A 57671-nucleotide genomic window follows, 5' to 3' on the forward strand; every position below is an offset into this window, starting at 1 on the left:
GAGTTTCAGTTCCACTAGCTGGAGGAGTTTCAGTTCCACTAGCTGGAGGAGTTTCAGTTCCACTAGCTGGAGGAGTTTCAGTTCCACTAGCTGGAGGAGTTACAGTTTCAGAAGCTACTCGCACATCCTTTTTGCCAGACCAGATCATATCTGTTTCAACACCTAGTATAATGCCATTTCCAAGATCAAAGTTAGATCCTGCATAAAAACCGCCAATCAAACCTGAAAGCTTAGGTGATAAGTCTTTAAAAACTGAAGTATCTTTATCTTTTAAGTCAATTTTACTTGAAAAACCACCAATCTGACCACCGATATAAAAGCCTGTCCAAGAAAATGAAGGGGCTGCGATGACTGCTGGGGCTGTTTCATGAGGGATGATAACATCAGCAGCTTGTGCTGCAGAAGCTGCTGCTATAGCGATAACAGAAGTTGTTACTAAAGATTTTATATTCATAAACTTTGCTCCTAATTTATTTATGAGCACAGTGCTACAAGATTACAGAAAGAAAAGCTGTAGTAAAAATGATACAGTCACAGAAAATGGAGGATGCACTCAAAACAAAATCGCTGCATGACTTTACAACGCTATTAACTTCACTCCGTACGAGAATTCGTAAGTTAATTTATCGATTTTGAATGTAATTCTTGTCTGTCATTTATGAAAATATTTTTATATCTCCAATAAATATGGAGTGAGTAATAATATAACAACAGAAAATAATAGAGGCTCTGTCTTTGACAGAGCCTCTTGGAAGTTTATTTCGTTTTTTACGAAATTAGAATTTGTATGCAACACCAACACGGAAATCATTGGTTTTGTAAGCGAATTTATCCCCATCCTTTACAAATGCTTTTTTACCAAAATCTGAGTAACGGTATTCTGCACGCAACAGAACATTGTCTGTCATTGCAAAGTCAACACCACCACCTACAGTGAAACCAACCATTGTTTTTGATTGATCAAACAATTTAGCAGAAGCAATTTCGGCACCACCAGCTTCTTCCGCCTTAAGAGAATTAACCACTTGCAGCTGCGTATAAGCAATACCACCAGCGAAATAAGGCAAAATGCGGTCAACTGCTGCAAAACCAATGCGAACGCGTGTAGCACCAGACCACTTTTCTTTTATAGAGGTGCTAGTCACGCGTTTGTCAGTCGCCGCGATACCAGCAATAGTTTTTCCTGTAGCAGGTGTAGCTTCAGCAGCTGTAAGCTCATCTTTGAAATCGTCAAGGCCAGTTGCTCCAATAACTGCTGAATGCGCTTTTGAATCTTCGCGATCTGCCCAGACTGCATCGGTTTCAACACCTAGAATGAGACCATTACCAAGATCTACGTTGGAACCTACATAAATACCACCCATGAAACCGGAAGGCTTAGGTGTCCAGTCTTTATCTGTAATTTTCTTTTTTGTTTCTGAATCAACTACATCAACTTTACCTGAAAAGTTACCAACTTGACCACCGATATAAAAGCCTGTCCAAGAAAATGAAGGGGCTGCGATGACTGCTGGGGCTGTTTCACGAGGGATGATAACATCAGCAGCTTGTGCTGCAGAAGCTGCTGCTATAGCGATAACAGAAGTTGTTACTAAAGATTTTATATTCATAAACTTTGCTCCTAATTTATTTATGAGCACAGTGCTACAAGATTACAGAAAGAAAAGCTGTAGTAAAAATGATACAGTCACAGAAAATGGAGGGCACATCCAAGACAAAATCACTTTATAGCTTCGTTTTGCACGAAAAACCTAAAGATATATATAAATAACTTATTGATTTTAAAATGTAATTATTGTTTATTGTTTATGAATTTTTTTAAGAAAATCTGAATAACATCTTTCCACATCCACAATAAATTATGTATTGTGTGATAATATAGCAACAGAGAATAACAGAGGCGCTGTCAAAGACAGCGCCTCTGTTATTTAACTTATCATCTGTTAAAATTTGTAAGCAACACCAACACGGAAATCATTGGTTTTGTAAGATGTCTCATATTTATCATTTGAGAATTTCTTTTTACCAAAATCAGAGTAACGATATTCCGCACGGACAATAACGTTATTGGTCATTGCTAAATCAACACCAGCACCCAGAGTGTAACCAACAAGGGTCTTTGTTTCATCAGACAAGGTACCAGAAGCTATTACTTTATCTGAATCTTTGCCTGTTATTGAAATCGATGCAGTATCTTGAAGCTGTGTATAAGCAATACCACCAGCAACATAAGGCATAATGCGTTCAGCTGCAAAACCAATACGTACACGTGTCGCACCAGCCCACTTTTCTTTAAAAGTGAAACTGTGGGTCCGTTTAGCACCAGCTTCAAGCGCATCTTTACCAATACTAATTCCAGATTCTGTTAATATCTTCTTAATATAATTTATGTGATTTGGAAGAATAACATATGTGTTTCCTGTCTTCGTGTCATCTTTATTAGACCACATGATATCTGTATCAACACCTAGAATAAGGCCATTGCCGAGATCAACGTTGGAACCTGCGTAAAGACCACCCATGAAACCAGATAGTTTAGGCAAAAGGTCATCAGGCGCTGGAATCTTTTTTCCGTTACTGAGAATATCCATTTTCGTTTTACCCGAAAAACCACCAAGTTGCCCACCAAGGTAGAAACCTGTCCAAGAAAAAGTTGGAGCAACAATAACGGGAGCAACAGGTGTTGGACTTGGGGGAACAATAACATCTGCTGCTTGCGCCGCTGAAACTGAAACAAAAGCGAAAGCAGAAGCTGTTATTAACCATTTCATATTCATATTTTCTCTCCATAGCTGAATATTTATTTGAACACATCATTTCATATAGAGCCCAAACTTCAGATATCTGTAGCAAAAATGATACACTCATAAAAAAAACAAAAAGCCAATGAAAGCATCCTGAATTGCTTGATCTCTTAATAAATAAGAATTGAACTATGCCAATGCACAAATGATTTTCTCTTGTCACATTTGCTCTTCTTTATAAATTTTTCAAAAATATCTGCGTTCTCGCCGTGGAAAGCATGTGCTCTTGTCTAATGAAAAATTATCCTTTTATATTAAATTCAAATGCTCTCATCTTAAACCATTGTATATTCAAGCAACAAAAATCATCCCTCTATACATTACAAACGAGCAAGTATGTGAAACCGTTAAAAAACTAAAAATGTCACTTATGAATGTTTTCAATATCAAGAACAGTCAAATGCAATCGTTCTATTTAAATTTATACAAATAATGTTTTTACCTTCATCCTTAGCATGACAAAATGTGAAGTCTATGTATTTGTTTTTTTCATAAAAAGGATGCTTATATTACAAATAAACTTGTATCGCACATAAACAAGACTTCCAATAATCCAGGAATTGAAACAAGATCACATGCAACTTGCCTGCTCTTTTTTTACTTTAGGCATTTATTGTTTTTAAATATTTACCATTTTTTGCTTATCTCAACCTCATAGAAAGTCTTTTTCAGAGTTTCATCTTATTTGTAGGCTATCTATTTCATACTCTTTTATAAACGAAACTGTAAAAAATGCCTCAAGACAGGCAACTGGTATGATAAATGCTGACATCTATATTAAAACTCTCCCTAAAGCAAAAAAGATGAGAGATCTTTCTTAAAGTGTTCACACCAAACTTTGCTTTGAAAGTCATTAATTGAGCAAACAATTTGGCAGAAAAAATATCTGATATTGCATCATAGACAAATAAAAAATATTTTATAAATTCTGTAGTCGAACAATAGATTGATTATAAACATAATTCATCATTTCGCATATTGAATAAGAAACCCGAATATCGTAAGATTCTCTCATTCCAAACTGGTAGCATGTTGCAATCACTCAAAACCATTTGATTGCATGTTACAAGCAGGAAAAGCCGTGTGGATAAAAACTGTACAAGATAAGGACTAAAAATGCCTCTTATGAATCGTCTCACATACCAGAGGCTGTCACAGCATTGAGAGCTAGCAAAGTGTGTGATGAATGCCGTCTTGCCCCCTTCATAAGTATAAAGATGGTAGTACTCAATGGGTTTACCATTATACCCTTCATAGATAGCGTCGCGAAATGGGCTTGGGAGCATTGAAAAATGTTTCTTTAAAACAAGCGCACGTAAGTATGCAACGCAATGGCGTTTTATTCTTTGAAACACACTAAGATCAAAAGTTTAACATTAAAATAAATACTTGGTTTTCTCCTCGATTTGGACAAAGCGCTCTATCAGACCCTGTCTGCAAATAGTCCAGATTTTTGTCGAGTGGATTTCATTTAGCTTCCCATTCATGTATCATTAACCAAAGGTTCTATAGACAAGTCCTTCACTAATCCCACCCCATACTCTAAAAACACTTATCAAGACGTTTTACATGCCTTATATAATCTACACTTAAAATGATGATATTTACGGCATAACAAAATAACCCCAAATCTCTAGGTTATATTCATCTAAACCCATGAATTTTGTAATGACTGATTGCCATTATACAGTATTATTCTTTCACTGAAATCTTCCTGCTCATATCCTTTCCAAACAGTCCTCTTCATTCTCATCGTGCACAATCATAACACCCTTTAAACAAATAGTTCCCCCCTGTTTTCAAGTGATAATATCTCTTTTCTTCATTTTTTGAGCATACGTTACACCTCTCAATGTTGTTTTCTCACTTTTTAAAAGCTCATTGGACTTCGTGTAAATAGGTTTGGCCGTCCTCTTTTCTCTAGTCCTTTTTTAGGATTATATCCTCTTTTTTTACCAGAATGTGACACAGGTACTAACTTAGCTGCTGTTATGCATTCACTGTTATTTGTGCAAGAAAGTTCTATTTGAAAAACTTCAGATAAGACCTTGCGAAGCTGTTCACCAGAAAAAAGACCTATTGGAGGAACAGCCGAAGATGCTCTCTGTATAAGGTTTTGAGACGCTAAAAAACTCGCACCCTGAGCGATAGAGATTGAAGCAAAAGTAGCAAAAGCTGTAATAAAATATTTTATGTTCATAAATTAACCTCATCAAATATACATAATGGATTTTACCTAGTGCCTTCATTGCAAATTTCTAGAGAAAAATAATATGTTTATAGATAAAAAGTGAAAATCCTTACAAATAAAGCTTTGGAGCCCTTTTGATTTTAAAATAAAAGCAAATTGCCCTGCTCTACCAACATAGAAATCACTTATTGAGTAATAAATTAAAGGCACGAAGTATCGTCTGAAAATAATAAACTATACGAGCCTCACATAAACATATTGATTTATATATATAATTTATATTTCCTCACACAAAATGAGCCCCTCGAATATCAGAATATTCTCTCATTCCAAACTTGTTCATTATACATGAAGCAAATTTATTCGCTTCCACATCATAAATGAAGTTTGTATATGGATAAAACTCTTGAAAAAAGTGGATTCTCACGAATCTGTTTAAATGCAAAAGCTATTGCAACATTTTGACTTAGTAAAAAGCGCTCTTGCTCACTTGTTTCTAGCACACTTTTCTAGGAGTTGCTCTTTGCATTGTTCAGTACAATCGTGGTTATCTGTATAGATTAATCATATAATATATTGATTTATAATGATAGTTTAGCGTTATTCATATTGAATAAAAACCCTGAATACCTTAAGATTCTCTCATTCCAAATCTTTTTCATGTTGAATCCATCAAAACCATTTGATTGCATGTTACAAGTGAGGAGAGCTGTGTGGATAAAAAAGACTAAAAATGCCTCTATGAACCGTCTCAAGTGCTAAGGACTACACAACATTGGGAGTTGGCAAATTGTGTAATGCTATGGCTTGTTACTCCATAAGCGTAAAGATGGGAGTGTTCAACAAATTTTATACCATATTTGGGGGCTTTATTGTTATACCACTCATAAGCGCCGCCGTGACATGGGCTTGGGTGCCGGTTTCTTTAAAAAAAAGCACATGAATTAGCAACACAAATATATTCCGTTTAAGGCGTTCTGTTTTACATGAAGAACGTAAATCCATTAAAAACGTGAGAAACAAAAGCGTGAGGCAATGCGTAATCTCTATTATTTAACAGACATTGCTTTAGATACTTTTGAAAGTCGTAAAGCAGAATTAAAAATGATGGTAAAAATGAGATTTGGTTTTTATATTTACGCCTTCATATTCTCCCCCAATTAGGCTGTATACCGGTTTCAGAGATTTAAGTCTTCCAACCTACCATATGTTTCCAGACTCTCCTCAAAATTTCTTTTTTCAAATAAAACCTGTTACAAAAATAAAAAATATGAATTCGCAAAAATACTTTGATTACCTAAACTTCAAATGAAATAGTACTTAAGAATTTATTATAACTCTTATCAGAAAAGAGGAGAGGATAAAATGCCCATAATGTACAAGCATTTTGTCCTCTCACATCAATAATTAACTCCTTTTAAAAACCAATTTTAAAGTTAGCTATGCGCAAAAATATCCACTTCCGCCCATCCTAAAAGGTCAAGCTTAGCTCTCATAGGCAAAAATTGAAAACACGCCTTGGCAACACTTTCTCGCTCTTCACGTCTTAAACGTTCTTCAAATATAACTTTTAAACGATGCAAATATAACACATCCGACGCAGCATATTCAATTTGTGCCTGTGATAACGTTTCTGCCGCCCAATCCGAAGATTGTTGCTGTTTAGAAATATTCACATTTAGCAATTCATTACAAATTTCTTTCAAGCCATGACGATCCGTATAAGTACGCGTGAGTTTAGAAGCGATCTTTGTACAAAAAATAGCTTCTGGCATAACACCAAATGTATGCGCTAAAATCGCAAGATCAAAACGCCCAAAATGGAATATTTTGATAACTGCGTTATCTCCAAGAAGCTTGACCAAATTAGGTGCACTCTTTTGTCCTTTAGCAATCTGTATAACGTCAGCAGTACCATCTCCAGAAGAAAGCTGAACAACACATAAACGATCACGATGTGGTTGTAACCCTAAAGTTTCGGTATCAATCGCAATGGCATCAGTTTTATAATTGTCTAAGTTTGGTAAATCACCTTGATGAACACGAATCTCAGCCATTTACCCTCCTACTTGCTAAAGCTGCAAGAATACGCGCCCAAGACCGCTGCCCCTTATGAAACGATTTTAAATTATACTTTTCATTAGGAGAATGAATACGGTCATCAGCCAGTCCAAAACCAACCAAAAGAGTCTCCATACCAAGAATTGACCGAAAATCTGCTACAATTGGGATCGAGCCCCCCATGGCTGTCAAGACAGCAGGCACTTCCCACTCTTGTGATAAGGCATCCTTCGCCTCCTTGATAAAAGATGAATCATCAGAAATCTGAAGTGCAGGAGAAGAACCGTGATTCTTAAATTCAACCTTACAATCAGCAGGAATTGAGCTACGTACATAATCACGCAACGCTTGGCGTATTTTCTCTGGATCTTGCTTATGCACCAAACGACACGATACTTTTGCACTCGCTTGAGAAGCAATAACCGTTTTCATCCCCTCCCCTTCATAGCCGCCACTAATACCATTAATTTCCATGGTAGGACGTGCCCATACAAGCTCTAAAATGCTCCGCCCTTTTTCACCAACAGGAATAGAAAGCCCTATAGGACCAAGAAAATTTTCAGCAGTACAATTAAGTTCATTCCATAACTGCAAAATCTGTGGAGGTGTTTCTTCTACGCCATCATAAAAACCAAGAAGTGTTACCCTATTATTTTCATCGTGAAGTCCTGCTAAGATTTTCGTTAAAATACGAATGGGATTAGCTGCTACTCCTCCAAAATAACCAGAATGCAAATCACGATTCGCTGCTGTAATAATAATCTCTTCTGCCATAATTCCCCGAAGAGAAAGAGCAATAGATGGTGTATCCGCATCCCACATTGACGTGTCACAAACCAATGCATAATCTGCCTTAAGTTCATCTTTATTTTCTTTTAAAAAAGGAATAAGGGAAGGAGAAGCACATTCTTCCTCACCTTCACATAAAATAGTAACTTTAACAGGAAGCTGCCCTGTTTCTTTCTTAAATGCACGACATGCTTCAATAAAAGTCATCAACTGACCTTTGTCATCTGAAGCTCCACGAGCACAAATAACTTTCTCTCCATCTCTCTCTTTTAAAGAAGGTGTAAATGGATCATCCTCCCATAAACTCAAAGGATCAACAGGTTGAACATCATAATGTCCGTAAAACAACACATGCAAACAATCATCCGAAGGTCCTGGATGATGCCCAACAACCATTGGATGACCCGGTGTATCACGACGTGAAGCCTCAAAACCGATGCTTTTTAAATCCTCTACTAACCAATCAGCTGCTTTACGACATGCATCCTTGTAAGCCGAGTCTGTAGAAATCGATTGAAAACGTAAAAGAGAAAAAAGGCGTTCAAGGCTCTTTTCTATATTTCCATCAAGATGTGTTAGTACTTTATTCAGCATAAAAAAACCTCTCAAGCCTTGTGTAATTATATTATAGATACGACGACTTTAAGCCTCTTGTAAGATTTTGCAAGACACCTTATTCATTTTTGGCATTGTGAGCAGTAAAAACTTGAACGTCCAGCCTGTAAAATACGCACAATAGGCGTTCCACATTCCAAACATTGCTTACCTTCTCGTCCATAAACTGAAAAAGCATGTTGAAAATAACCAAGTGAACCATCTATATGCATATAATCACGTAAAGAAGAGCCACCAGACAAAATGGCTTCAGAAATCACATTGCGTATATTTTGTGCTAAAGAATCTGCAAATTCACATGCACGTGCCGTTTTTGATGCCAATGTAAATGCACCACGTTGTGGCGACAAACGACTCCGCCAAAGTGCTTCACAAACATAAATATTCCCAAGACCTGCAACAATAGACTGATCAAGTAAAACGCTCTTGAGAGACATTTTTTTATTAACAAAAGCCTTTTGTAAATAACGACCAGAAAACGAATTACTCATAGGTTCAAGCCCTAGCTTATTTAAAAGTGGATATTCATAAAGCTTGTCCGTATTGACTAAAAGCATAAATCCAAAGCGACGCACATCATTATAAATAAGATGATAAACTTCACCATCCCTTGTTTGAATATCCATGACAAAATGATCATGCTTAACTAATTTACTTGTCGTTGAAAAAACTGTTCTTAAAAGATCATTCTCTATACGCCATGAACCAGACATTCCTAAATGGCTTAAAATCGTTTCATCCTGAGAAAGATGAAATAATAAATATTTCGCACGCCGACCAAGTTCTATAATTGTTCTGCCAATAAGGCGCTCAGAAAAAGCCTCAGGAAAAGGAAAGCGCAAATCTCTACGATTAAGTCTGACAGATACTATCTTTGCATCAGTTACAACAGGCTCAAGTCCACGACGAACTGTCTCTACTTCAGGAAGTTCAGGCATCTCTCTTCTTTAATAATTATACACTTTCCAATTGTATCACCAATAAATTGACTTCTTTTCCCCCCTCAAAGAACGAAGGTTTCCTCTACATCTGCTCTATAAGAAACAAATTTTTGATGAGTGGATTTCTCTTGGCGTCCTACTCATATGAGTCACTTAACTAAAGGCTTTATAGCCAAGCCCTGCCTTGAATATTCACCAAACACTCTAAAATACTTAACGTATCAATGAGGCTTACATCCCACTCCACATCGAATGCGGCATAACAGGATTAAGCCCATTCACCCTTACGAAATACAGGAACTCTTACACCATCTTGGGTAATGCCATCTATATCAATTTCGCCAGAACCAATCATCCAGTCAATATGAATGACACTTTTATTACCACCACGTGCTGCAATCTCTTCTGACGTCAATGATGCCCCATCTAAAAAGCATTTGGAATAACATTGCCCTAAAGCAATATGACATGCAGCATTTTCATCAAATAAGGTATTATAAAAAAGGAGGTCACTCTTAGAAATTGGTGAAGAATGGGGCACAAGAGCAACTTCGCCCAATCGGCTTGCACCCTCATCACTTTGCAAAACCTGTTGCAAAACTTCCTGACCCGTTGATGCACGAGACTCAACAATACGCCCTGCTTCAAAACGTACTTCAATATTATCAACCAGTGTTCCTTGATAGGAAAGTGGTTTCGTCGAACGAACAAAACCTTCAACCTTATGAGCATGAGGAGTCGTGAAAACTTCTTCTGTCGGAATATTCGGATTGCAAATAACACCATTTTGAGCAACGGATGCACCACCATGCCATTCATGATCATCTGCCAAACCAACAGTTAAATCAGTCCCTGGCCCTGTAAAGTGTAAGGCAGAGAAACGCTGCTCATTAAGCCAAGATGATCGTTTCTTTAAATTCTCGTTATGGACACCCCACGCATGTACTGGATCTTCTTCTGTAACACGTGAAGCAGAAAAAATTGCATCGGCTAATTTTTTAATCGCCTCATTCAGTGGTAAAGAAGGAAACATTGCCTCAGCCCATCCTGCTGTTGGATAAGCAACAATTGACCAATTTATAGAAAAATTCGATATTTTTTTGAGAGCAGGCTGGTAAGCTAGTGAAGTCGCCTTATTCAAACGCGCAACCTTATCAAAATCTTGATTGGAAAGGAGCAAAGGATTATCACCAACAATTGCTAAACGCGCTGCCCCATTTTCAAAAGCCTTTGCCATTCCCTCATAAAGCCAAGAAGGGGCACAATCAAAACTAGCTGTATGGGCATTTTCAAAACGTGTAATCGATAACATATCATCACTAAAAATTGGTGTAATGACACCAGCACCAACCTTATAAGCATGATATGCAATACGCCGAACAAAAGGTAATGCTGAAACTGGAGCAGTCAAAACAAGATCTTGCCCCTCTTGTAAATTCAACCCCACTTTTACTGTAATTTCTGCAAGACGATTAAGCATTTCAGGCGAAATTGTCTCATGAATATCAAAGTACATTACCAATACCCTTCTTTAAATAAAATGCGTTCTTTACGTCGTCATATTATAAATTGTTTTTTAGATCCTTTGAGTTTACTTTCTCTACGTATATTGATGCGTGTCATTATCGCTAAAGGATCACTTAATTCATAAACCGCAATGGGCGTATAACCCTTCTTTTGTCGTGAAAACTTACCAGTTTCTGTGTCGTTTTTCTAACATTGCAACAATTGCATTTAACTGATCTGATGAAGGCAAAGTCATAATCGTTTTATTTTCCTCTTTCCTAGCTAGATGTTGAGGTGCATAGGCAGGAATAGGAACTTTATCAAGCTGTACCATAGCAAAATGCGCAGGATGTGCCGTTTTGGACTGTGCGACTTCTATCGAAGGAGATGCACTTTTCTCTACCTTTACTCCCCTACTTTCTGTGCCTTCATCTATAAAGCTTGGCGCATGACCAGAACGTTCTTGAGCAAAAGCATAAGCAACATCATAAGGGCGATTATTTGTAGGAACTTGAAGTTCCCCATCACGTGATCGTTTTTCATAAAAAGCATTTCCCCCTGCAACCTGAACATAATGCATGTTTTTATACGGAAAAGACAAACCAGCGGTATGAAAAAACTTAGCGTGTTTAACTTTCTTATCTCGTTCACCCCGTAAAACAGCATCAGCCGCCTCTCTTACACGAGCAACAGATGCTTTCTCCGTCATAGGACGCGTTAAAACACCAGGAGCAAACTGCTTATATTGACCAACAACACCACAAATCGTCTTAGGATAGGCGGTTGAATTAACACGATTCATAACAACCGTCCCAACGGCAATCATTCCTTCACGGCTTGTGCGATTTGATTCAAAATACATCGCTCGCATAAGACATTGACGCTCTGTCAATGGATACGTAACTGTTTTTGTCTTATTATTATTTACTTTTCCAGTATCTAAACGATTTGAAGCACACCCCACAACAACTAACGGCGCTACACAACAGGTAACAAAAACATTCCAACGATTTTTTTTCATCTTATGCAACACATTCCTATAATCTCTGAGCTATTCAAATTTTGAAATGAGCTTTAAATGTATCTCTTAATAAAGTACATAGCCGATTGTTACCACTCAGTAAAATTTTAATACAAGAGGTAATAAAAAAATATCTATGCAAAATAAAAAATAAAAAACTCTTAATTTACAGATCAATATTGTTATTCTTCATGGTCCAATATAGGCCATAATAACCCACACGTTTCAATTACAATAAAGCAACACTATCCACTTCTTCTACATCCAAAAAAATTTGGATACCAAAACTCTTTGCATCGATATTGAAAAAAATAATACAGATATCCCCTTTAATATAAAAACATAAAATTTTAACAAAATGATCTAGAAGAAAACTCCCCTCCGGCCATAATACGAGTGATGATATCATCCAATATACAAATATGTCAAACCAAGAGTTAGCAATCTGCCATGCTTCTCTGAAAAAACTCTTTGTTGCTTCTTTGTACTTTTCCATAATATGGCTATCTTATTCTTTCTATAGCCGCACTGTAAGAAAATACTCATAGTATCTACAAACTTATCTTATACATATAAGAAAAATTTTAATCTATTTTCTTCTCACCTACCCCAACTTTATAAGTAAGGTCATCGCGAGGACGATCAGAAGACATATGGTAACCCGTTATGATATAATGCAGCATTTCAGCAATATTAGTAACATGATCACCAATTCGTTCAATATTCTTTAAACAAAACAGCAAGTGTGTACAAACCGTAATATTGCGCATATCTTCCATCATATATGTCAAAAATTCACGAAAAAGAGAAGTATACAAAGCATCAATCTTCTCATCACGCTCACGCACAGCGTCAACACGCTCTAATAGGCGACTCGTATAAGCATTTAAGACTTCTTTTAATTGATTGAGTGCTAAAGCTGTAATTGTTTCAAGCCCATGATAAACAGAAGCAGATTGACGTATTTCTGAAAGTGCAACTGTCCTTTTAGCAATGTTTTTAGCCATATCCCCAATCCGCTCAAGATCAGAAGAAATACGAATGGCTCCAATAATTTCACGCAAATCAACAGCCATCGGTTGGCGTTTGCAAATAATAGCAACCGCTTTTTCATCAATGTCACGTTCTGCTTCATCTAAAAACACATCATCGGCAATCACTGTCGTTGCAAGTTGAAGATCACTACACACAACCGATGCGACAGAACGTTCAATCATCCTTTCTGCATGGCTCCCCATTTCTGTAATCCTTGCTTTTAAATATTTTAGTTCTGCATCATAAGAACGGACAGTATGGTTCATAGACATATCTTACACTCCTCAATTCACCTATCCAAAACGCCCCGTAATATAATCTTGCGTCCGTTGCTCTTTTGGTGAGGTAAAGATCATTTCAGTTGCACCAACTTCTACCAAGTGCCCTAAATGAAACATAGCCGTATATTGAGAAACACGTGCAGCCTGTTGCATGGAATGCGTTACGATAACAATTGTATAATTTTGCCGTAATGCATCGATAAGCTCTTCAATCCGTGCCGTCGCAATGGGATCAAGAGCTGAACAGGGCTCATCCATCAAAATAACTTCAGGACTAACCGCAATAGCACGTGCAATACACAAACGCTGTTGTTGTCCCCCTGATAAACTTGTTCCAAGATCATGAAGACGGTCTTTTACTTCTTCAAATAAACCTGCCTGCCTCAAACTCTTTTCAACTATATCATGCAATTCAGAGCGCGTTTTAACTAAACCATGAATGCGTGGACCATACGCAACATTTTCAAATATAGATTTTGGAAAAGGACTAGGCTTTTGAAAAACCATTCCAACACGAGCGCGCAATTCTACAACATCAATCCTCTGGTCATAAATATTTTCCCCATCTAAAGTAATAAGACCGGTTGTTTTAGCGCCTTCAATCGTATCATTCATACGGTTAAAACAACGCAAAAAAGTCGACTTTCCGCATCCTGATGGACCAATCAAAGCTGTTACTTGATGTTCAGGAATATCAAGTGTAATACCGTGGAGTGCTTCTTTGTCTCCATAAGAAACCTTCACATCCTGACCTCGCATTTTAATCTTCATTGCAAAAATTCACCTTACAAAAATCTTATCAAAACTGTTATTTTATTAAAATTACTGGCGGCGTTCAAATCGTCGACGTAAACAAACCGCAGAAATATTCATGATTGCAAGAAAAATCATTAATACAATAATAGCACCTGACGTCTTTTCAACAAAAGCGCGCTCTGCTTCACCCGCCCACATAAAAATTTGAACAGGCAAAGCCGTTGCTGGATCCATGGGGGTTGTAGGAATATTAACAACAAAAGCAACCATTCCAATCAGAAGCAAAGGCGCTGTTTCACCCAAAGCCTGTGCGACTCCAATAATTGTGCCTGTCAAAATACCAGGCGCAGCTAAAGGAACAACATGATGAAAAATCATTTGTGTTTTTGATGCTCCCAGTCCTAAAGCTGCTGCACGAATAGAGAGAGGAACTGCACGCAGAGCAGAACGTGTTGCAATAATAATCGTGGGAAGAGTCATGAGCGCTAAAACAAGACCACCAACAAAAGAGGCTGAACGTGGTAATCCTAAAAAATTAACAAAAAACGAGAGTCCTAAAAGACCAAACACAATTGAAGGAACAGCTGCAAGATTATTGATATTAACCTCTATAAAATCTGTAAATTTATTTTTGCGTGCATATTCTTCCAAATAAAGAGCCGTTGCTATGCCTATCGGAAGTGAAACTAATAAAACGATGCCTATCATATAAAGAGAACCAATAATCGCAACACCTAATCCCGCAGTCTCAGGACGACTTGAAGCGCCAAATGTAAAAAAACCAATATTAAATGTTTTATAAAGCGTACCATCATGCGCTAAACGCTTTATCCATTCTACTTGTCGATTAGAAACTTTACGGTTTTTTTCTGCTACACGCAGATCAATCTGTCCCTTATAAGCAGAATCAATATCCGCAGATGCCAAAACCTTAACTTTTTGCATTGTGCCAATCAGTTTTGGATTCTTTGTTACCATTTCACGCAACTGAACGCGGACACCATTTGAAAACATACGGTTAACTTCTCGAAGAGAGGCGCGGTCATTTTGATCTATATTAAGTTTCTTTGCTAAAGCATTGCGTACAAGAAGTGGATAATTCGCCGTCATGAGCACTCGCGGTTTTGTTTTATGTTGACCACTTGGATCAATGATCTTTTCATCCAAATAAATCAATAATGTCATTTCACTTTGAAAAAAAGCTGTATAACCCTGACTAATGATAGACCATAAAAGCGTAAATAAAAAAAACAAACCAATAAAAATAGCAATCAAACCATAGGCACGAAAACGACGTTCAGCCCAATACCGACGCTTGAGGCTAATATTGCGACGAGGGAAAAAATCTTCATTCATTCATATTGTTCCCGATATTTACGCACAATATAAAGAGCCAGAATATTCATCAAAAGTGTCATAACAAAGAGCGTCATCCCTAAGGCAAAAGCCACCAGAGTTTGTGGAGAATTAAACTCAAAATCACCGGTCAATTGATTAACAATCTTAACAGTCATCGTAGTCATTGCTTCGAAAGGATTGAGTGTTAAGTTTGCTGCAACACCTGCCGCCAAAACCACAATCATTGTTTCTCCAATTGCACGCGATGCCGTTAACAAAATGGCCCCCATAATCCCTGGAAGCGCTGCTGGTATAACAACTTTTTTAATTGTTTCAGATTGCGTTGCGCCTAAACCATAAGAACCTTCACGTAAAATGCGTGGAACAGCCGTAATAACATCATCCGATAAAGAGGAAACAAAAGGTATCAACATAATTCCCATCACAACTCCAGCGGTCAAAACACTTTGTGCCATAATAAACCCAACCCCATCTGAGAGAGAAACAGAGAGATCACGTAAAAATGGTCCTACAACCTTCAAAGCAAAAAAACCATAAACAATGGTTGGAATGCCAGCAAGAACTTCTAATAATGGTTTTACAATTGCTCGCAATCGCGCAGAAGCATACTCAGCCATATAAAGAGCTGAAAATAGCCCTATAGGTACAGCAAAAAGCATGGCGACAAATGCAATATAAAGCGTACCAGCAAGAAGCGGTATTAAACCAAATTGTCCTACTTCATCGCTTGAGCCGCTCGCGGAAAAACGCGGATCCCAAACTGTTCCTAAAAAGAAATTTGAAAATGATACAGACTGAAAAAAGCTTACTGTCTGAAAAAGCATAGAAAGCGCAATGGCTATTGTTGTCAAGACTGCAACAATAGATGCACAAATTAATCCAATAATAATAAAAGATTCAACCTTATTGCGCGCACGCTGATGAGGCGCAATTTGCACCATTCCACAGATAAAACCCAAAGACGCAATAATAAAAAGGAAACCATAGCCTATAAACTTAAGCTTTTCAGAAAAGAATACCCACGACTGTGCTATTTTGAACACATCATCCGATGCTTCACTAGGTAAAATCAATCCCTTCGCGAATAACTGTGCCTGCACTTCCTTATAGGAAGCGGTAGAAAGATTCCCCTCAAAGCGATGAATCATTTTGACGAGACTTCGAAGTGTCTCCCAAAGTAGATCATGATTTACAGACTTTGTTACATGCGCACTATACGCCCCAAGCTCTCGAGAGGCATTATATTCTAAATAAATTGTACTCCCAGCATCCCAAACAATTAAAAAAATAAAAGCTGGAATAACAGTAATCAAAAATGTCCACCAGCCATAATAATACGCACGAGAATGCATCTTATGTTGTTTGTATTCAAGAATGCGTGCTCGCATATAAGAAATACAAAAGCCACAAAATCCAAAAATCAATAATAGAAAAATAATGAAGGAAATGCGCATTTTATCTTTCAGTTTTTATAAAAAATAGCACCTAAATTTCCTATCCCAGAAATCCAACCAATTATTCCCTGCAAATTATTTCAATGTCATTACTCGACCAGTAGAAAAATCAGAACGCTGTGCTTGACGCTCCTTTTCAGGAGAAACAATCAAACCATATTCAGCCAAAGGACCATCTGGACCAATCATTTGATCAGAAAGAAAAAAGTCAACATACTCTCGCAAACCTGAAACAATATCTAAATGTGCTTTCTTAATATAGAAAAAAAGCGGTCGAGAAACTGGATATTGTCCACTAGAAATCGTCTCAACTGTTGGCGCAAAACCGTTAATATCGGCAACCTTTAGCCTATCAGCATTATTTTGATAAAAAGACAAACCAAAAATACCAACCCCTGTTTTATTAGAAGTTAGACGCGCAAATGTTTCAGAATAATCACCATCAATATCAACCGCTTTTCCATCCTTACGTACCGCAATACAAGCAGTGTGTATCTCCTTATCATCCATTCCTAAAGACTTCATCACCTCAACTGCCCCACTCTCTTTACACCCCTCAGTAAGTAATTTTTCCTCAAAAACTTCACGCGTCCCATGCTTCTCTCCAGGAATATACGCTGCTATCGTCCAATCAGGAAGAGCACTATTAACTGCACTCCATTTCAAAACATTATTCGGTTGCAACTTTCCATCTATAATAATTCGAGCAGCAAGAGCTTTATAAACATCTACTGGCTTTAATTTCCAATCAGGACCTTTAATATCTGTTGCAAAAACAATACCATCATACCCAATACGTATTTCCTCAACATCTTTTACACCAGCATCAACACAAGACTGTAATTCACTCGGTTTCATGGCTCGCGAAGCATTAACAATATCAACGGTGTTCTCCCCAATACCACGGCAGAATTCCTTAATACCAGCTCCTGTTCCACCCGATTCGATAACAGGAACCTTAAAATGGGGATAAATTTCTCCAAATGTCTCAGCAACAATCTTTTGATAAGGTAAAACTGTAGATGAACCAGTAATCTGTATTTGATCGCGCGCATTGCCTCCATTTGCTGACAGCAGTAGCGCAAAAATCAATCCCACTCCAATTGATAATACCCTGCTCATCTATAAACTCCCTAAAAATTGAGGACAAAGCCTCTTAATTTATATCATACGGTCATTCTAGTTCACATTTGCAACATAACAAATATAAAAAACAACATGGATCATTTTTTTAAAACCATGTTTTTGTCCTCTGTCAAATAAATTAATTTGAACGCTTGAACTCAATAACATCCCAAAACAAATGAGCAACATCTGTACCGCAGAAGCGTTTAATTTCACGAATTCCTGTAGGAGACGTCACATTAATTTCTGTTATATAATCTCCGATCACATCAATCCCCACAAAAAGAAGACCACGTTCCTTTAAGGCTGGAGCAATGCGTTCACAAATCTCATAATCACGTTTTGTTAACTCAACATTTTCCGCGCGACCTCCAACATGCATATTAGAGCGCACATCTGTTTTTGTCGGAATTCGATTAATAGCTCCAACGGGTGTACCATCAAGCAAAATAATCCTTTTATCTCCTTTTCGTACTGCCTCTAAATAGCGCTGAACAATAAAAGGTTCATGATAAATTTCTGCAAACATTTCCAACAATGATGCTAAATTGCGATCATCTTGTTTTAAATAAAAAACACCAGCGCCCCCATTTCCATAAAGTGGTTTAACAATAATATCGCCAAATGTCTCTCTAAAAGCTGTTATTTCTTCAATATCTTTGGTAATTAATGTTTCTGGCATCAGATCAGAAAATTCAGTAACAAAAATTTTTTCTGGACTGTTGCGTACCCATGCTGGATCATTCACAACGAGTGTTTTAGGATGAATACGTTCTAACAAATGAGTCGTCGTGATATAATTGAGATCAAAAGGTGGATCTTGGCGTAAAAGAACCACATCCATATCTGTTAATTCCGTGCGAACAGGCTTTTCTAATTGATAGTAGTTTTCCTCTTTATCATGCACAATCAATGGCTCTAGTCGTGCAATCACACAACCATCGCACAGAGATAAACGATCTGGTGTATAATGGAAGAGAGAATGTCCACGTTCTTGTGCTGCTAAAGCGAGTGCAAATGTCGTATCTCCTTGAATCCGAACTGTTGAAATATGATCCATCTGAATAGCAATTTTCATAAATAAATCCTCCCTATCCTAAAAGCAGACTGGTCTATGCACCATAAACTTAGTAAACAATAAAAGAACTATGACAAGAGAAAATTTATGACACAAGAAACAGATACAAAATTAAACAACAAAGAAATCGAACGCTATGCACGCCACATCATTTTGGCTGAGATTGGTGGTGCAGGGCAACAAAAGCTAAAAAAAGCACGTGTTCTTGTTGTGGGCGCTGGTGGTCTTGGTGCTCCTGTCTTAACCTATTTGGCTGCCGCAGGTGTTGGAACCCTTGGAATTGTCGATAACGACATCGTTTCACTTTCCAATTTACAACGCCAAGTTATTCATAAAACAAATGCAATAAACAAAAGAAAAACAGACAGTGCTGAAACCACTATAAAAGCAATAAATCCCCATGTTGTAGTTGAAAAACACACCCTACGCCTAGATAAAAGTAATGTGGATAAACTGCTCAATGCTTACCACATCATTGTTGATGGAAGTGATAATTTTACGACACGCTATCTTCTTGCTGATCACGCTGCCCAATGCAAAAAACCTTTAATAAGTGGTGCTGTAGAACGTTTTAATGGTTCATTAACCGTCCTTATGCCGTATAAAGACAATAATCCTCACTATCGCGATTTATTTCCCACGCCTCCGGCTCACGGAACTATCCCAACATGCGCTGAAACTGGAATCATCGGTGTTTTACCTGGCGTTATTGGGACCCTACAAGCAATGGAAGTTATTAAAATGATCACAAATATTGGTGAACCCTTAGTGGGAAAAATTCTTCTCTACAATGGATTATTAGCGCAATTTAATATTATTACTTATAAACGCTCAAATTATAAGGAAAATGCCATAGTTATTAAGAAGCTTGGGGAATCATGATTATGTCTCCTCGCGCATTAATTTTTAGCACTCTCGCAATATGTATTGAAATACTGATGTTTTATCGTAAGTCATCGAAACACTGTAACCAATGGAAACTATTAAATTTATCACAAATATGGAAGACCTTTTGTGAAAAAATAATTCTCTATAATAGCTTATCAGCATAATTTCATGTCATCGTCTATAAATGAACAAAGACTCGTGCAAACTTAGCTGCCATCAGTATTCTTGTGTAAAAAATTTTCGAAGTAGATAAAAATATAATCAGCAGAACTCTATTTTACTATTTACACATAAAAATTGCTTCACATGAAAGTGCTTACTTCAAACCATAACCTGTAAATAAATAATCTAAATCATAGTTTAGTTATCGATACTATAAAAGATCAATGATCTGTCCCTACACCTCTAACCTCAAGAGAAAACGTCTATTCATCAAGCATCATAAAACGCAGCTTAGGATTATTGCACGTATAAGAATAATAAATTGTCTCTGTCCATAAGAAAAATACATGGGTATTGATGTGTACAGAAAGATTCTGTTAAACCTCATGGAGAGCTTTAATTACATAATTATTGCATTCAGAAGAAGAAAGCTGCGGCTCATGAATTTATAATCCTTCAGCAATAATTTCACAGACAAGCATATGTAGAAAAAGTGAAGCAAACGAATCTTGAAAATCAATCTGCAGATGACAGCGTAAAGAGTGCATTTTTATAAAAGATCTCTTTAAAACAAGCGAGTAAATATGTAACATTAAATGTATTCTGTTTTGAATGAGGGACGTTCCCCCTAACAAAACATCGATAAGAGCTCTTTTGATAAAACCGTGAAACTAAAATTACAAAAAATCAGACTTCTTTCTAAAATTAACATCTATGGTATAAGTTAATTTGGCTCGTTCGCTTTATTATTATCCATTGGTAAAGGAACAGGATGATCGGATAAACTGCGTAAATAAAGCAAAAGATCGGCACGATCTTGATCATTTTTAATTCCACGAAAAGACATAATAGTCCCAGGAAAAGCTTCACGTGGAGAATGTAAATAACGATCCAAAGTGATAAAATCCCATTTTTGATCAGAATGAGAACGCAATGCCCGTGAATAAGCAAAACCTGCTGCTGATGCCAAAGGGCGATTAACAATCTCCCAGAGAACTGGACCAACACGCCCTGCTTCATTGCGTCCAGAAGTATGGCATATGGCACATTGGCGAAAAAGTTTACGGCCATTTTCAAAATTGCCTTGTTGAAGACGGCTATTTAGTGATAGAGAAACATCAGGTGCTTTTTGTTTTTCTTGAAATGTATCATTCTTGGCAACTGTATGATAATATTGGACTGATGTAGGATGATCGTAAACTATATTGCTGAGTGTAGAAATCCCCACAATAATGACCAGCACACATAAACAAGCACAAATAAAATAAATAAATCTCGAGCGATTCATAAAAACTCAAATGTTCACGGTTTCATTACCATTTTTAGTTTAAGCTTTTTCTTTATAACACACAACATCATAAATGCATCACAGATGACATTTGGAATCTTACAATGGCTCTTGAACCAATTATTCTTATTCCTGCTCGTATAGGCTCAACCCGTCTTCCTCAAAAAGCTCTCGCTGAAATTGGCGGAAAGCCGATGATTGTACATGTCGCAGAACAAGCCCAAAAAGCTGCAATAGGGCGTACGATCGTTGCAACAGATCATAATGATATTGCTAAAGCTGTTGCAGATTATGGGCATGAATGTATCATAACACAAGGTGATCATAAGTCTGGATCTGATCGTATTTATGAAGCTTTAATGCGTATTGATCCTGAACAACGTTACAATACCATTTTAAATATACAAGGTGACTTACCAACAATAATGCCTCGTGAAATCATTCATGCGCTACGCCCTTTAGAAAATAGCTTTACTGATATTGCAACCTTGGGTGCTCGAATCATTGAAGAAAATGAAAAAAGAGATCCCAATGTCGTCAAAATCATTGGTACACCTCTTTCTCAAAATCGCCTTCGTGCTCTTTATTTTACGCGCACCACAGCACCTTATGGAGATGGTCCTCTTTATCATCATATTGGAATATACGCTTATCGGCGCGAAGCACTTGAGAAATTTATATCATTCAAACCCTCTACACTCGAGCAACGCGAAAAACTTGAACAATTACGTGCATTAGAACATAATATGCGCATCGATGTGGAGATAGTTGATACAATTCCCTTAGGCGTAGACACACAACGTGATCTCGATAAAGTGCGCGAGATTTTAGCATGAAAATACTTAAAAAAACCAATAAAATTTCTTTCCAAGGAGAATACGGCGCTAATTCCCATATTGCTTGCTCCAATATGTTCCCCAATATGGATGCTGTTCCCTCTGCTACTTTTGAAGATGCCCTTAATTTAGTGGAAAGTGGGAAAGCTGATCTTGCTATGATCCCTATTGAAAATACTCTTGCGGGACGCGTTGCAGACATTCATCATCTTTTACCGCAATCATCTCTTTATATTATTGATGAATATTTTTTACCTATCCATTTTCAATTAATGGTTTTGCCCGGCGTTACATATGACGAAATTAAAACCGTCCACAGCCATACGCATGCCCTTGCACAATGCCGAAAAATCATACGAAACAACGGTTGGAAACCTGTTGTTTCTGCTGACACCGCTGGAGCTGCAAAATTTATTAAAAAAAATGCTAAACGTTCACAGGCTGCCTTAGCTCCTCTGATCGCAGCAGAACTCTATGGACTTGATATTCTTGAAAGGGATGTTGAAGATACCCCTCATAATATTACCCGTTTTGTCATCCTTTCACGCTCCAAACGACATGTTCCCAAGCCTAAAAATGGCGAAAAAATCATCACCAGTCTTCTTTTTCGAGTGCGCAATGTCCCGGCTGCTCTCTATAAAGCTATGGGAGGATTTGCAACGAATGGTATCAATATGACAAAATTAGAAAGCTATCAAATTGGTGGAAATTTCAATGCAACACAATTCTTTGTTGATATTGAAGGACATCCTGAAGATCCGATGATGAAACTTGCCTTAGAAGAATTATCTTTCTTTTCTGCAGAACTGCGTATTATCGGTACTTATCCGGCACAAAACGATCGAACATCGTATATATAAAAGCAATTCAACTTGTATAAAAATCAATGTAAAAACACAGTAACCAAACATAAAAACGCTTGTACCATATATTTCCCTTTATATATTAAAGAGAGGTTCTTGAGAAAAGTCATTTCTTCTGACAATTTATTTCAATAAAGATAACGAACTTCCAAATTAACTCTCAAAACAATTCAAATTATTATACATAATAGAGCATTCAAATCTCTTAGACTGATATCATTCTGAACATGGTTTAAAGCTAGAAAATGCAACTTAGCCCTGCTTTTAGCATTAAGTTTGAACTTTCATTTTTATAAAAACTGATTTATGATTCATCTCACTTTAGAAAAAAGGAAAGGATAATGAAAAAAATCTTCGCGCAAGGATTATTAGCCGCAAATATTTTCGCCTACTCTAGTGTTGCATTTGCTGGCTTTGGTGAGAGAAAATGGAATTTTTCGCTGGATGAAAGTGTTGTGATCACCCCATCCGATATTGTCCATCAAGGAGTTGAATACTCTTGTAGTATCTTTAAACCGAATAAAGTATCCTTCACTTTATCGTACTCTACCCCTTCTGATCTAAACAAATTGAGAATTGTTGTTGATGATGAAAAGAAAATAACCCATGATAAAGAAAAGAAGGTCTTTACACTAAAAAATATAAAATCTCTTCATATAAGTTTTCCTTCGTCAGGACATTATATTTTTAAAAATATTACGAAGAAAAAAGTTGTTGGAACGAATTGTGATACAGGAGATTATGATTAATAATATTTCTATAACATCTAAATTTGAGTAGAGTTATTCTTTTTTCAGGTATTTTTTTCAAAATACGACATGATAAGCTGTTAAAACTAATCGCTGAAGAGGTATTTTTATACTAATATGGAAAAACCTTAAGCTGCTCAGAACATTAGATATTGAAGGACTTTTGCAAAAACTAAAAGACTAAACTTAAATTGTTCTGGATTTTCTACTATAAAAGCTATTTTTTAATAAGAATATGACTTCTATCTTCGTAGCTGCTTCATTTTAAGTGCTATGAAGCACATCTTACCCAAATCACTTAGATAAACAGAAAAGCAAAATTTTCTCTATAGATGCATTCCTCGCTGCATTTTAAATCACACTCATTCAGCTTTTTGTAAAAATTCATCTCGTTTTTCCCTCCTTGTTAAAGAATATAATTATTTGAAACTATAAAATGTCGCTTATATCGAATAAGAACCATTTTTACGCTTATAAAACCAGTACCCCCTTATTTCTATAGCGCTGAATGTTGCATCTTCTCTTGTATGAGCACAGTCACTTAAAAAATATATGAAACCTTTTCTCAAATGATGAAAATTCATATATTGATCCATCTTGTGATAAACATCGATGTTTTTTAATTAAAAGAACAAGCACGCAAAGAGCGATAACATCTACTCAGTATTTATATTCGTATATGTTAAAAGAAAAAATATTACGTATTTGATATTCTCATTCACTATAGAAATCAGGTGGTGGTCTTATAAGATATTTAAGATATTGACTTATCATTATAAGACTTTGATTTTTTATACTGAATTACAATCACAAATAAAGTAAGATCCTCCCATCTTAAATCTTCATATTGAATCAATTAAAATCGTTTCCTTGAAAGTTACAAATGGGGGTGGTGTGTGAGTAAAAACGATTAAAAAAGGAATAAAAATGCTTCTTATAAAGCCTCTCAAGTGCAAGGGATCGCAACATTGGGAATTGTTAATAGTATGAGGGCTCAAATTTATACTTTTATTAAGCATAAAGAGGGTAGTGTACAATGGATTTATACCTCAAGGGAAGTATGTATACTATTTACGAGCGGGATTTGAAATATAGTTAACAGTACTGAGCAATAGCTCTTTAAAAAGCATGTGAATGTAGAACATTAAGTTATTCTGTTTGGGATGTTCTGTTTTGTGTGAGAGGAGCAACACCATTAAAGCAATATTTGCTAATTATTTAAATAGCACTCTTCCCCCTAACTTTCGAATGTTAGCCAATTACATGATCTATCTACTTTATTTGCTTCTTTGACTGTTGTAAATTTTTGATGATTCAATTTCGTAGTTTTAGAACAGACGTATCTATCCTAACACTCTTACATGTTTCAGCGAATGAGAATAATTATACATTCAGATTATCTTAAGCGAAAAATATTTTCATACCAAATAAATATGAAGAGCTACTGCTATGAAAACTGGTAAATCCATAATCTCTTTGTTGTTTATATGTCAATAAATTAAACGCAAAGGAAAATTCTTCGTCGTTCTTAGGATATTTTTCGTTTCTGAGCTTGATTTTTCATTCCAAATCGACAATATGAACTTGGGAGGTTGGTGGTGGACGAACTGCTCGCCAACTGGGTCAGGTCTGGAAAGAAGCAGCCCCAACGAGTTTTGGTACGGGTCATCGTGCCAACCTCCTATTTTGCTGAAGAAATTATTTTTTATGCTGTCTTTTAGCGAGGTGCCTTTAATCTTCAGAGCGGCATTTTTATGCAGCAAATAAAGGGGTTTGGTTATTTTTTAACAAATTGTCCCATAAATAATTTGATTAAGAAAAAATCCTTTTATATGAGACTACAGTATTGATCTATGCTTTTGTATTATCAAAATGTACGCATAAAGAACTTCGAAGTTGGAAATATTCATGGAAAATGTACCGGTAGAAACAGCCTATCGTGTTCTTGCTCGTAAATATCGACCCCAAAACTTCTCTGACCTTATTGGTCAGGAAGCTATGGTGCGTACTCTCACCAACGCCTTTGAAAAAGGTCGTATTGCACAAGCGTGGATGTTAACAGGGATTCGTGGCGTAGGTAAAACCACAACAGCACGTATTTTGGCACGTGCGCTTAATTATAAAACAAAAGATATTGACCAACCGACAACCGTATTAGACTCTCTTGGTGAACATTGCACACAAATTATCGAAGGACGCCATATTGATGTTATAGAAATGGATGCCGCTTCTCATACGGGCATTGATGATATTCGTGAAATTATTGAACAAATACGCTATCGTCCTGTTTCTGCACGTTATAAGGTTTATATTATCGATGAAGTACATATGCTCTCAACACAAGCCTTTAATGGTTTATTGAAAACTCTTGAAGAACCACCGTCCCATGTGAAATTTATTTTTGCCACAACAGAAATTCGCAAAGTCCCTATTACAATCCTTTCGCGTTGCCAACGTTTTGATTTGCGGCGTATTGAATCAAAAGCTTTGAGTGCACATTTGCGCCAAATTGCGAAATATGAAAAGGTAGAAGTAGAAGATCAAGCACTCTCTATGATTGCCCGTGCTGCAGAAGGATCTGCACGTGATGCATTATCCATTTTTGATCAAGCGATTGCCCATAGCAATGGCAATGTTAATGCCATTGCGGTGCGTACAATGTTAGGATTAGCGGATCAAGCACGTATTATTGATCTTTTTGAATTTATCATGAAAGGCGATGTTGTTAATGCATTACATGAATTACGCAGTCAATATGAGGCAGGTGCTGATCCTCTTACTATATTGACAGAACTAGCCGACTTTAATCATTTGGTCACACGTTTACGTTTTACACCAGAAATAGTGGAAGATTTCTCACTGACTGAAGAACAACGTTTAAGAAGTTTAGACTTTTCAAAAAAACTTTCCGTTCCTATTTTATCCCGAAACTGGCAAATGTTACTCAAAGGTTTACAGGAAGTTAATCAAACTGCACGTCCGCTTCAAGCCGCTGAAATGCTTTTAATTCGTCTTGCTCACACGGCTGACTTACCAACTCTTGATGAAGCTTTAAAAAAGCTTACGCAAGAAAAAACACCTCTCACACTGGTTAAAAACTCTTCTCATCAAGAATCTACAAATGCAGATAATATAACAAAAGAAACAATGGTCGAAGCCCATGCTTCCTCGAGCGTTTCAAATACATTACCAGATCAATCAGATTTAAAAACATCCTTGAAAAACCAATTAGATCATTCCTTACAACCGGAAAATTTAGTTAGAAATCAAAAACCTGACAAAATCAACGTCCAAGAAGTAACAGAAACTCTTGAAAATTCTCAATCTATTGATCTTTCTGAAAAGAGTGCAAATTTATCGCATTCTGTCACGCAAACAACAGAAAAGATTACTCAACCTAAAACTCTAGTGATTAATTCTTTGCACGATATTGTTCAATTAGCCGAACAGCATAATGATGCCCCTTTCAAACTTCTTATTAAAGAATTTGTTCATCCTGTTTCTTTTGAAGCTGGGCATATTACCTTAAGACTTTCTGAAAATACCCCACAATTTCTTGCTCATGATATAGAAAAAAAGATATCTCAATGGACTGAAAAACGCTGGACAATAACTTTTGTTAATGAAGGAGGTGGCCCAACCTTACAGGAGGAAAGTATAGCGATTCAAAAGACTCTTTTTTCCAATGCAGAAACAGATCCTGATATCGCGAAAATCCTCAACCATTTCCCAGAAGCAAAAATTGTCGATATTCGACTCAATAAAGAAGAAAATGATCTTGATTTACTCCCCAATACCTTTAAAAATGCTGGTATTTTTAAAAATAAAAATGATATCAATGATGAATAAGGATACCTATTCCTATGCGTGAAATGATGAGTATGATGAAAAAAGCCAAAGAAATGCAAGAAAAAATGCAGAAGATTCAGGAAGAAATAGCTAATCTGCAAGCTACCGGCACTGCAGGCGGAGGTCTCGTCAATATCACTTTAAATGGCAAAAATATTATAACAGCAATTCAAATTGATCCTTCATTACTCAAACCTGAGGAAGCTGAAATTCTCGAAGATCTCATTATGGCAGCTTATAATGAAGCAAGAACAAAAATCGAAATCGCAATAGAAGAAAAAACCAAAAGTATAACGGCAGGGATACCGCTCCCTTCGGGTTTCAAGCTTCCATTTTAATGAAACGGATTTTTCCGTGGGACAAAAATATGTCTAAATACATTGCAGGACCTGAGATTGAACGTCTCATTCAGATTTTATCACGTATACCAGGTCTTGGTCCACGTTCAGCGCGTCGTGCTGCGCTTCATCTTATCAAAAAAAAGGAAACATTGCTGGAGCCTTTAGGAGCAGCTATACAAGCAGCTATAGAAAAAGTCGGCATTTGTTCTGTTTGTGGAAATGTCGATACCATTGATCCTTGTTCAATTTGTACAGATTTGCGCCGCGATGATACAACAATCATCGTTGTTGAGGATATTGCTGATCTGTGGGCTCTTGAACGCGCAAAAACTTTAGCCGCACGTTACCATGTATTGGGTGGACGACTCTCCCCCTTAGATGGAATAGGTCCTGACGAACTCAACATTGCCACCTTAATACAACGTGTTGTACAAAATCCTATTACGGAAATTATTCTTGCTGTCAATGCGACTGTCGAAGGTCAAACAACTGCTCACTATATCACCGATCAGCTCTCTAACTTCTCCGTTAAAATTACGCGACTTGCTCATGGTGTTCCTGTAGGAGGCGAGCTTGATTATCTTGATGATGGAACTTTAGCAGCAGCTGTACAAGCACGAACAAATCTCTAAAACTTTTTCCTCTTCACCTTTAGCTCTTTAATGACGGGGGAATATTAAAATGTCAAAGAAAAAACTCTCATTTTTGAACGACCTTGGTCCAGGTATTCTATTATGCCTGCTCATATCTGCCTTAGCTTATGGTTTAGAAGTAATAGAAAAACAGTTTTTCGCAGAAGCGTGGCTTGAAAGCCTTGTTTTGGCAATTCTTTTAGGATCAATTACTCGTAGCTGTTTTAATCTGCCCAAATATTTCCAAAAAGGTATAGTCTTTTGTGCAAAAACGCTTCTTGAAATTGCTATTGTTCTTTTAGGGGCAAGCATTAGCATCCGTGCTGTTCTTTCAGCCGGTTGGAATTTGCTTGCAAGCATCGTATTCGTTATATTTATAACGATCCTCATTAGTTTTGTTATAGGCAGACTTTTTGGACTTTCTGCAAATTTAGCAATGCTGGTCGCTTGTGGTAATGCCATTTGTGGCAATTCAGCTATCGTTGCAACTGCCCCTGTCATTCATGCTAAACATGAAGATGTAGCGGCAGCAATTGCTTTTACCGCTCTTTTAGGGGTTCTTATTATTTTATTTCTCCCTTTTTTACACCCACTTTTGAATTTATCATTTAACCAATACGGTGTGCTTGCTGGCATGGTTGTTTATGCTGTACCACAGGTCTTAGCAGCAACAGCGCCAATATCTTTCGTGAGCGTTCAAATTGCAACAATTGTCAAATTGGTGCGGGTTTTAATGTTGGGCCCTGTTATTTTTATCCTATCCATCATCTATCGTCGATCAGCACAAACACATTTTCGTCTACATACTCTCGTCCCATGGTTTATCATCGGTTTTATTATCATGATGCTTATTCGTTCAAGCGGACTTATTCCTGAAACGGCTATAAACCCGATCAGACTTATTGCTCAACTGTTCACGGTCATTTCAATGGCAGCTTTAGGATTAGGTGTTGATATCCGCTCATTAAAAAAAGCAGGATGGCGCGTTATTTTAGCTTCAACTTCCTCCATACTCCTTCTTGGCGCGTGTAGCCTTATCATGATAGGATTGATTGATCTGAACCATATAACATTTTGAAATATGCATTAATTATTTTTTTTCAATGGAGCATGCAATCAATCCAAAGGTTCACTAATATTAAAATCAGTTCTTTCATACAACCAGAAAAAGTTCTAAAATACTGCTCATTATTCTATACAAAAAAATTGAAAGAGCTGATATTTAAGTGAAAACTGTCAAATTTGCTTTTCAGTCCATAATGATTTGCAACGACGTAGTATTAAAATACGTAACTCATGCAAAACAATGCCATTTCTTTCATCTGCTCTCATTACGCTGAAGTTTTTATATAAAGAGTGATAGAATATGCTCTTATTGGGAAAAAATGTGGGGTCATGGCTTTCCCCCTTTTAACTTACTTTTACTTACTATGGAATACAAATGGCATCATCATACTATTTGATAGCTCAAAATGTTTGTGACAATCCTTACATTTAAACGATTCGTGAAAGGAGTTTTTATTCTTTTCTTCAACAGTTTTTATTCACACCCTAATTCCGCTTGTAATATACAAGCTAATAACTTTAATTGTCTCACCATAAGTAGATTTGAAATAAGAGAATCTTACAATATTCAAGGTACTCATTCAAAAAGTGAAAACAAATAGGGATTAAATCAACATCTCGTTCTATCCCATAAAAAGATATTGTTGCTTATTGGCACTAGTAACTTTCTTACAAATGAAATATACGATAATAAAAAGATTAAAAATACAGCAGAACTTTTGTTTATCGTTTTATTCAACTAAAATATTTTTATGCTTATCCTTGCTATAGATACTGCTTCAATTTATTGTGCTGTTGCGCTCATTCGTCATAAATCTGTTATTGCGCGTATCAATGAGCGCATGAACAAAGGGCATGCTGAAAAACTTATTGGGCAGATTACACAAACAATGACACAAGCCAATATGACGCTTGATCAAGTTGAGCGTATTGCTGTCAATATTGGACCTGGATCATTTACTGGTGTACGTGTCGGTGTTGCAACAGCGCGCGCTTTGGCATTAGCACTTGAAATACCTGCTGTTGGAGTAAGTGCTCTTGAAGCGTTAGCAGCACAAGTAATAAACAGTAAAAGTACAGCATCAGCAATTACTGTTGTCATTGAAGCAGGGAGAGAGATGTTCTACCATCAAAATTTTCATAATGATCTCACACCTTTGGGAGCGCCTGGATTAAAAACAATTGAAAATATCCTCGAAGATTTACCAAAAAAAACCCGACTGACCGGCCCAGCTACTGATGTCATTGTGGAGCATATTAAAAGCCATAAAATAAACGAAAAAATTGTCCTAGAAAAAATCCCCTGCGAAGCGGCTGATATTGTAAACTATGCTTATCTTGCCGCAAACAAACAATCAAAAAATTCTCCTCGCCCACTCTATCTACGCAGCGCTGATGCAAAACAACAAACCAATTTTGCTTTACCACAAAAAAAATAATGCCCAAATTTTCATTGACAAAAAAGAATTTTGGAATTGCTCCGCTACAAGTTAATGATGGTGCTCCTCTTCATCAAATTCATCAACATTGTTTTACTCCGTCTTGGGGAAAACAAGCTTTTGATAATTTCTTAACAGATCACTCTATCTTCGGATACAAAGTGTTTCTCATTGATCGCTCTGATCAAATTTTAGGCTTTTGCCTATGCCGCCTCATCCTTGATGAAGCAGAAATCATCACAATTGCTGTTCACCCTCATTATCGTCAACAAGGAATTGGTACCTTTCTTATCGAAAGCACAGTGCACCATCTTCACGACAAAGGCGCTATAAAATTATTCTTGGAAGTAGAAGCCACAAACCTTTCTGCTTTGAACCTTTATCAACGCTTTGAATTTCAAAAAATTTCTGAACGTCTTGCCTACTACCCGTCAAAAGATGGTCGTGGTGATGCAATTATCATGCAAAAAACTTTTAAGTAAATAGATTGAGATTTGTGTAAAAAACATTTACACATGCACCATGAATAAAGAAAATCCTAAAAATACGCCTCCTGTTGCTCCGAAAAAGGTTTTTATCAAAACCTATGGATGTCAAATGAATGTTTATGATAGCCAACGGATGACTGATAGTCTCAGTTCGCAAGGCTATGTGACAACACAAATTCCCAATGAGGCCGATCTTATTCTTGTTAATACCTGTCATATTCGTGAAAAAGCAGCAGAAAAACTTTATTCTGATCTCGGTCGTTTGCGCGTTATGCGTCAAGAGCGCACACCTGATAAACCCCTGATGGTTGGTGTAACGGGTTGTGTTGCACAAGCTGAGGGAAGTGAAATCTTGCGCCGTGCTCCAACAGTGGATCTTGTTATTGGTCCGCAAATGTATCATCGCTTGCCAGAATTGTTAGAGAAAGCCAAACAAGGAAAAAAAATTATCGAAACAGACTATGCTGTTGAAGATAAATTTGCTCATTTACCGCCCCATAATAAACATGCAGTAAGAAAACGAGGTGTTAGCGCATTTTTAACAGTACAAGAAGGTTGCGATAAATTTTGCACTTTTTGTGTTGTGCCCTATACACGCGGTGCCGAAATATCACGATCCGTTGAGCAAATTACTGAAGAAGCCCTTCAACTCATCGAAGCGGGTGTCAAAGAAATTACGCTGCTTGGACAAAATGTCAATGGTTGGCATGGGCAAAGTGCTGATGGCAAAACTTGGCGTCTTGGCGATCTTCTTTATCATCTTGCAAAACTCGATGGTTTAAAGCGTTTGCGTTACACAACCAGCCACCCACGTGATATGGATGACAGCCTTATTGCCGCGCATCGAGATCTTGATATGTTAATGCCTTACCTCCATCTTCCTGTTCAATCAGGTTCAGATCGCATCTTAAAAGCTATGAACCGCCAACACAAAAGCTCTCATTATCTTCATCTTATCGAAAAAATTCGAACCGCACGGCCAGATATTGCCTTTTCAGGCGATTTCATTGTAGGGTTTCCAGGAGAAACAGATGAAGACTTTGAAGAAACCATTAAACTTATTCAACAAGTACAGTACAGTTCAGCTTATTCTTTTAAATATTCCCCCCGTCCTGGAACAGTGGGAGCCACAATGAAAAATCATGTTGATGAATCTGTAAAAGATGCCCGCCTTCAACATTTACAAGTCCTTCTCCTTGAGCAACAAAATGCGTTTTTGCGTTCTAAAATTGGTCAAAAAACTAACGTTCTCATCGAAAAACCTGGACGTCACTCAGGGCAAATGGTAGGACGTTCCCCTTGGCTTTTACCTGTTGTCGTAGATACAGAAGTCTCTACAGGTAGCGTAATAGAAATTCATATTAAAAATGCAAGCTCAAACAGTTTTGTTGGTGAAGTGACAAATAGATAAACATACTTCTAAAACCTTGTTCACAATAAATATTTTGGAAAACTCTTTTATTTTAAAAGAAAATGATTACATCTAAAACGTGCACTTTTTTTAAAAAATGTCTTTTATAGAATTTACTTAACAAAACGTGCAATATTTATGTAGATATGGAGAATAGGCTGAAAGCTTCAACCGAAAAAATAAAGCGTATTAAAGAAAAAGTAAATATGTCCCTTGAAAAGGCTGATACCTTGAAACAAACAAGCGCTTCAGATCCGAGCCAAGTTGTTTTGATTTTCGAAAATAATAAATATGCAAAAGCAGTTTTTGGTAAATTTGACGAAAATCTCGCTTATATCGAAAAAAAACTTGAACTTAGTATTCATCCGCGTGGTAATGAAGTCTTAATCCGTGGAAATATTTCTGTTATAAAACGTGCGCAATATGTATTGCAGCAACTTTATGAACGTGCCAAAACACACCAAGAGCTCACTTTATCAGATATAAAAGGAGCGCTTGCTATGGCAAATATACCAAAGAAGCAGAAAGAAGACACAATAACACACAAATCTGCAACGAAACATATACCAGCACGGTTGAGTACCCATAAAAAAATAATTCATGCAAGAACTCCAATACAAGATGCTTACATACGCGCTATGGAGCATACTGAACTTGTGTTTGGTGTAGGACCAGCAGGAACAGGCAAAACGTATCTTGCTGTTGCTCATGCTGCAATGCTTCTAGAACGTGGTATCATTGAGCGAATTATTCTCTCACGTCCGGCTGTTGAAGCTGGAGAACATCTTGGTTTTCTTCCCGGTGATCTCAAAGAAAAAGTCGACCCATATTTACGACCACTTTATGATGCTCTTTATGATATGATGCCCGCTGAAAAAATAGAACGCATTTTAGCTTCTGGTGTCATAGAAATTGCTCCTCTTGCCTTTATGCGCGGACGAACACTTGCCCATGCTGCTGTTATTCTTGATGAGGCACAAAATACTACGCCCATGCAAATGAAAATGTTCCTCACACGTCTTGGAGAAGGAACACGTATGATTGTTACCGGTGACGTAAGCCAAATTGATTTGCCTACAGGGCAAAAATCAGGTCTCATTGAAGCAATTCGCATTCTTTCAAATGTAGAAAATATTGCGATTGTACATTTTGATGAAAAAGATGTTATACGCCATCCACTTGTTGCTGCTATCGTTCGTGCTTATGATCGCGATTCCGAAATACAAAATAAAAAAAAATCATTCGCATGCGGTGCATTAAAAAATGAATTTGATTCATCATGATTATTATTGATATAATGGTTAAAAGCGCAGGGTGGAATGATGAGAAAATGCTTTATAATATCACTGAAAAAGCATTAATGACGACTATGCATCATGTTTCATTGGCAAATGTTGTAAGCGAGATTAGCCTGCTTTTTACGGATGATAAACATATGGCACAAATCAATGCACAATGGCGCAACAAAAACAAATCTACTAATGTATTATCCTTTCCTGCTTTTCCACTTAAAGCTGGAAATCGACCTGGTCCCATGCTCGGTGATATTATTATTGCGCGAGAGACTGTTGTTCTCGAAGCAGAAAAACAAGGAAAAACATTTCAAGACCATTTAACGCATATGATTGTTCATGGTATCTTGCATCTGCTTGGCTATGACCATGAAACTGATAATGAAGCATATCAAATGGAAAAGCTCGAAAGAGAAATTCTGCAAAAGCTTTCCATAAAAGATCCTTACGCTGAATTGTCTATAAATGATAAAATTTAACTTTTAAAATCAATATTACGAGCATACCATTTAAAGCCTCTCATTCACCTAATTATAAAAAGAAAGTTTAGAAGATTTCAAAACCATGACAAACAAAACAAATGCACAAAATAATAGTCAAACATCTTCTAATAATGAAAAAAAAACCTCTCAACAGACGAATCATACAGAAAAATATTCTCTGATGAATCATTTGTTTTCATTCTTACGGGGTCGTAATTGTGTGTCTACATCACTGCGCGATGATCTTACCGTTGCACTCACGACTGACAATGAAAAAGACACTGCCCTCTTCTCACCTGAAGAACGTACTATGTTACATAATATTTTACGCTTACGTGAAGCACGCGTGGATGATGTTATGATACCACGTTCTGAAATCGAAGCACTGGAAATAAACACTTCACTTGGAGAAACCCTTAAATGTTTCGCAAAAATTGGTCATTCTCGCTTACCTGTTTATGCTGAAACTTTAGATGATCCGCGCGGCATGATTCACATCCGCGATATTCTTAACTATATGACACGCTTTATTGTCAGCCCAACAAAAACCGAACAGAAATCCGATTTGCTTCAATTAAACCATACAGACTTACATACCCCAATCGGTGAATTGGATCTGATCCGAACTGTTCTCTTTGTTCCAAGTTCCATGCTTGCAAGTAAATTATTAACACGAATGCAAACTACACGAACTCAAATGGCTTTAGTTATTGATGAACATGGGGGAACAGATGGTCTCGTTTCAATGGAGGATATTGTTGAATTGGTCGTTGGTGATATCGAAGATGAACATGATAATGTCGACAATGCTATCGTACGTGAACCAAACAATAAATGGCTCGTTGATGCAAGAACTGAACTAGAAGATGTGGAGAAAGCTCTTGGTCCTGATTTTATCGTAGGGGAATATGGTGATGATGTTGATACGATTGGTGGTTTGATCGTCTCCATTCTTGATCGCATTCCTGCCAAAGGTGAAATTGTCGAAGCTGTACCTGGTTATAGATTTCGTATTTTAGAAGCTGATAAACGCCGGATTAAGCGATTGCGTATTTTTCGCATTCCAAAAAATGAGAATCTTGAGAACAATGTCATCCCTAAAGAATAGTCCAGCGTTTTTAAACAATTTCATCGTTTTTTTGTCCTCTGTTACCGGTTGGAAGCGCCAAGCATGGATATTTCTGTGTGGTGCTCTTACTTCTTTTGCACTTCCACCCTTTTATTTGACACCTCTTTGCTTTTTAACTTTCCCTCTCTTTATTGTTTTACTTGACTCAATACGGGCCGCAAAAAACAATAAAAAACATTTTTTTATTTACGCTTTAAGCTGTGGAACCTTTGGTTTTAGTTATTTTATTTGCGGACTTTGGTGGCTATGCAATGCTTTGTTAACAGATCCAGATTCTTTTGGTTGGGCAGTCCCATTAGCCATTTTAGTTCCTCCACTCTACCTTTCTCTTTATTGGTTTTTTTCTGGTTTCATTGTTGGTTTATTATGGACAAAAGGAATAGCACGCTTTTTTGTTTTAGCCTTTGCATTAGGATTGGCCGAGTGGTTGCGTGCGTTTTTATTCACAGGATTTCCATGGAATGCTCTTGGCTATACAGCCATGCCAACCCCAATGTTCATGCAATCTGATGCAATCGTGGGACTTTACGGAATGAATATTCTTGCTGTCTTAGCCTACAGTTTGCCAACTGTTTTATTAACAGATGAAAAAAAGAAAGTAGCACTTTCTCTCTGCTTATCACTTATATTTATTCACAGTGGTTTTGGGTTTTATCGTCTTCATACTATAGAAAACACAGCTGAAAATCAAAAAAGTTCTTATTGGGTGCGCATTGTTCAACCTTCCATCCAACAAAATATAAAATTGCGTGATAATACACGAGAAGCTATGTTGGAAGCGCATATGAATCTAAGTGCAATGCCAACAACTGACCAAAATTCAGAACCCGATTTTATCGTATGGCCCGAAGCTTCCGTTCCTTACCTTCTCTATGATAACTCATCTATCACAATGCGCATTGCCTCTCTTTTAAAACCTAAACAATGGGCTATTATCGGAGCAATACGAGCCAGCAATGATCTACCTCATTCCCAAACACAATATTTTAATACAATTGCAGTCATTAATGCTCAAGGTAATATTTTAAATACTTCCGATAAACTTCATTTGGTTCCTTTCGGTGAGTATCTTCCTTATCAGGATTTATTGAAAAAAATTGGATTGCGTACCCTTGCCGATAATATTGGTGGATATAGTGCTGCAAGTGTGCGCAAAATTGTTACAATGCCAAACGGATTTTCTTATCTACCCTTGATTTGTTATGAAGCAATATTTCCCCATGAAATGACTTTTAAAGGCTCCTCGCCTCAAGCAATTATTAATATTACAAATGATGCATGGTTTGGTGTAACACCTGGACCCTATCAACATCTTCAACAAGCACAACTTCGTGCCGTTGAACTGGGAATCCCCCTCATACGAGCAGCCAATAATGGAATATCAGCTGTTATTGATTCTTATGGACGAATCGTTGTAGCTCTTCAACAAGATGCTGTGGGCATTATTGATTCACAAGTTCCATCATCCATTACCCCTATAGGAAGCAATGAATACAGAACTTTCTCTACTTTTATCTTATTCATCCTTATGCTATTGTGTCGTGTTGGTTTTGGTTCTACAAAACAGCTTAAATGATTCAAGTGCCCTTTGTACGGTATTATGTTGCGTGTACCAGTAATATTGGGAAAAAATATTACATATTATCTTAATTATATGATGAATCAGCTTCGTATAAATATGATGTTGGCTTAGAAGAAACGTGCTGGAAATAAAGAGTTGCATTATGACCGAAACTAGAAAAAAACCTGACCCTATAGATATCTATGTTGGAACTCGTATCCGTTTACGTCGTAATATTTTAGGACTCACTCAAGAGAAACTAGGCGAAAAATTAGGAATTACTTTTCAGCAAATCCAAAAATATGAAAAAGGAACAAACCGTATTGGTGCCAGTCGTCTTCAAGCGATAGCGGAAATTATGGATGTTCCTGTTTCTTACTTTTTTGATAAAGGTATTACCTCCCAACAAGTAGAGGGTTTTGCTGAAAGTGATCACAATTTTATAGACTTTTGTTCTAGCAGCGAAGGGATTCAGCTCATGCGCGCTTTTACAAATATATCTGATGCTAAAGTGCGTCGAAAAATTATTGACTTGGCAAAAGCACTTTCTGAGGAAGATTTGACAAATAAGCTATAAATTAAAATTATATCTTTTTTCTTTTATTCATATAAATTTTCATTGACGATTTGCTGTAGAATTAGCAAATCGTGACAACTTTAGTAAGCAATTAATTAAATCGTTGATTTTCTTTTTTGAAGGAGTTCCTATGCCGCATCAAGATTATCTTTTTACGAGCGAATCGGTATCGGAAGGACATCCTGATAAAATTTGTGATCGTATTTCCGATGAAATCGTTGATATGATCTATAAAGAAGCTGAAAAGACTGGTACTGATCCATGGTTAATACGCGTTGCCTGTGAAACTCTCGTCAGTGTCAACCGTGTTGTTATCGCTGGTGAAGTGCGTGTTCCCGATACGCTATTAAAAAAAGATAAAAATAAAGAATTTATCTATGATGAAACTGGCTTTCCACTCATTAATCCTACGCGTTTTCGTACAGCAGCGCGCCGTGCTATTCGTACCATTGGCTATGAACAAGCAGGTTTCCATTGGAAAACTGTTAAAATTGATGTTCTTTTGCGCCCTCAATCAGCTGACATAGCAAGAGGAGTTGATAATGCTACGGATCGGCATGGTGAAGAAGGAGCAGGTGATCAAGGCATCATGTTTGGATATGCTTGCCGTGAAACACCTGATTTCATGCCTGCGCCGATTTATTATGCGCATAAAATTCTCAAACTTCTTGCCACAGCCCGTCATAAAGGAGAGGGAGAAGCTGGAAAATTAGGACCAGATGCTAAAAGCCAAATAACCATACGCTATAAAAATGGAAAACCGATAGAGGTCACATCCATTGTTCTTTCAACGCAGCACCTCGATGAAAGCTGGGATTCCAACAAGGTACGTACAGTGGTTGAACCTTACATTCGTCAAGCTTTACATGACATTCCCATTGCAGATCAATGCAGTTGGTATATTAACCCAACAGGAAAATTTGTCATTGGTGGTCCTCAAAGCGATGCCGGATTAACAGGACGCAAAATTATTGTGGATACTTATGGAGGTGCAGCACCCCATGGAGGCGGTGCTTTTTCAGGAAAAGATACAACAAAAGTTGATCGTTCTGCAGCCTATGCGGCACGCTATCTGGCTAAAAATATTGTTGCTGCTCATTTAGCAGAGCGATGCACCATTCAACTCTCTTATGCAATTGGTATTGCACAACCTTTATCTATTTATCTCAATCTTCACGGAACAGGAAAAGTCGATGAAAAAGTTATTGAAGCAGCCATTCGCAAAATAATGGACCTTTCACCTACCGGCATTCGAAAACATCTTGACCTCAATAAACCTATTTATGCGAAAACAGCTGCCTATGGTCATTTTGGGCGAAAACCAAAACACGATGGTTCGTTTTCATGGGAAAAAACTGATCTCGTGAAAACGCTTCAAACAATGATCCAAATCCCATGATTAAATATAATACACGCAAGAGTGAAGCATTTTTTGGACGCCGACAAGGAAAACAACTTCGAAACAGTCATCTTACACGTATAAAAATGCTTCTCCCCAATTTAAATATTGATTTAAATGTCCCACCTCCCTCAAACCTTACATCCTTATTTTCAAGCAAAGTAAGAGAAATTCGACTTGAAATCGGCTTTGGTGGAGGTGAACATTTACTTCATGAAATGGAATATTTTCCAAAAACCGGTTTTATCGGCGTCGAGCCCTTTATCAATGGCATGGCAAAAATATTGTTGTCTCTTGAACAGCATCAAAACTATCAAAATCATCTTCGCCTCTATAATGATGATGCTACACGCCTCCTTGATTGGCTCCCTGATAACTCGCTTGATGGAATAGACCTCTTCTATCCTGATCCTTGGCCGAAAAAGAAACACTGGAAACGACGTTTCATCAACACAAAAAATCTTAACCGTTTTGCTCGTGTTCTTAAAATAGGGAAAATTTTTCGCTTTGCTAGTGATATCGACAGTTATGTAAACTGGACTTTGTACCATTGTGCACAACATGATCACTTTGAATGGAAAGCAGAAAAACCTCAAGACTGGAAACTCCCTTATCCACTATGGAAAGGAACCCGCTATGAAGCAAAAGCTTTACGCGAAGGACGGACGCCCGCCTATCTTACCTTTATCAAGAAATAAATGATCAAGCGCTTTTCTCATAAACAACTTGAAAAATTTTGAATTTAAGAGTATCAATAGCTAAATTCTTGGTCTTATGATGAAGGGTGGGCCGTTGGACCCGCTCTTTTTTAATATCATAAAACTGATGAAAACAACTTGGATAAAATGTATGAACGAAGCTGAAAAAATAAGCAATCTTGACGAACCACGCCTGTTTGAAGAAGATGGTATCGAAGCACAGGTTGCTGCTCTTGTCATACCACTACTTAAACCTTTAGGTTTTCGTTTGGTTCGTGTGAAACTTCTTGGTCAAAATGGTTTAACACTTCAAATTATGGTTGAACGTGCCGATGGTTCTATGACCGTAGAAGACTGTGAAACTGTTAGTCGAACTGTTTCCCCCCTCCTTGATGTACAAAATGTTATTGAACACAAATATCATTTAGAAATCTCATCACCTGGAATTGATCGTCCATTGGTAAGAAAATCTGACTTTTTTCATTGGCAAGGGCATCTTGCAAAAATTGAAACCAAAATAACAATTGATGGACGCCGAAAATTTCGCGGGACATTTACAAATATCACGCAAGATGGATTTATTTTAAACACTGATAAAGCTGCTTATGGAGAAGCCATGTATACCCCTATTTCCTTTTGTGATATCATAAATGCGCATTTAGTGCTTACCGATGAGCTTATTCGCGATGCATTGAAAAAAAATAAAGAGTTAAGTCAACAATTCATTGCTGAAGAGAAAGCTAACGACTCTATACAGACGCTCAATTTCAAAAAATAATATCACTGGGAAATACCCATCGTGTGGCACAAAGAAGGAGAAAATTGATGGCTACAAGCGCTAACAGGCTTGAGATTCTGCAAATTGCAGATGCTGTTGCACGTGAAAAGTCAATCGACCGTGAAATTGTCATTTCTGCGATGGCTGATGCTATTCAAAAAGCAGCACGTTCTCGTTATGGTCAAGAAACAAATATCCGTGCTGAAATCAATTCTAAAACAGGTGAAATTAAATTACAGCGCCTGCTTAAAATCGTTGATGTCGTTGAAGACTACACAACGGAAATTACTTTGTCTGATGCTCTTAAACATCAAGCAGAAGCAAAAATTGGTGATTTTTTTGCTGATCTTTTACCTCCTATGGATTTTGGACGTATCGCAGCACAATCTGCTAAACAGGTTATTGTACAAAAAGTACGCGACGCAGAACGTGATCAGCAATATGAAGAATTCAAAAATAAAGTTGGTGAAATTATTTCTGGTACAGTTAAGCGTGTGGAATATGGTAATGTTATCGTTGATCTCGGGCGTGGTGAAGCTATTGTGCGCCGTGATGAATTAATTCCTCGTGAATCATTCCGCTATGGAGATCGTATTCGTGCTTTTGTCAATGATGTACACCGTGAAACGCGTGGTCCGCAAATTTTCCTTTCACGCACACATCCCCAATTTATGGTAAAACTTTTCACTATGGAAGTGCCAGAAATTTATGATGGTATTATAGAAATCAAATCTGTTGCTCGTGATCCAGGTTCACGGGCTAAAATCGCCGTTGTTTCACGCGATGGTTCCATTGATCCTGTTGGAGCATGCGTTGGAATGCGAGGAAGTCGCGTACAAGCTGTTGTTGCTGAATTACAAGGCGAAAAAATTGATATTATTCCTTGGTCGCCTGATGCGGCAACATTTGTCGTTAATGCACTGCAACCTGCTGAAGTTTCTAAAATCATCCTTGATGAAGATGCTGAACGGATTGAAGTTATTGTGCCAGATGATCAACTTAGCCTTGCTATTGGACGACGTGGACAAAATGTTCGCTTGGCTTCGCAACTAACAGGATGGAACATTGATATTTTAACGGAAAAGGAAGAATCTGAAAATCGTCAAAAAGAATTTACTGAACGGAGTAAATTGTTTATGGAAGCCTTAGAGGTTGACGAAATGATCGGGCAGGTTATGGCATCAGAGGGTTTTTCTTCTATTGAAGAAATCGCCTATATTGATCTTGAAGAAATCGCTTCTATTGATGGTTTTGACCATGATACCGCCGCTGAAATCCAAAGTCGTGCCCGCGAATATCTTGATCATCAAGAAAAAGAACTTGATGAAAAACGCAAAAAACTCGGAGTTTCTGACGAATTGCGAACACTTCCTGGAATGACAAGTGCTATGTTGGTTGCTGTAGGTGAGGATGGTGTAAAAACAATAGAAGACTTTGCTGGCTATGCCGTTGATGATTTAGCTGGTTGGAGAGAACGCAAAGAAGGTCAAACACAGAATTTTTCTGGTATTTTAACCCCTTTTGACATTACACGCGCGGATGCAGAAGCTATGGTTTTAGCCGCACGTGTACAAGCAGGCTGGATAGACCAAGCTGATCTTGTTACAGAAAATCCTGTAGAAGATGAAAATTCTGCAGAAAATGAAAAAACAGATGATTTGGATGTGGATACACTTTAAATGAATGAACGGACTTGCATTGTGACTAGAAAAAATGCTTCAGCACAAACGCTGATCCGTTTTGTTATTGGTCCCAATAACCAAATTGTTCCTGATCTTAAAGCGAATTTACCAGGGCGTGGCGTTTGGATTTCTGCCCATCATGCTGTTATTGAGAAAGCAATCAAACAGAAAGCTTTTCATAGAAACTTTAAAACAGATGTTGAGGTTGCACCAAATCTTGTGCATGTTGTTGATACGCTTTTACTAAAAGCTGCTCTTTCAAGCCTTTCTATGGCACGAAAAGCGGGAGCAATTGTTATGGGAGCAACAAAGGTTGATGCTGCTATCCGCTCTGGTAAAGTTATTCTTGTACTTCATGCTAAAGAAACAACAGAAGATGGGAAACGAAAAATTGCACAGGCCATCCATTCAATACAACAACAAACAAATCGGACTATAAAAATCATATCTTTATTTACAAGTGATGAAATGCGAGTGGCTTTTGGCTCTAATCCTGTAATGCACGCGGCCTTATTGGACACAAAAGCTGCTGAGGGATTTCTCAAAACGACATATAAATTGATCAGCTATCGTGACGACAAGCATAGTAAGCCTAGTGAGATGACGGCACAAGCCGTGAAGGAAATACAATGAGTGAAAATAACAACGACAAAACAACAGTCAAGAAGACACTAACTCTCAAGCGGTCTGTCTTGGAAACGAGCACGGTCAAACAAAATTTTAGCCATGGCCGTACGAAGGCTGTCGTTGTCGAAACCAAACGGCGTAAAATTACGCGACCTGATGAAAAAGCTGAAACCCCACAGCCCATTACAAAGCCGCATGTGGCCGCCCAGCGCTCTAAGCCGCGTTTTGAGGGAAAAAAGCCTCAAGAATCTATGACCAAAAGCAATCTTTCATCAACTGAAATGGAAGCGAGACTTCGCGCATTAGAAGAAGCACATATCCAAGAAAGAATAACGCGAGAACAAGCCGAAGAAGAAGCAAGACGCGCTAAAGAGCGTGAAGAAATTTTACAGCAAGAAATTAAAGAAAAAGAAATACATCTCCAACAAGAAGAAGAAATATCGCCAGTACAGGCTCCACCTGTTCCTCCTCTCATTGAACAGACAGATATTCCTATTGCGCCTAAAAACACAACTGTGGTTGAAAAACGCAAAATAGATGAAAATAAAGAGGAAGAACGGCATAGTCGGCGTGCTAATCCTGCTAAATCAGAAATACGTGTACCAAAAGTTGTCAAAGGAGCTGATGAGCGGCGACGCGGAAAGCTAACTCTGAATAGTGCACTGGACGAAGAAGGAAGCGCACGTGGACGCTCAATGGCTGCAATGCGGCGTAGACAGGAAAAGTTTAAGCGTGCACAAAATCAAGAACCAAGAGAAAAAATTTCTCGCGAAGTTGTTCTTCCTGAAACGATTACCATTCAAGAGCTCGCACAACGTATGACTGAGCGTTCTGTTGATGTGATTAAATTCTTGATGAAACAAGGACAAATGATGAAACCTGGCGATGTTATTGATGCAGATGTTGCCGAACTCATCGCTGTTGAATTTGGCCATACTGTTAAACGTGTTTTAGAATCTGACGTAGAGGAAGGTATCTTTAATATAACAGATAATCCTCAAAACATGCAGCAGCGCCCTCCTGTTGTAACCATTATGGGCCATGTTGACCACGGAAAAACTTCTCTTTTGGATGCTATTCGTAAAGCAAATGTTGTTTCTGGCGAAGCGGGAGGTATTACGCAGCATATTGGTGCCTATCAAGTAGAACAAAACGGTCAAAAAATTACCTTTATTGATACACCAGGACATGCTGCATTTACGGCTATGCGCGCACGTGGAGCTCGTGTTACCGATATTGCTGTTCTCGTTGTAGCCGCTGATGATAGTGTTATGCCCCAAACGATTGAATCAATCAATCATGCGAAAGCCGCTGGTGTACCTATCATTGTTGCTATCAACAAAATTGATAAACCAGCTGCGAATGCACAAAAAGTGCGTACAGAACTTTTACAACATGAAGTGTTTGTTGAAACTATGGGCGGAGAAACTTTGGACGTTGAAGTTTCTGCTAAAACTGGTCAAAATCTTGATAAACTTCTCGAAGCTATCCTTCTTCAAGCTGAAATGCTTGATCTGAAAGCAGATTCTCAACGAACTGCAGAGGGCGTTATCATTGAAGCCAAATTGGATCGCGGACGTGGATCTGTTGCAACAGTTCTTGTTCAAAAAGGTACATTACACCCTTCTGATATTATAGTTGCCGGAAATGAATGGGGTCGTGTGCGTGCTTTGATTGATGACCATGGCCGCCATGTCAAAGAAGCCGTTCCCTCTACACCGATTGAAATTTTAGGCATGCAAGGAACGCCACAAGCTGGAGACCGTTTTGCTGTTGTCACACATGAAGCAAAAGCGCGTGAAATTTCTGAATACCGTCAACGATTAGCACGTGATAAAGCTGTTGCGCGGCAAACTGGTTCGCGTGGTTCTCTTGAGCAGATGATGACAAAATTGCAAACGACTGGTGTTAAGGAATTTTCTCTTATTATAAAAGGGGATGTGCAAGGATCAATTGAAGCAATCGCTTCAGCATTGGAAAAACTCGGAAATGATGAGGTTCGTGCGCGTATTGTACATTCTGGTGCTGGAGGAATTACCGAAAGTGATATTTCTCTTGCGGAAGCTTCTAACTCTGCTGTAATTGGTTTTAATGTTCGAGCCAATAAGCAAGCACGTGATTTTGCTAAAACACAAGGAATTGAAATTCGTTATTACAACATCATTTATGATCTTGTTGACGATATCAAGGCTGCCATGTCTGGATTACTCTCACCAGAACAGCGTGAAACTTTCCTTGGTAATGCTGAAATTCTAGAAGTCTTTAACATTACAAAAATTGGAAAAGTTGCAGGATGTCGTGTTACAGAAGGTAAAATAGAACGAGGAGCCGGTGTTCGCCTTATCCGCGATAATATCGTTATTCACGAAGGAAAGCTGAAAACACTCAAGCGCTTTAAGGATGAAGTCAATGAAGTGCAAAGTGGTCAAGAATGTGGAATAGCCTTTGAAAATTATGAAGACATGCGCGCAGGAGACATCATTGAGATCTTCCGTATCGAACATATTAATCGCACATTATAAAATAATCCAATAACTTTACTCTGTTGTAAAATGAAGAAAGTTATTAGGTTTTATACACAATATCTCTTTTCCCTTATCTAAATGGTCAAAAAAAGAGATCTTGTAGCAAGGATAAAACTTTGATGAAAAATGCAAGGCCATCACAACGGCAACTTAGAGTAGCAGAGCAAGTACGTCATGCAATAGCGCATATATTACAGCGTGATATTTTGCTTGATGATATCTTGAAAGATATTGTTATTTCTGTCTCTGAAGTACGTATGTCACCAGATTTAAAAATTGCTACTTGCTTTGTATCACCTCTCAGCACTCTTAAAAATGCTTCTCATACCGATGTTGTTGATACCCTCAATAAACATAGTCGTTTTCTCCGTGGAGAAATCAGTCATGCGTTGCGACAAATGAAATATATGCCTGAACTGCGTTTCCGACTTGATAATAGTTTTGATAATTTTTCAAAAATTGATGCTCTCCTTCGCTCGCCTGAGGTTGCACGCGATCTTCACCATAGTGATAAAGATGAGGATTAAAGATATGGCACGGCAACACAAAAAAAAAGGGCGTCCTGTTTCTGGCTGGGTCATATTTGATAAACCAAAAGGAATGAAATCAACAGAAGCTGTCTCACAAATCAAATGGCTCTTTCATGCACAAAAGGCAGGACATGCAGGAACACTTGATCCTCTTGCTTCTGGTCTTCTTCCCATTGCATTGGGCGAAGCAACCAAAACCGTCCCTTACGTGATGCAAGGCAAAAAAACTTACCGTTTTCATATCGCTTGGGGAGAAGAGCGTTCAACAGATGATCTAGAGGGCGAAATAACGAAAACTTCTCTCAAACGTCCAACACAAGAAGAAATACTTGCTCTTCTTCCTCAATATACAGGTATTATTTTGCAAACGCCTCCGCAATTTTCAGCAATAAAAATTGCCGGAAATCGTGCCTATGATTTAGCGCGTGAAGGGGAAGTTGTTGAAATTCCGCCCCGTGAAGTGGAAATAGAAACTTTCAAATTATTAGAAATGCCTACTAAAAAGCACTCTGTCTTTGAAATAACCTGCGGAAAAGGAACTTATGTGCGCTCTTTAGCACGCGATATGGGACGTGATCTAGGTTGCTATGGGCATATTGCTGATTTAAGGCGTATTTCCGTCGCACCTTTTGATGAAGAAGATCTCATTACATGGGACGAACTAAAAGCGGCCGTTCCGCCAAATAAAAACACTACAGATGAAAATAATCGTTCTTTTGAAAAAAACTTCACAACACTCGATGAGCTCTTAATTGAAACAAGCGCTGCATTGGATTGCCTCCCTCACTATATCCTTAATGAAACTCAAGCACAGAGAATTATAAAGGGGCATTCTATCCTCTTAAGTCATCACAAAGTACCTCTTAACGAAGATGAGATTTTTGTCCTCTACAAAGAACAACTTCTTGCCATTGGCACCCTCGACAAAAGTTTATTTAAACCGAAGCGGATTTTCACAATTTAATCGATTCTTTTCCTCACCTACCTTTTGCGGAAAGATATTTTTCTCTATCAATTAAGAAAAATATGGTACTTTCCATTGTCTATATTTACCGTATTCATATCAAAATTTAAGTCAGTGCTATAAACTAACACCACCACACACTTTTTCCTCTTAATGTCGCAACAATCCTTGCGTTTGAAAGGATTCATAAGAGGCTTTTTATTTCTTATTCAATCGTTTTTTACTCACACTTTAACCCTCATTTGTAATGTGCAAGCGAAGATTTGGACTGATTTACTCTAAATAGATTTGAAACGAGAAAAGCTTAAGATTTTTAGGACTATCACTCAACATGAAAAACGACAAATAATCATTATAAATCAATTTATTAACCATTTAAACAGCAATTTTTTGTTATGATTATGCTAACAAATCGATCGAAATAATATTAACTAACGTATTTAATATTTTACAAAAACTGTTTTAACCCTAAGGGAGATGATCAGAGGAGGCTTTTAAAAGCATCTCATTGGCTTGGGGTATTGTTTGGCGTTCAATCATACGATGCACTCTTATGCCGTTAGGAGCACAATTTAAATGACGCAAACGCTTATTGACTTCTGCATCCGCTTTTGTACGACGATGATTATGGCGTAAATAATCCACCCATGTTGGCATATGATAAGCCTCTGTCCAATATTCAGGTCTTTCAAGATCTCGTAAAAGGACCCACTGACGCGCACCATCACGTAACCGGATATGGCGTCGACGCGTCATCACTTTGAGAAACTCTTCGAGATCATTTTCATGAATTTGATAATCAATCATTATCATGATCGGACCACTTCTTGCTTTGAGGTCGAGTAATAGTTCCGGCTCTCTAAAATGATCAAGAGGATTTAAATCTATCTGAGGAATTTCTTGAATTCTAAATTTTACCCCCGCAAGAGCACCAAAAATCAAGAATAGAGAACAGATACTCAAAGCAATTGTTGGAGAATAACCATCAGCTAAGCCTCCCCAGATTGCACTTCCAATAGCCATCCCCCCATAAGACGCCGTTTGATAAAGTGCTAAAGAACGTGCAACAACCCAGCGTGGTGTAGAGAGTTGTACAGATGTATTAAACAATGATAATGCCAAAACCCAACATAAACCTGCAGGAAATAAAGCGATATGGCTTATAATTAGTGAACGGCTGATTCCCAATAAAAAGCAAGAAAAGGCGAAACCAATAAATGCACTTGCAATAATTGTTTCTGAACGAAAATGATGCCGTACAACTGCATTAATAATACCTGCTATCATGGCTCCTAACCCAAAACAACCGAGCAATGTACCATAAAGAAGGGCACTTCCTCCAAGAACTTTATGCGCAACAATTGGCAAAAGTGCTAAAATAGAAATAGCTCCTATACCAAAAAGGAACGCTCGAACCATAATACTCAGGAGATTAGGTGACATCGCAACATAACGCAAACCATCTGAGACAGCTCCTAACAGCCTTTCTCGTGGCAATGAGTTTTTTTTATAATTCGACTTCCAGAAAAATAACGCACCGATAAGAGGAATATAGCTTATAGCATTAAACAAAAAAGCAGCAGATGCCCCCAAAGTTGCAATGATGGCACCGCCAATAGCAGGACCAACACTCCGCATCAAATTAAAGCCTACACTATTCAAACTAACAGCAGCAGGAATATTTTCCCTGCTCACAATATCTCCTATCGTTGCTTGCCAAGAAGGATTATAAAAAGCTGTACCACATCCAATCAAAAACGTAAAACATAACAAAAGCCAAGGTGTTAGAAATCCCATATAGGCTAAAACAGATAAACTCATGGATATGACCATCATCATAATCTGCGCACACAACATAATTTGACGCCGATTAAAATTATCCGCTAATGCCCCTGCCATCAAAGAAAACATAACAAGTGGTAATGTTGTGGCACTTTGAACAAGCCCCACCATGGAATGCGAAGAACTGATCAACGCCATTAACCACCCTGCTCCAACAGCCTGTATCAGCCCCCCTAAATTAGAAATAAGAGTAGATGACCATAAATTTCGAAATACCGAATTACGAAAAAGTTTTAATGTTGAAATGCTCTGCATCTTTTTCCTCCAAATCGGTATTTATCATCTTTGTTACCACACACGCTCATAATCTTTGTATCAAAAGGATGCATAATTCTTAAAAAAACTTCTCATAAAACTCTATTTAAATCAATATTTCAAAACAAAAGCTTTTATTTAAAGAAAGACTTCAAAATGCTGTCAAGGACTAGTATTTTAACCTTCTTTCCTATATAAGGACGAAAATAGGTAAGAGTCTTCGACTCTTCTTGTTTCCTCACAGACCCTTGCTGAACGACATCTCGGCTATGGGTGACTTTATGTTTCTTCGTTTTTGGAAAGGATAATACGATGTCGATTACAGCTGAACGTAAACAAGCTCTTGTCGCAGAATACGCAAATAAAGTTGGTGATACAGGATCACCGGAAGTACAGATTGCTGTACTTTCTGAACGTATTTCTAATTTAACAAACCACTTTAAATCTCACAAAAAGGATAATCATTCTCGTCGTGGTCTTTTGAAGATGGTGTCTCAACGCCGGCGCCTTCTTGATTATCTTAAAGGAGTTGACCAAAATCGTTATCAGACACTTATCAAGAAGTTAGGTTTGCGTCGCTAAAAGAAAAATGGTGGTGGTGTTAAAAAAAACCGCCCATTTTTTCAACGTATTGCTTTTAATTAAAAAATTTAAAAACTGACAAGTTATTATGGGATAGGACTGCTCATCATTTTGCATTTAAGGCAGTTTACTTCTCTCTTCTCGTAACAAAGATAAAAAGTATGTTGTCCACCCCAGAGCTTGGAAATATGCTACGCAAAACCAGAATGTGAGCAATCAAAGATTTAAACACTGGTCATTAAGGATAAAAAATGTTCAAAACGCACAAGATAGAAATTGAATGGGCTGGGCGTCCTCTCACCCTTGAAACAGGGAAAATAGCACGTCAAGCTGATGGTGCAGTGATTGCTACCTATGGAGAAACTATTGTCTTAGCAACCGTTGTATCAGCCAAAAGTCCAAAACCAGACCAGGATTTTTTTCCACTCACTGTTAATTATCAAGAAAAATCCTATGCTGTTGGTAGAATACCTGGGGGCTATTTAAAACGTGAAAGTCGACCAAGTGAAAATGAAACTTTGGTTTCACGTTTGATTGATCGCCCAATTCGTCCCCTTTTCGTTGAGGGATATAAAAATGATACGCAAGTGATTGTTTCCGTTATACAGCATGATCTCGAAAATAATCCCGATATCCTTGCGATGATTGCATCTTCTGCTGCATTGACCCTGTCAGGTGTTCCTTTCATAGGGCCTATAGCTGGTGCCCGCGTTGGCTATTGTAATGGACAATATGTTCTCAATCCTCATATCGATGAAATGCCTGAATCAAAACTTGATCTTGTTGTTGCTGGAACAGAAAGTGCTGTTTTGATGGTTGAATCAGAAGCACAAGAATTACCGGAAGATATCATGTTGGGTGCTGTGATGTTTGGTCACAAAGGCCTTCAACCTGTCCTTGATGCCATTATAAAGCTTGCTGAAGTTGCTGCAAAAGATCCTCGTGATTTTGTTCCTGAAGATCTTTCTGAACTTGAAAAAGCAATGCAGAAAATGGCAGAACAGGATATACGAAAGGCTTACACAATTACTGATAAGCAAGAACGTTATGCTGCAATTGATGCACTAAAGACAGAAATCCTCAATAAATTTATGCCCGAAACAGAAGAAGACTGTAAGTTTAGTGCAGATCAAATTGCAACCGTATTTAAACAGTTGCAAGCAAAGATTGTTCGCGGGAATATTCTTGATACCCAAAAGCGGATTGATGGACGCAATCTTTCTACCGTGCGCCCTATCCAATCAGAAGTAAGTATTTTACCCCGCACACATGGATCAGCACTCTTTACCCGCGGAGAAACACAAGCTATTGTCGTTGCAACACTAGGAACTGGTGAAGATGAACAATATGTTGATTCCTTAACGGGAATGTATAAGGAAACATTCCTTCTCCATTACAATTTCCCACCATTTTCAGTGGGTGAAACGGGACGCCTTGGTTCTCCTGGTCGTCGTGAAATTGGACATGGCAAATTGGCATGGCGAGCAATTCACCCCATGTTGCCAACGAAAGAATCTTTTCCTTATACTATTCGTGCTGTCTCAGAAATCACTGAATCCAATGGATCTTCTTCTATGGCAACGGTTTGTGGGACCTCACTTGCTCTCATGGATGCCGGCGTTCCTTTAGCACGCCCTGTTGCTGGTATTGCTATGGGCTTGATTAAAGAAGGAGAACGCTTTGCTGTTCTATCTGATATTTTAGGGGATGAAGATCATCTTGGAGATATGGACTTTAAAGTCGCAGGAACAGAAAATGGTATTACTGCCTTGCAAATGGATATCAAAATTGATGGTATTACCGAAGAGATTATGAAAATCGCGCTTGAACAAGCCAAAGGTGGACGAATCCATATCCTCAATGAGATGGCAAAAGCTTTAACCAGTGCACGTGCTGAGCTGAGTGAATTTTCTCCACGAATCGAAGTTATGAATATTTCTGTCGATAAAATCCGTGATGTTATCGGCTCTGGTGGTAAAGTTATTCGGGAAATCGTGGAACAAACTGGAGCAAAAATTAATATTGAAGATGATGGTACCATTAAAATTGCTTCTGCTGATGCTAAAACCATTGAAGCAGCAAAACACTGGATCCATTCTATTGTCGATGAGCCTGAAGTTGGTGCTATCTACCAAGGAACAGTTGTAAAAACTGCAGAATTTGGTGCATTTATAAACTTCTTTGGTTCTCGTGATGGACTCGTTCATATCTCTCAGCTTGCATCAGAACGCGTCACCAAAACAACCGATATTGTGAAGGAAGGTGACAAAGTTTGGGTTAAATTAATGGGCTTTGATGAGCGTGGAAAAGTTCGGTTATCAATGAAGGTTGTTGATCAAAAAACCGGAAAGGAAATCACCGGTGATAAAGTGATGAATGAAGAAAAGTGCGTGGATGAAAAAAAACAACCTGAAAATAAGCACCGCCGCAAGAAAAAAGAAGAGTAAGTTTTTCCTCTTATCGTATCATGAAATGCCATCCCAACATTGGAGTGGCATTTTTCTTTGAAAGAGTCATATGTGTTATTATTTTTGCCTTTTGAAAATCATGAACTCCCGTATCCTAATCCAAACCAATGTTGGTTAAGTTTCGGTTTAACAGAAATCCCAGCTCCAGAATGGGCACAGAATTTAAAAGTTATTACGCCTTGGCGACCAGATTTTTTAAAATTTGTCGATACTCAATTTCACTGCTCTCCTCAAATAGATAAAACCTTCAGCTATGATGGTGCATTTTTACATTTGAGCAAATATCGTGGTTTTAACCAAAATTGTTTTCTTGATTTATTAGAATGCGTTAAACCCAATGGATGGATTGTAATCAGTGGGAATAAAACTGCTGGTGCTGCTTCAATGATGAAGTGGGTCAAAACAATTGTTCCCATCACCAACAAATTGTCTAAAAATCACGGTCTTGTATTTTGGTTGCAAGTTCCTCAACAAATTGAGAGACATAACATTGCACAATTGCGCTCACCACCGCTCACTTTTGGTAAATTTCAAACCACTTCTGGTATGTTCTCACACGGACGTATTGATCCAGGATCCGCTGCACTTGCTTCTTATATGCCCAAAGTTATTTCTGGAAAAACGGCTGATTTTGGTGCTGGATGGGGCTATCTTTCTCACGTTGCGCTTGAAAGAAGTGAAAAACTCACCGCTCTCGACCTTTATGAAGCAGACTACAACGCTTTGAGAGCGGCAAAACAGCACCTTAAATCCATAACAGCTCCTTTTTCAATTCATTTTTATTGGCACGACCTTGTGCATGAACCTATCACAAATCTGTATGACACAATCATTTCAAACCCACCGTTTCACACGCAACAAACGACAGATATTTCATTAGGAAAAAATTTTATTATAAATGCTGCAAAGTGCCTAAAACCAAGCGGCAGCCTGCTTTTTGTTGCAAACCGCCACCTGCCTTATGAAACATTATTAAAAAATATTTTCCGCACAGTGTTGATACATGAACAAGCCCATGGTTTCAAAATTATCGAAGTGCGCAGATAAAGAAAAAAAGCGATAACTCTAAAGAATAAAACGTGAAAGATCGATATCAGCAGCAAGCTCGCCAATAGATTTTCTCACATAAGCGGCATCAATTGTAAAGGATGTTCCAGCTTTATCAGGTGCCGTGAAAGAAATTTCATCCAAAACGCGCTCCATCACTGTTTGCAAACGACGTGCCCCTATATTTTCAATCCTTGCATTTAAATCTACAGCAATATCTGCTAAAGCATCAATTGCATCATCGGTAATTTCCAAATGAACCTCTTCTGTTGCCATAAGAGCAATATATTGTTTAATCAAACTAGCTTCTGGTTCCGTTAGAATACGCCGTAAATCTTCTCTTGTTAAAGGGTTTAGCTCCACACGGATGGGCAAACGTCCTTGAAGTTCCGGTAATAAATCAGATGGCTTAGAAACATGAAATGCACCTGAGGCAATAAAAAGAATATGATCTGTTTTGATTTGCCCATATTTTGTACTAACCGTTGTTCCTTCAACCAAAGGCAAAAGATCACGTTGAACGCCCTCACGCGAAACGGCAGCACTGGCTCCACCATCCCTAGTTGCAATTTTATCAATCTCGTCAATAAAAACAATCCCGTCATTTTCAGCAACACGAAGCGCTTCTTGAATAATTTGATCCTGATCAAGGAGTTTTTCAGATTCATCATCAATAAGCGGCTTAAAAGCATCCCTTACTGTCGTCTTACGAACTTTTGTACGACTACCCATTTTGCCCAAAATATCTGATAAATTCATAATACCCATTTGTGCCCCAGGCATACCAGGAATATCAAAGGTTGAAGCACTATTGCTATTATTATCGGCGACTTCAATTTCAATCTCTTTCTCATCCAATTCACCTTCACGCAATTTTTTGCGAAAACTATCACGGGTAGCGGGACTGGCTGTTTTACCAACAAGGGCGTCTAAAACGCGCTCTTCAGCATTCACGTGAGCCTTTTCTTTTATTTCATCCCGTTTCTTTTCACGCACAAGAGAAATGGCAATTTCAACAAGATCTCGAATAATTTGCTCAACATCACGTCCCACATAACCAACTTCAGTAAATTTAGTCGCTTCTACTTTAACAAAGGGTGCTCCAGAAAGTTTTGCTAATCGACGTGCAATACCAGTTTTACCAACACCTGTTGGCCCTATCATTAAAATATTTTTTGGCATAACTTCTTCACGCATCGGCTCATCAAGCTGTTGTCTACGCCACCGATTGCGCAGTGCGATAGCTACAGAGCGTTTGGCATCATTTTGGCCAATAATAAAACGATCAAGTTCAGAAACAGTCTCACGAGGGGAAAATACAACACACATTTAAATAGCTTTCTCTAAAGAAGATAATTCTGCATCCAATGTTTCAATCGTAAAATGATCATTGGTGTAAACACAAATTTTAGCGGCAATAGCCATAGCTTTACGAGCAATAGTTTCTGCATCCAAATCCAAGTCCATGAGTGCACGCGCTGCTGAAAGAGCAAAATTTCCTCCAGAGCCAATTGCCATAACCCCATCTTCTGGTTCTAAAACATCACCAAGCCCTGTTAGAGCCAAAGTTACTTTCTTATCAGCCACGAGCATCATTGCTTCGAGACGACGCAAATAGCGGTCTGTTCGCCAATCTTTTGCAAGTTCTACACATGCACGCATAAGCTGATCAGGATATTGCTCAAGCTTTGTTTCCAATCTTTCCAGTAATGTGAAAGCATCTGCCGTAGCACCTGCAAAACCAGCAATAACCACTCCGTTCTTTCCAAGACGACGCACTTTACGTGCATTACCTTTCATAATTGTCTGCCCAAGAGAGACCTGACCATCACCGGCCATCACGACTTTTCCACCTTTTCGTACCGTAATAATTGTTGTACCATACATTATGTCTGGCTTATGTTCTGTCATAAGGAGACTCCTTAATATTAACTTTACTTTTTAATATTGATTTCTTTTCATACAATGTAAAACTCAACTACTATTGTCCTATTTAAGAACATATACAGCAAAACACAATGATTCAGCATAACTCAATTTGTTGAAAATGGAAAAATGATATCATTGTTGTCAATGTAAATTACTGCTAAATAGCTTTATATAAACAGTTTGTGCCTTTTAGAGGAAAATTATGAAAAAAATAGCCATAGGGACCTTAGGTGGAACAATTGCAATGACTGCTGATCGTTTTGGTCACATGCAACCGACTTTAACTTCAGATAACCTCATAAAAAGTGTTCCTGATTTAAATAACGTTGCTGATATTCATGCACAAACATTAATGCAAATACCAAGTGGATCTTTATCGTTTCAAATTCTTTTTGAAATAATCGAGTGGGCAAAACAACAAATAAATGCTGGTGCAGAAGGTATTGTTTTAACACAAGGGACTGATACTCTGGAAGAAACAGCTTTTTTTCTTTCTCTTTATTGGAAGGAAGCTGAACCACTCATCATAACCGGCGCTATGCGCATGCCTCATGAAGCAGGCGCAGACGGCCCCGCCAATATTTTAGCAGCCACTCGTGTCGCAGCAGCCCCACAAAGTCGTAACAGGGGCGTTCTTGTTGTCATAAATGATACAATTCATTCACCTTATTGGCTCTATAAAAGCCATACCGTCAAAGTCGAAACATTTCAATCAGGTCTTGCAGGTATTTTAGGAACTATTTTAGAGGGAAAACTTATTTATTTCAATGATCAAAAGCTTTTTCCGACGACGTTTGATCTTCCCCAAAACCACGATCATCAAATTGCACTCCTCTATTCCTCTTTATCATCTGATGCACAATTAATGAAGCTATGCCTTGAAAGTGGGTATTATGCTGGAGTTGTTATTGCTGGTTTTGGTGCAGGACACTGTAGTTTTCAAGAAGCAGACCTTGTACAACAATATGCACAAAAAATACCAATCATTATTGCTAGTCGTTGTTGTAATGGCTCAACAACTCGTATAACTTATGGCTATAAAGGCTCAGAAATCGATATGATTGCTTCTGGTGCTCTCATGTCTGGTTATTTATCAGCCGTAAAAGCGCGTCTACTTTTATGGGCTTTTTTAGCGCAAGGGCACTCATTAGCACAAATCCGTGCAAACTGGAATGACTGGACTATAAGTTAATGAAAAATGATCTATTATCTTAAAGAAGAGAGCATGCAAAACAAAATTTATTTGAAAATCAAGCCGCTCATCTGTCCAATTTTAATCGATTGCTGCGGCAAAAAATTCTCGACCAATACAAATGATTGATACGATTATACAAAAAATTAATCAGGAAGATAATCTGGTCAAATGCGTTTCTGACCGATATTCACCCTATCGTGTTTTTACTGCACAAGAATGGTCAGAGTTTCGTGCAGACACACCTCTTACTTTGACTTTTGATGAAATTAAGCGTTTGCGCTCTATTGATGATCCTATCGATCTTAAAGAAGTCCAACGCATTTATCTTTCTTTATCGCGTTTGTTATCATGCCATGTTGAAGCAGTACAGGAACTTTTTCACAAACGTCAGCAGTTTCTCCATCAAGAAGAGAGTAGAAAAACGCCCTTTATTATTGGAATTGCTGGTTCTGTAGCAGTAGGAAAATCAACCACGGCTCGCATTCTTCAAGAACTGTTGAAACGATGGACATCTAGTCTTAAAGTTGATCTGATCACAACGGATGGTTTTCTCTATCCTAATGCAATCTTACAGCAAAAAAATCGTATGAATCGTAAAGGATTTCCTGATTCCTATGACATTAAAAAATTGCTGTGCTTTCTTTCGGCTATAAAAGCAGGTATCGGAAATGTCCGTGCCCCGCTTTACTCACATATGACTTATGATGTTCTAGAAAATCAGACAATTACCATTGACCGTCCTGATATTTTAATTGTTGAAGGTATTAATGTATTACAGGTCAGTGATCTTCCTAAAGATGGAAAAGCTATTCCTTTCGTATCAGATTTTTTTGATTTTTCAATCTATGTCGATGCCGAAACAGAAGTCATTCGTCACTGGTATTTAGAGCGCTTTAAACGTTTGCGTAAAACAGCTTTTCAAAATCCTGAATCCTATTTTCATCGTTATGCCCTGCTCAGTGAAAAAGAAGCCTCAAAAATCGCTGAGGATCTTTGGCAAACAATTAATTTAAAAAATTTACAAGAAAATATATTGCCAACACGACCACGATCCAATCTCATTCTACGAAAAGGAAAAAATC

47 protein-coding genes, 1 other RNA gene and 2 pseudogenes (1 of these 50 only partly in view) are annotated in these 57671 nt (G+C 37.8%); 31 read left to right on the top strand and 19 right to left on the bottom strand.

The annotated features are described in order from the left end of the window. From ACFIKQ_RS04420 to ACFIKQ_RS04435, 4 genes and pseudogenes are all read right to left on the bottom strand, one after another. A pseudogene (locus tag ACFIKQ_RS04420) lies at positions 1-454 on the bottom strand (hemin-binding protein E); the annotation flags it as partial. A 322-nt stretch (positions 455-776) separates the two neighbouring features. After that, positions 777-1610: a porin gene (locus ACFIKQ_RS04425; protein ID WP_375652651.1), complete on the bottom strand. Its 834-nt coding sequence runs from the start codon at positions 1608-1610 to the stop codon at positions 777-779. A gap of 333 nt (positions 1611-1943) precedes the next feature. Next, the gene (locus ACFIKQ_RS04430; RefSeq protein ID WP_375652650.1) at positions 1944-2777 is read right to left on the bottom strand and encodes an outer membrane protein; all 834 of its coding nucleotides are present in this window, start codon (positions 2775-2777) and stop codon (positions 1944-1946) included. 1897 nt (positions 2778-4674) lie between these two features. Beyond that, positions 4675-5004: a hypothetical protein gene (locus ACFIKQ_RS04435; protein WP_375644622.1), complete on the bottom strand. Its 330-nt coding sequence runs from the start codon at positions 5002-5004 to the stop codon at positions 4675-4677. A gap of 732 nt (positions 5005-5736) precedes the next feature. On the opposite strand from ACFIKQ_RS04435, the pseudogene ACFIKQ_RS04440 reads away from it, so the two are divergent. Beyond that, positions 5737-6182, top strand: a pseudogene (locus tag ACFIKQ_RS04440) (integrase); the annotation flags it as partial. Positions 6183-6431: 249 nt separating this feature from the next. Here ACFIKQ_RS04440 and ACFIKQ_RS04445 read toward each other — a convergent pair. The 11 genes from ACFIKQ_RS04445 to gshB form a co-directional block, all read right to left on the bottom strand. Beyond that, the gene (locus ACFIKQ_RS04445; RefSeq protein WP_375644623.1) at positions 6432-7052 is read right to left on the bottom strand and encodes a ribonuclease D; all 621 of its coding nucleotides are present in this window, start codon (positions 7050-7052) and stop codon (positions 6432-6434) included. Continuing rightward, complete coding sequence (locus ACFIKQ_RS04450; protein WP_375656049.1) at positions 7045-8439, bottom strand: M20/M25/M40 family metallo-hydrolase; 1395 nt, start codon at positions 8437-8439, stop codon at positions 7045-7047. Before ACFIKQ_RS04450 ends, ACFIKQ_RS04445 begins: the two co-directional genes overlap by 8 nt. Before the next feature lie 83 nt (positions 8440-8522). Continuing rightward, on the bottom strand, positions 8523-9398 hold the full coding sequence (gene mutM / locus ACFIKQ_RS04455) for a bifunctional DNA-formamidopyrimidine glycosylase/DNA-(apurinic or apyrimidinic site) lyase (protein WP_375635965.1): 876 nt from the start codon (positions 9396-9398) through the stop codon (positions 8523-8525). 271 nt (positions 9399-9669) lie between these two features. Then, on the bottom strand, positions 9670-10917 hold the full coding sequence (locus tag ACFIKQ_RS04460; protein ID WP_375635966.1) for an aminopeptidase: 1248 nt from the start codon (positions 10915-10917) through the stop codon (positions 9670-9672). Positions 10918-11091: 174 nt separating this feature from the next. Further along, the gene (locus tag ACFIKQ_RS04465) at positions 11092-11928 is read right to left on the bottom strand and encodes a cell wall hydrolase (RefSeq protein ID WP_375635967.1); all 837 of its coding nucleotides are present in this window, start codon (positions 11926-11928) and stop codon (positions 11092-11094) included. Positions 11929-12512: 584 nt separating this feature from the next. Continuing rightward, on the bottom strand, positions 12513-13235 hold the full coding sequence (phoU, locus tag ACFIKQ_RS04470) for a phosphate signaling complex protein PhoU (protein WP_375635969.1): 723 nt from the start codon (positions 13233-13235) through the stop codon (positions 12513-12515). Positions 13236-13256: 21 nt separating this feature from the next. Beyond that, positions 13257-14015 (bottom strand): phosphate ABC transporter ATP-binding protein PstB, encoded by a 759-nt coding sequence (pstB, locus tag ACFIKQ_RS04475; RefSeq protein WP_273787813.1) that lies wholly within the window; start codon positions 14013-14015, stop codon positions 13257-13259. 51 nt (positions 14016-14066) lie between these two features. After that, positions 14067-15356: a phosphate ABC transporter permease PstA gene (pstA, locus tag ACFIKQ_RS04480; RefSeq protein WP_375635970.1), complete on the bottom strand. Its 1290-nt coding sequence runs from the start codon at positions 15354-15356 to the stop codon at positions 14067-14069. Next, positions 15353-16813 (bottom strand): phosphate ABC transporter permease subunit PstC, encoded by a 1461-nt coding sequence (pstC, locus tag ACFIKQ_RS04485; protein WP_375635971.1) that lies wholly within the window; start codon positions 16811-16813, stop codon positions 15353-15355. Before pstC ends, pstA begins: the two co-directional genes overlap by 4 nt. Before the next feature lie 75 nt (positions 16814-16888). Next, positions 16889-17935, bottom strand: coding sequence for a PstS family phosphate ABC transporter substrate-binding protein (locus ACFIKQ_RS04490; protein WP_375635972.1), 1047 nt, complete (start codon positions 17933-17935; stop codon positions 16889-16891). Between the two features lie 142 nt (positions 17936-18077). Next, a complete protein-coding gene (gene gshB, locus ACFIKQ_RS04495) occupies positions 18078-19016 on the bottom strand; it encodes a glutathione synthase (protein WP_375644628.1) in 939 nt (312 codons plus the stop codon). Positions 19017-19103: 87 nt separating this feature from the next. Between gshB and ACFIKQ_RS04500 the strand changes: the two genes are divergently transcribed. Next, a complete protein-coding gene (locus tag ACFIKQ_RS04500; RefSeq protein WP_375635974.1) occupies positions 19104-19898 on the top strand; it encodes a molybdopterin-synthase adenylyltransferase MoeB in 795 nt (264 codons plus the stop codon). A gap of 892 nt (positions 19899-20790) precedes the next feature. Here the strand turns inward: ACFIKQ_RS04500 and ACFIKQ_RS04505 are convergent. Next, a complete protein-coding gene (locus ACFIKQ_RS04505) occupies positions 20791-21354 on the bottom strand; it encodes a c-type cytochrome (RefSeq protein WP_375644629.1) in 564 nt (187 codons plus the stop codon). Between the two features lie 104 nt (positions 21355-21458). On the opposite strand from ACFIKQ_RS04505, the gene ACFIKQ_RS04510 reads away from it, so the two are divergent. From ACFIKQ_RS04510 to truB, 24 genes are all read left to right on the top strand, one after another. Further along, positions 21459-22190 carry a 3-deoxy-manno-octulosonate cytidylyltransferase gene (locus ACFIKQ_RS04510; protein WP_375656050.1) on the top strand — a complete coding sequence of 244 codons (732 nt, stop codon included), beginning with the start codon at positions 21459-21461 and terminating at the stop codon, positions 22188-22190. Continuing rightward, positions 22187-23050, top strand: a complete 864-nt coding sequence (locus ACFIKQ_RS04515) for a prephenate dehydratase (protein ID WP_375635977.1) — start codon at positions 22187-22189, stop codon at positions 23048-23050. The genes ACFIKQ_RS04510 and ACFIKQ_RS04515 overlap by 4 nt, the downstream gene beginning before the upstream one ends. 344 nt (positions 23051-23394) lie before the next feature. Continuing rightward, positions 23395-23802: a hypothetical protein gene (locus tag ACFIKQ_RS04520; protein WP_375635978.1), complete on the top strand. Its 408-nt coding sequence runs from the start codon at positions 23395-23397 to the stop codon at positions 23800-23802. Between the two features lie 1587 nt (positions 23803-25389). Beyond that, an RNA gene (gene ffs / locus ACFIKQ_RS04525) (signal recognition particle sRNA small type) lies at positions 25390-25487 on the top strand. Positions 25488-25710: 223 nt separating this feature from the next. Next, a complete protein-coding gene (locus ACFIKQ_RS04530) occupies positions 25711-27651 on the top strand; it encodes a DNA polymerase III subunit gamma/tau (RefSeq protein WP_375656051.1) in 1941 nt (646 codons plus the stop codon). A gap of 14 nt (positions 27652-27665) precedes the next feature. Next, entirely contained in the window at positions 27666-27989 is a 324-nt protein-coding gene (locus tag ACFIKQ_RS04535) for a YbaB/EbfC family nucleoid-associated protein (RefSeq protein WP_012754643.1), read from the top strand. 29 nt (positions 27990-28018) lie between these two features. Further along, entirely contained in the window at positions 28019-28624 is a 606-nt protein-coding gene (recR, locus tag ACFIKQ_RS04540) for a recombination mediator RecR (protein ID WP_012754642.1), read from the top strand. Between the two features lie 49 nt (positions 28625-28673). Further along, on the top strand, positions 28674-29702 hold the full coding sequence (locus ACFIKQ_RS04545) for a YeiH family protein (protein ID WP_375635980.1): 1029 nt from the start codon (positions 28674-28676) through the stop codon (positions 29700-29702). A 739-nt stretch (positions 29703-30441) separates the two neighbouring features. After that, positions 30442-31128: a tRNA (adenosine(37)-N6)-threonylcarbamoyltransferase complex dimerization subunit type 1 TsaB gene (gene tsaB, locus ACFIKQ_RS04550; RefSeq protein WP_375652637.1), complete on the top strand. Its 687-nt coding sequence runs from the start codon at positions 30442-30444 to the stop codon at positions 31126-31128. Continuing rightward, on the top strand, positions 31128-31610 hold the full coding sequence (gene rimI / locus ACFIKQ_RS04555; protein WP_375652636.1) for a ribosomal protein S18-alanine N-acetyltransferase: 483 nt from the start codon (positions 31128-31130) through the stop codon (positions 31608-31610). The genes tsaB and rimI overlap by 1 nt, the downstream gene beginning before the upstream one ends. Positions 31611-31650: 40 nt before the next feature. Beyond that, the gene (gene miaB, locus ACFIKQ_RS04560; protein ID WP_375656052.1) at positions 31651-33027 is read left to right on the top strand and encodes a tRNA (N6-isopentenyl adenosine(37)-C2)-methylthiotransferase MiaB; all 1377 of its coding nucleotides are present in this window, start codon (positions 31651-31653) and stop codon (positions 33025-33027) included. Positions 33028-33185: 158 nt separating this feature from the next. Next, positions 33186-34310: a PhoH family protein gene (locus tag ACFIKQ_RS04565; protein ID WP_375644663.1), complete on the top strand. Its 1125-nt coding sequence runs from the start codon at positions 33186-33188 to the stop codon at positions 34308-34310. Beyond that, complete coding sequence (gene ybeY / locus ACFIKQ_RS04570; RefSeq protein WP_375635984.1) at positions 34307-34798, top strand: rRNA maturation RNase YbeY; 492 nt, start codon at positions 34307-34309, stop codon at positions 34796-34798. Before ACFIKQ_RS04565 ends, ybeY begins: the two co-directional genes overlap by 4 nt. 85 nt (positions 34799-34883) lie before the next feature. Then, positions 34884-35909, top strand: a complete 1026-nt coding sequence (locus ACFIKQ_RS04575; protein ID WP_375628544.1) for a hemolysin family protein — start codon at positions 34884-34886, stop codon at positions 35907-35909. Next, complete coding sequence (gene lnt, locus ACFIKQ_RS04580; protein ID WP_375656053.1) at positions 35872-37506, top strand: apolipoprotein N-acyltransferase; 1635 nt, start codon at positions 35872-35874, stop codon at positions 37504-37506. Before ACFIKQ_RS04575 ends, lnt begins: the two co-directional genes overlap by 38 nt. Positions 37507-37654: 148 nt before the next feature. Beyond that, complete coding sequence (locus ACFIKQ_RS04585) at positions 37655-38068, top strand: helix-turn-helix domain-containing protein (protein WP_012754634.1); 414 nt, start codon at positions 37655-37657, stop codon at positions 38066-38068. A gap of 130 nt (positions 38069-38198) precedes the next feature. Further along, positions 38199-39467 (top strand): methionine adenosyltransferase, encoded by a 1269-nt coding sequence (metK, locus tag ACFIKQ_RS04590; protein ID WP_273787797.1) that lies wholly within the window; start codon positions 38199-38201, stop codon positions 39465-39467. After that, entirely contained in the window at positions 39464-40165 is a 702-nt protein-coding gene (locus tag ACFIKQ_RS04595) for a tRNA (guanine(46)-N(7))-methyltransferase TrmB (protein ID WP_375652632.1), read from the top strand. Before metK ends, ACFIKQ_RS04595 begins: the two co-directional genes overlap by 4 nt. A gap of 127 nt (positions 40166-40292) precedes the next feature. Further along, positions 40293-40943, top strand: a complete 651-nt coding sequence (gene rimP / locus ACFIKQ_RS04600) for a ribosome maturation factor RimP (RefSeq protein ID WP_375656072.1) — start codon at positions 40293-40295, stop codon at positions 40941-40943. A gap of 47 nt (positions 40944-40990) precedes the next feature. Beyond that, on the top strand, positions 40991-42622 hold the full coding sequence (gene nusA / locus ACFIKQ_RS04605) for a transcription termination factor NusA (protein WP_375625637.1): 1632 nt from the start codon (positions 40991-40993) through the stop codon (positions 42620-42622). Beyond that, a complete protein-coding gene (locus tag ACFIKQ_RS04610; RefSeq protein WP_375635989.1) occupies positions 42623-43258 on the top strand; it encodes an RNA-binding protein in 636 nt (211 codons plus the stop codon). It abuts the gene before it with no gap. Further along, a complete protein-coding gene (infB, locus tag ACFIKQ_RS04615) occupies positions 43255-45774 on the top strand; it encodes a translation initiation factor IF-2 (RefSeq protein ID WP_375635990.1) in 2520 nt (839 codons plus the stop codon). Before ACFIKQ_RS04610 ends, infB begins: the two co-directional genes overlap by 4 nt. A 122-nt stretch (positions 45775-45896) precedes the next feature. Next, a complete protein-coding gene (gene rbfA, locus ACFIKQ_RS04620; protein WP_375635991.1) occupies positions 45897-46304 on the top strand; it encodes a 30S ribosome-binding factor RbfA in 408 nt (135 codons plus the stop codon). Between the two features lie 4 nt (positions 46305-46308). Continuing rightward, on the top strand, positions 46309-47271 hold the full coding sequence (truB, locus tag ACFIKQ_RS04625; RefSeq protein WP_375656054.1) for a tRNA pseudouridine(55) synthase TruB: 963 nt from the start codon (positions 46309-46311) through the stop codon (positions 47269-47271). Between the two features lie 468 nt (positions 47272-47739). On the opposite strand, the gene ACFIKQ_RS04630 is transcribed toward truB, so the two are convergent. Continuing rightward, on the bottom strand, positions 47740-49368 hold the full coding sequence (locus ACFIKQ_RS04630; RefSeq protein WP_375635993.1) for an MFS transporter: 1629 nt from the start codon (positions 49366-49368) through the stop codon (positions 47740-47742). Positions 49369-49680: 312 nt separating this feature from the next. Between ACFIKQ_RS04630 and rpsO the strand changes: the two genes are divergently transcribed. The 3 genes from rpsO (at position 49681) to ACFIKQ_RS04645 (ending at position 53465) form a co-directional block, all read left to right on the top strand. Further along, on the top strand, positions 49681-49950 hold the full coding sequence (gene rpsO / locus ACFIKQ_RS04635; protein WP_005774142.1) for a 30S ribosomal protein S15: 270 nt from the start codon (positions 49681-49683) through the stop codon (positions 49948-49950). A 251-nt stretch (positions 49951-50201) separates the two neighbouring features. After that, positions 50202-52397, top strand: a complete 2196-nt coding sequence (gene pnp / locus ACFIKQ_RS04640; RefSeq protein ID WP_375656055.1) for a polyribonucleotide nucleotidyltransferase — start codon at positions 50202-50204, stop codon at positions 52395-52397. A gap of 72 nt (positions 52398-52469) precedes the next feature. After that, complete coding sequence (locus tag ACFIKQ_RS04645; RefSeq protein WP_375656056.1) at positions 52470-53465, top strand: class I SAM-dependent methyltransferase; 996 nt, start codon at positions 52470-52472, stop codon at positions 53463-53465. 18 nt (positions 53466-53483) lie between these two features. Here ACFIKQ_RS04645 and hslU read toward each other — a convergent pair whose 3' ends face one another. Together hslU and hslV are read right to left on the bottom strand one after the other, a co-directional pair. Beyond that, a complete protein-coding gene (gene hslU / locus ACFIKQ_RS04650; protein ID WP_012754622.1) occupies positions 53484-54794 on the bottom strand; it encodes an ATP-dependent protease ATPase subunit HslU in 1311 nt (436 codons plus the stop codon). Continuing rightward, positions 54795-55376: an ATP-dependent protease subunit HslV gene (hslV, locus tag ACFIKQ_RS04655; RefSeq protein ID WP_012754621.1), complete on the bottom strand. Its 582-nt coding sequence runs from the start codon at positions 55374-55376 to the stop codon at positions 54795-54797. 220 nt (positions 55377-55596) lie between these two features. Between hslV and ACFIKQ_RS04660 the strand changes: the two genes are divergently transcribed. Together ACFIKQ_RS04660 and coaA are read left to right on the top strand one after the other, a co-directional pair. Further along, positions 55597-56586: an asparaginase gene (locus tag ACFIKQ_RS04660; RefSeq protein ID WP_012754620.1), complete on the top strand. Its 990-nt coding sequence runs from the start codon at positions 55597-55599 to the stop codon at positions 56584-56586. A 121-nt stretch (positions 56587-56707) separates the two neighbouring features. Continuing rightward, positions 56708-57671, top strand: partial view of a type I pantothenate kinase gene (gene coaA / locus ACFIKQ_RS04665; RefSeq protein ID WP_012754619.1) — the 5' portion only. The gene runs 35 nt beyond the window's last position; the window shows 964 of its 999 coding nt (coding positions 1-964); the start codon lies at positions 56708-56710; its stop codon lies beyond the right edge, outside the window.

Origin of the sequence: Bartonella sp. MR63HLJHH, assembly GCF_042194155.1 — a bacterium.
GTDB classification, from domain to species: domain Bacteria; phylum Pseudomonadota; class Alphaproteobacteria; order Rhizobiales; family Rhizobiaceae; genus Bartonella; species Bartonella grahamii.

What these genes read in the sequence shown, in the direction of transcription:
- ACFIKQ_RS04425 (WP_375652651.1), bottom strand. Translation starts at nt 1,610, where the DNA reads ATGAATATAAAATCTTTAGTAACAACTTCTGTTATCGCTATAGCAGCA.
- ACFIKQ_RS04430 (WP_375652650.1), bottom strand. Translation starts at nt 2,777, where the DNA reads ATGAATATGAAATGGTTAATAACAGCTTCTGCTTTCGCTTTTGTTTCA.
- ACFIKQ_RS04435 (WP_375644622.1), bottom strand. Translation starts at nt 5,004, where the DNA reads ATGAACATAAAATATTTTATTACAGCTTTTGCTACTTTTGCTTCAATC.
- ACFIKQ_RS04445 (WP_375644623.1), bottom strand. Translation starts at nt 7,052, where the DNA reads ATGGCTGAGATTCGTGTTCATCAAGGTGATTTACCAAACTTAGACAAT.
- ACFIKQ_RS04450 (WP_375656049.1), bottom strand. Translation starts at nt 8,439, where the DNA reads ATGCTGAATAAAGTACTAACACATCTTGATGGAAATATAGAAAAGAGC.
- mutM (WP_375635965.1), bottom strand. Translation starts at nt 9,398, where the DNA reads ATGCCTGAACTTCCTGAAGTAGAGACAGTTCGTCGTGGACTTGAGCCT.
- ACFIKQ_RS04460 (WP_375635966.1), bottom strand. Translation starts at nt 10,917, where the DNA reads ATGTACTTTGATATTCATGAGACAATTTCGCCTGAAATGCTTAATCGT.
- ACFIKQ_RS04465 (WP_375635967.1), bottom strand. Translation starts at nt 11,928, where the DNA reads ATGAAAAAAAATCGTTGGAATGTTTTTGTTACCTGTTGTGTAGCGCCG.
- phoU (WP_375635969.1), bottom strand. Translation starts at nt 13,235, where the DNA reads ATGTCTATGAACCATACTGTCCGTTCTTATGATGCAGAACTAAAATAT.
- pstB (WP_273787813.1), bottom strand. Translation starts at nt 14,015, where the DNA reads ATGAAGATTAAAATGCGAGGTCAGGATGTGAAGGTTTCTTATGGAGAC.
- pstA (WP_375635970.1), bottom strand. Translation starts at nt 15,356, where the DNA reads ATGAATGAAGATTTTTTCCCTCGTCGCAATATTAGCCTCAAGCGTCGG.
- pstC (WP_375635971.1), bottom strand. Translation starts at nt 16,813, where the DNA reads ATGCGCATTTCCTTCATTATTTTTCTATTATTGATTTTTGGATTTTGT.
- ACFIKQ_RS04490 (WP_375635972.1), bottom strand. Translation starts at nt 17,935, where the DNA reads ATGAGCAGGGTATTATCAATTGGAGTGGGATTGATTTTTGCGCTACTG.
- gshB (WP_375644628.1), bottom strand. Translation starts at nt 19,016, where the DNA reads ATGAAAATTGCTATTCAGATGGATCATATTTCAACAGTTCGGATTCAA.
- ACFIKQ_RS04500 (WP_375635974.1), top strand. Translation starts at nt 19,104, where the DNA reads ATGACACAAGAAACAGATACAAAATTAAACAACAAAGAAATCGAACGC.
- ACFIKQ_RS04505 (WP_375644629.1), bottom strand. Translation starts at nt 21,354, where the DNA reads ATGAATCGCTCGAGATTTATTTATTTTATTTGTGCTTGTTTATGTGTG.
- ACFIKQ_RS04510 (WP_375656050.1), top strand. Translation starts at nt 21,459, where the DNA reads ATGGCTCTTGAACCAATTATTCTTATTCCTGCTCGTATAGGCTCAACC.
- ACFIKQ_RS04515 (WP_375635977.1), top strand. Translation starts at nt 22,187, where the DNA reads ATGAAAATACTTAAAAAAACCAATAAAATTTCTTTCCAAGGAGAATAC.
- ACFIKQ_RS04520 (WP_375635978.1), top strand. Translation starts at nt 23,395, where the DNA reads ATGAAAAAAATCTTCGCGCAAGGATTATTAGCCGCAAATATTTTCGCC.
- ACFIKQ_RS04530 (WP_375656051.1), top strand. Translation starts at nt 25,711, where the DNA reads ATGGAAAATGTACCGGTAGAAACAGCCTATCGTGTTCTTGCTCGTAAA.
- ACFIKQ_RS04535 (WP_012754643.1), top strand. Translation starts at nt 27,666, where the DNA reads ATGCGTGAAATGATGAGTATGATGAAAAAAGCCAAAGAAATGCAAGAA.
- recR (WP_012754642.1), top strand. Translation starts at nt 28,019, where the DNA reads ATGTCTAAATACATTGCAGGACCTGAGATTGAACGTCTCATTCAGATT.
- ACFIKQ_RS04545 (WP_375635980.1), top strand. Translation starts at nt 28,674, where the DNA reads ATGTCAAAGAAAAAACTCTCATTTTTGAACGACCTTGGTCCAGGTATT.
- tsaB (WP_375652637.1), top strand. Translation starts at nt 30,442, where the DNA reads ATGCTTATCCTTGCTATAGATACTGCTTCAATTTATTGTGCTGTTGCG.
- rimI (WP_375652636.1), top strand. Translation starts at nt 31,128, where the DNA reads ATGCCCAAATTTTCATTGACAAAAAAGAATTTTGGAATTGCTCCGCTA.
- miaB (WP_375656052.1), top strand. Translation starts at nt 31,651, where the DNA reads ATGAATAAAGAAAATCCTAAAAATACGCCTCCTGTTGCTCCGAAAAAG.
- ybeY (WP_375635984.1), top strand. Translation starts at nt 34,307, where the DNA reads ATGATTATTATTGATATAATGGTTAAAAGCGCAGGGTGGAATGATGAG.
- ACFIKQ_RS04575 (WP_375628544.1), top strand. Translation starts at nt 34,884, where the DNA reads ATGACAAACAAAACAAATGCACAAAATAATAGTCAAACATCTTCTAAT.
- lnt (WP_375656053.1), top strand. Translation starts at nt 35,872, where the DNA reads ATGAGAATCTTGAGAACAATGTCATCCCTAAAGAATAGTCCAGCGTTT.
- ACFIKQ_RS04585 (WP_012754634.1), top strand. Translation starts at nt 37,655, where the DNA reads ATGACCGAAACTAGAAAAAAACCTGACCCTATAGATATCTATGTTGGA.
- metK (WP_273787797.1), top strand. Translation starts at nt 38,199, where the DNA reads ATGCCGCATCAAGATTATCTTTTTACGAGCGAATCGGTATCGGAAGGA.
- ACFIKQ_RS04595 (WP_375652632.1), top strand. Translation starts at nt 39,464, where the DNA reads ATGATTAAATATAATACACGCAAGAGTGAAGCATTTTTTGGACGCCGA.
- rimP (WP_375656072.1), top strand. Translation starts at nt 40,293, where the DNA reads ATGAAAACAACTTGGATAAAATGTATGAACGAAGCTGAAAAAATAAGC.
- nusA (WP_375625637.1), top strand. Translation starts at nt 40,991, where the DNA reads ATGGCTACAAGCGCTAACAGGCTTGAGATTCTGCAAATTGCAGATGCT.
- ACFIKQ_RS04610 (WP_375635989.1), top strand. Translation starts at nt 42,623, where the DNA reads ATGAATGAACGGACTTGCATTGTGACTAGAAAAAATGCTTCAGCACAA.
- infB (WP_375635990.1), top strand. Translation starts at nt 43,255, where the DNA reads ATGAGTGAAAATAACAACGACAAAACAACAGTCAAGAAGACACTAACT.
- rbfA (WP_375635991.1), top strand. Translation starts at nt 45,897, where the DNA reads ATGAAAAATGCAAGGCCATCACAACGGCAACTTAGAGTAGCAGAGCAA.
- truB (WP_375656054.1), top strand. Translation starts at nt 46,309, where the DNA reads ATGGCACGGCAACACAAAAAAAAAGGGCGTCCTGTTTCTGGCTGGGTC.
- ACFIKQ_RS04630 (WP_375635993.1), bottom strand. Translation starts at nt 49,368, where the DNA reads ATGCAGAGCATTTCAACATTAAAACTTTTTCGTAATTCGGTATTTCGA.
- rpsO (WP_005774142.1), top strand. Translation starts at nt 49,681, where the DNA reads ATGTCGATTACAGCTGAACGTAAACAAGCTCTTGTCGCAGAATACGCA.
- pnp (WP_375656055.1), top strand. Translation starts at nt 50,202, where the DNA reads ATGTTCAAAACGCACAAGATAGAAATTGAATGGGCTGGGCGTCCTCTC.
- hslU (WP_012754622.1), bottom strand. Translation starts at nt 54,794, where the DNA reads ATGTGTGTTGTATTTTCCCCTCGTGAGACTGTTTCTGAACTTGATCGT.
- hslV (WP_012754621.1), bottom strand. Translation starts at nt 55,376, where the DNA reads ATGACAGAACATAAGCCAGACATAATGTATGGTACAACAATTATTACG.
- ACFIKQ_RS04660 (WP_012754620.1), top strand. Translation starts at nt 55,597, where the DNA reads ATGAAAAAAATAGCCATAGGGACCTTAGGTGGAACAATTGCAATGACT.